The organism is Streptomyces sp. CAI-85 (genome assembly GCF_013363615.1).
Taxonomy (GTDB): domain Bacteria; phylum Actinomycetota; class Actinomycetes; order Streptomycetales; family Streptomycetaceae; genus Streptomyces; species Streptomyces antibioticus_B.
In genome coordinates this window covers 1-56,159 of record NZ_JAANNX010000021.1, presented here as the reverse complement: position 1 = coordinate 56,159, position 56,159 = coordinate 1, and the positions used below count along the sequence as shown (strand labels likewise).

At 70.8% G+C, this 56,159-nt stretch carries 52 protein-coding genes and 1 pseudogene (1 of these 53 running past the window's edge); 28 read left to right on the top strand and 25 right to left on the bottom strand.

The annotated features are described in order from the left end of the window. The 5 genes from G6W55_RS22495 to G6W55_RS22475 all read left to right on the top strand — a co-directional run. Positions 1–832 carry the 3' portion of an alpha/beta hydrolase gene (locus G6W55_RS22495; RefSeq protein ID WP_175522628.1) on the top strand. It extends 80 nt beyond the left edge of the window, so only the last 832 of its 912 coding nucleotides appear in the window; its start codon lies beyond the left edge, outside the window; the stop codon is at positions 830–832. Then, positions 829–1,704 carry a tryptophan 2,3-dioxygenase gene (locus tag G6W55_RS22490; protein ID WP_175522627.1) on the top strand — a complete coding sequence of 292 codons (876 nt, stop codon included), beginning with the start codon at positions 829–831 and terminating at the stop codon, positions 1,702–1,704. The genes G6W55_RS22495 and G6W55_RS22490 overlap by 4 nt, the downstream gene beginning before the upstream one ends. A gap of 61 nt (positions 1,705–1,765) precedes the next feature. Next, complete coding sequence (gene kynU, locus G6W55_RS22485) at positions 1,766–3,028, top strand: kynureninase (RefSeq protein WP_175522626.1); 1,263 nt, start codon at positions 1,766–1,768, stop codon at positions 3,026–3,028. A 64-nt stretch (positions 3,029–3,092) separates the two neighbouring features. After that, positions 3,093–4,133, top strand: coding sequence for a methyltransferase (locus G6W55_RS22480; protein ID WP_175522625.1), 1,041 nt, complete (start codon positions 3,093–3,095; stop codon positions 4,131–4,133). 26 nt (positions 4,134–4,159) lie between these two features. Beyond that, positions 4,160–5,461, top strand: coding sequence for a cytochrome P450 (locus tag G6W55_RS22475; RefSeq protein WP_254876375.1), 1,302 nt, complete (start codon positions 4,160–4,162; stop codon positions 5,459–5,461). 96 nt (positions 5,462–5,557) lie between these two features. On the opposite strand, the gene G6W55_RS22470 is transcribed toward G6W55_RS22475, so the two are convergent. The 3 genes from G6W55_RS22470 to G6W55_RS22460 all read right to left on the bottom strand — a co-directional run bounded on the left by G6W55_RS22470 (position 5,558) and on the right by G6W55_RS22460 (position 7,515). Beyond that, positions 5,558–5,770, bottom strand: coding sequence for a ferredoxin (locus G6W55_RS22470; RefSeq protein WP_175522624.1), 213 nt, complete (start codon positions 5,768–5,770; stop codon positions 5,558–5,560). Between the two features lie 40 nt (positions 5,771–5,810). Continuing rightward, positions 5,811–6,470: an LmbU family transcriptional regulator gene (locus G6W55_RS22465; RefSeq protein WP_205070508.1), complete on the bottom strand. Its 660-nt coding sequence runs from the start codon at positions 6,468–6,470 to the stop codon at positions 5,811–5,813. A 202-nt stretch (positions 6,471–6,672) separates the two neighbouring features. After that, positions 6,673–7,515 (bottom strand): TetR/AcrR family transcriptional regulator, encoded by an 843-nt coding sequence (locus G6W55_RS22460; protein ID WP_175522623.1) that lies wholly within the window; start codon positions 7,513–7,515, stop codon positions 6,673–6,675. Positions 7,516–7,629: 114 nt separating this feature from the next. Here G6W55_RS22460 and G6W55_RS22455 point away from each other — a divergent pair, with 114 nt between their 5' ends. From G6W55_RS22455 to G6W55_RS22440, 4 genes are all read left to right on the top strand, one after another. Beyond that, entirely contained in the window at positions 7,630–8,514 is an 885-nt protein-coding gene (locus G6W55_RS22455) for a siderophore-interacting protein (RefSeq protein ID WP_175522622.1), read from the top strand. A gap of 103 nt (positions 8,515–8,617) precedes the next feature. Continuing rightward, entirely contained in the window at positions 8,618–9,601 is a 984-nt protein-coding gene (locus tag G6W55_RS22450) for an ATP-binding cassette domain-containing protein (protein ID WP_175522621.1), read from the top strand. Continuing rightward, positions 9,591–10,358: an ABC transporter permease gene (locus G6W55_RS22445; RefSeq protein ID WP_030797250.1), complete on the top strand. Its 768-nt coding sequence runs from the start codon at positions 9,591–9,593 to the stop codon at positions 10,356–10,358. Before G6W55_RS22450 ends, G6W55_RS22445 begins: the two co-directional genes overlap by 11 nt. Positions 10,359–10,479: 121 nt before the next feature. After that, complete coding sequence (locus tag G6W55_RS22440; protein WP_175522620.1) at positions 10,480–12,741, top strand: excinuclease ABC subunit UvrA; 2,262 nt, start codon at positions 10,480–10,482, stop codon at positions 12,739–12,741. Positions 12,742–12,754: 13 nt separating this feature from the next. Here the strand turns inward: G6W55_RS22440 and G6W55_RS22435 are convergent, their stop codons facing one another. Next, positions 12,755–13,771, bottom strand: coding sequence for an Lrp/AsnC family transcriptional regulator (locus G6W55_RS22435; protein WP_175522619.1), 1,017 nt, complete (start codon positions 13,769–13,771; stop codon positions 12,755–12,757). Between the two features lie 125 nt (positions 13,772–13,896). On the opposite strand from G6W55_RS22435, the gene G6W55_RS22430 reads away from it, so the two are divergent. From G6W55_RS22430 to G6W55_RS22420, 3 genes are all read left to right on the top strand, one after another. Then, complete coding sequence (locus tag G6W55_RS22430; protein WP_175522618.1) at positions 13,897–15,339, top strand: MFS transporter; 1,443 nt, start codon at positions 13,897–13,899, stop codon at positions 15,337–15,339. Positions 15,340–15,395: 56 nt separating this feature from the next. Beyond that, positions 15,396–16,592, top strand: a complete 1,197-nt coding sequence (locus G6W55_RS22425; RefSeq protein ID WP_175522617.1) for a M20 family metallopeptidase — start codon at positions 15,396–15,398, stop codon at positions 16,590–16,592. Positions 16,593–16,683: 91 nt separating this feature from the next. Continuing rightward, positions 16,684–17,469, top strand: a complete 786-nt coding sequence (locus G6W55_RS22420) for a 2,3-diphosphoglycerate-dependent phosphoglycerate mutase (RefSeq protein ID WP_175522616.1) — start codon at positions 16,684–16,686, stop codon at positions 17,467–17,469. Positions 17,470–17,505: 36 nt separating this feature from the next. Here the strand turns inward: G6W55_RS22420 and G6W55_RS22415 are convergent, their stop codons facing one another. Beyond that, positions 17,506–19,476, bottom strand: coding sequence for a WD40 repeat domain-containing serine/threonine protein kinase (locus tag G6W55_RS22415; protein ID WP_175522615.1), 1,971 nt, complete (start codon positions 19,474–19,476; stop codon positions 17,506–17,508). A 113-nt stretch (positions 19,477–19,589) separates the two neighbouring features. Between G6W55_RS22415 and G6W55_RS22410 the strand changes: the two genes are divergently transcribed. Further along, entirely contained in the window at positions 19,590–20,585 is a 996-nt protein-coding gene (locus G6W55_RS22410) for an alpha/beta fold hydrolase (protein WP_175522614.1), read from the top strand. A 17-nt stretch (positions 20,586–20,602) separates the two neighbouring features. On the opposite strand, the gene G6W55_RS22405 is transcribed toward G6W55_RS22410, so the two are convergent. From G6W55_RS22405 to G6W55_RS22395, 3 genes and pseudogenes are all read right to left on the bottom strand, one after another. Next, positions 20,603–21,154: a YceI family protein gene (locus tag G6W55_RS22405; protein WP_030797274.1), complete on the bottom strand. Its 552-nt coding sequence runs from the start codon at positions 21,152–21,154 to the stop codon at positions 20,603–20,605. Between the two features lie 190 nt (positions 21,155–21,344). Beyond that, the gene (locus G6W55_RS22400) at positions 21,345–21,575 is read right to left on the bottom strand and encodes a DUF5133 domain-containing protein (protein ID WP_030797276.1); all 231 of its coding nucleotides are present in this window, start codon (positions 21,573–21,575) and stop codon (positions 21,345–21,347) included. A 249-nt stretch (positions 21,576–21,824) separates the two neighbouring features. Then, a pseudogene (locus G6W55_RS22395) lies at positions 21,825–22,190 on the bottom strand (helix-turn-helix transcriptional regulator); the annotation flags it as partial. A gap of 25 nt (positions 22,191–22,215) precedes the next feature. On the opposite strand from G6W55_RS22395, the gene G6W55_RS38830 reads away from it, so the two are divergent. Both G6W55_RS38830 and G6W55_RS22390 read left to right on the top strand, forming a co-directional pair. Further along, positions 22,216–22,461: a hypothetical protein gene (locus G6W55_RS38830; protein WP_254876374.1), complete on the top strand. Its 246-nt coding sequence runs from the start codon at positions 22,216–22,218 to the stop codon at positions 22,459–22,461. 396 nt (positions 22,462–22,857) lie between these two features. Beyond that, positions 22,858–23,259: a hypothetical protein gene (locus G6W55_RS22390; protein ID WP_175522613.1), complete on the top strand. Its 402-nt coding sequence runs from the start codon at positions 22,858–22,860 to the stop codon at positions 23,257–23,259. 97 nt (positions 23,260–23,356) lie between these two features. On the opposite strand, the gene G6W55_RS22385 is transcribed toward G6W55_RS22390, so the two are convergent. The 4 genes from G6W55_RS22385 to G6W55_RS22370 all read right to left on the bottom strand — a co-directional run bounded on the left by G6W55_RS22385 (position 23,357) and on the right by G6W55_RS22370 (position 25,987). Continuing rightward, positions 23,357–23,845, bottom strand: coding sequence for a DUF4265 domain-containing protein (locus tag G6W55_RS22385; protein WP_175522612.1), 489 nt, complete (start codon positions 23,843–23,845; stop codon positions 23,357–23,359). Positions 23,846–23,987: 142 nt separating this feature from the next. Next, the gene (locus G6W55_RS22380; protein WP_217687240.1) at positions 23,988–24,875 is read right to left on the bottom strand and encodes an EamA family transporter; all 888 of its coding nucleotides are present in this window, start codon (positions 24,873–24,875) and stop codon (positions 23,988–23,990) included. 65 nt (positions 24,876–24,940) lie between these two features. Next, positions 24,941–25,549 carry a TetR/AcrR family transcriptional regulator gene (locus G6W55_RS22375; protein WP_175522610.1) on the bottom strand — a complete coding sequence of 203 codons (609 nt, stop codon included), beginning with the start codon at positions 25,547–25,549 and terminating at the stop codon, positions 24,941–24,943. A gap of 48 nt (positions 25,550–25,597) precedes the next feature. Beyond that, complete coding sequence (locus G6W55_RS22370) at positions 25,598–25,987, bottom strand: hypothetical protein (RefSeq protein WP_175522609.1); 390 nt, start codon at positions 25,985–25,987, stop codon at positions 25,598–25,600. Between the two features lie 423 nt (positions 25,988–26,410). Here G6W55_RS22370 and G6W55_RS22365 point away from each other — a divergent pair, with 423 nt between their 5' ends. After that, positions 26,411–27,391 (top strand): sporulation protein, encoded by a 981-nt coding sequence (locus G6W55_RS22365; RefSeq protein ID WP_175522665.1) that lies wholly within the window; start codon positions 26,411–26,413, stop codon positions 27,389–27,391. A gap of 29 nt (positions 27,392–27,420) precedes the next feature. On the opposite strand, the gene G6W55_RS22360 is transcribed toward G6W55_RS22365, so the two are convergent. The 10 genes from G6W55_RS22360 to G6W55_RS22315 form a co-directional block, all read right to left on the bottom strand. Continuing rightward, on the bottom strand, positions 27,421–29,940 hold the full coding sequence (locus G6W55_RS22360) for a DUF4118 domain-containing protein (RefSeq protein ID WP_175522608.1): 2,520 nt from the start codon (positions 29,938–29,940) through the stop codon (positions 27,421–27,423). 50 nt (positions 29,941–29,990) lie between these two features. Further along, positions 29,991–30,674 carry a response regulator gene (locus G6W55_RS22355; protein WP_030797302.1) on the bottom strand — a complete coding sequence of 228 codons (684 nt, stop codon included), beginning with the start codon at positions 30,672–30,674 and terminating at the stop codon, positions 29,991–29,993. A gap of 46 nt (positions 30,675–30,720) precedes the next feature. Continuing rightward, positions 30,721–31,389, bottom strand: a complete 669-nt coding sequence (locus G6W55_RS22350; protein WP_030797303.1) for a potassium-transporting ATPase subunit C — start codon at positions 31,387–31,389, stop codon at positions 30,721–30,723. A 5-nt stretch (positions 31,390–31,394) separates the two neighbouring features. Then, on the bottom strand, positions 31,395–33,518 hold the full coding sequence (gene kdpB, locus G6W55_RS22345) for a potassium-transporting ATPase subunit KdpB (protein WP_175522607.1): 2,124 nt from the start codon (positions 33,516–33,518) through the stop codon (positions 31,395–31,397). Between the two features lie 41 nt (positions 33,519–33,559). Beyond that, entirely contained in the window at positions 33,560–35,221 is a 1,662-nt protein-coding gene (gene kdpA, locus G6W55_RS22340) for a potassium-transporting ATPase subunit KdpA (protein WP_030797308.1), read from the bottom strand. Between the two features lie 8 nt (positions 35,222–35,229). Then, positions 35,230–35,319, bottom strand: coding sequence for a K(+)-transporting ATPase subunit F (kdpF, locus tag G6W55_RS22335; protein ID WP_009326374.1), 90 nt, complete (start codon positions 35,317–35,319; stop codon positions 35,230–35,232). Continuing rightward, a complete protein-coding gene (locus G6W55_RS22330) occupies positions 35,316–35,486 on the bottom strand; it encodes a hypothetical protein (RefSeq protein WP_175522592.1) in 171 nt (56 codons plus the stop codon). The genes kdpF and G6W55_RS22330 overlap by 4 nt, the downstream gene beginning before the upstream one ends. 141 nt (positions 35,487–35,627) lie before the next feature. Then, entirely contained in the window at positions 35,628–36,923 is a 1,296-nt protein-coding gene (locus G6W55_RS22325) for a glycoside hydrolase family 6 protein (RefSeq protein ID WP_175522606.1), read from the bottom strand. 550 nt (positions 36,924–37,473) lie between these two features. Further along, a complete protein-coding gene (locus G6W55_RS39300; RefSeq protein ID WP_175522605.1) occupies positions 37,474–38,112 on the bottom strand; it encodes a DUF4253 domain-containing protein in 639 nt (212 codons plus the stop codon). A 239-nt stretch (positions 38,113–38,351) separates the two neighbouring features. Beyond that, complete coding sequence (locus G6W55_RS22315) at positions 38,352–38,516, bottom strand: hypothetical protein (protein ID WP_175522604.1); 165 nt, start codon at positions 38,514–38,516, stop codon at positions 38,352–38,354. On the opposite strand from G6W55_RS22315, the gene G6W55_RS22310 reads away from it, so the two are divergent. The 6 genes from G6W55_RS22310 (at position 38,509) to G6W55_RS22285 (ending at position 46,782) form a co-directional block, all read left to right on the top strand. Next, positions 38,509–40,968 (top strand): hypothetical protein, encoded by a 2,460-nt coding sequence (locus tag G6W55_RS22310; protein WP_175522603.1) that lies wholly within the window; start codon positions 38,509–38,511, stop codon positions 40,966–40,968. The genes G6W55_RS22315 and G6W55_RS22310 overlap by 8 nt on opposite strands. Positions 40,969–41,110: 142 nt before the next feature. After that, a complete protein-coding gene (locus tag G6W55_RS22305; RefSeq protein WP_175522602.1) occupies positions 41,111–41,461 on the top strand; it encodes an RDD family protein in 351 nt (116 codons plus the stop codon). Between the two features lie 391 nt (positions 41,462–41,852). Continuing rightward, entirely contained in the window at positions 41,853–43,247 is a 1,395-nt protein-coding gene (locus tag G6W55_RS22300) for a GH1 family beta-glucosidase (RefSeq protein WP_175522601.1), read from the top strand. 245 nt (positions 43,248–43,492) lie between these two features. Further along, positions 43,493–44,791 (top strand): ABC transporter substrate-binding protein, encoded by a 1,299-nt coding sequence (locus G6W55_RS22295; protein ID WP_030797321.1) that lies wholly within the window; start codon positions 43,493–43,495, stop codon positions 44,789–44,791. 123 nt (positions 44,792–44,914) lie between these two features. Continuing rightward, the gene (locus G6W55_RS22290) at positions 44,915–45,871 is read left to right on the top strand and encodes a carbohydrate ABC transporter permease (protein WP_175522600.1); all 957 of its coding nucleotides are present in this window, start codon (positions 44,915–44,917) and stop codon (positions 45,869–45,871) included. Between the two features lie 98 nt (positions 45,872–45,969). Continuing rightward, positions 45,970–46,782, top strand: coding sequence for a carbohydrate ABC transporter permease (locus G6W55_RS22285; RefSeq protein ID WP_175522664.1), 813 nt, complete (start codon positions 45,970–45,972; stop codon positions 46,780–46,782). Positions 46,783–47,410: 628 nt separating this feature from the next. Here the strand turns inward: G6W55_RS22285 and G6W55_RS22280 are convergent. Further along, a complete protein-coding gene (locus G6W55_RS22280) occupies positions 47,411–48,424 on the bottom strand; it encodes a LacI family DNA-binding transcriptional regulator (protein WP_030797326.1) in 1,014 nt (337 codons plus the stop codon). Positions 48,425–48,586: 162 nt separating this feature from the next. Between G6W55_RS22280 and G6W55_RS22275 the strand changes: the two genes are divergently transcribed. From G6W55_RS22275 to G6W55_RS22260, 4 genes are all read left to right on the top strand, one after another. Then, entirely contained in the window at positions 48,587–49,234 is a 648-nt protein-coding gene (locus G6W55_RS22275; RefSeq protein ID WP_175522599.1) for a hypothetical protein, read from the top strand. Positions 49,235–49,297: 63 nt separating this feature from the next. Then, positions 49,298–49,837 (top strand): GNAT family N-acetyltransferase, encoded by a 540-nt coding sequence (locus G6W55_RS22270; RefSeq protein WP_175522598.1) that lies wholly within the window; start codon positions 49,298–49,300, stop codon positions 49,835–49,837. Positions 49,838–50,022: 185 nt separating this feature from the next. Further along, the gene (locus tag G6W55_RS22265) at positions 50,023–50,454 is read left to right on the top strand and encodes a hypothetical protein (protein ID WP_175522597.1); all 432 of its coding nucleotides are present in this window, start codon (positions 50,023–50,025) and stop codon (positions 50,452–50,454) included. A 57-nt stretch (positions 50,455–50,511) separates the two neighbouring features. Further along, on the top strand, positions 50,512–51,249 hold the full coding sequence (locus G6W55_RS22260) for a hypothetical protein (protein WP_175522596.1): 738 nt from the start codon (positions 50,512–50,514) through the stop codon (positions 51,247–51,249). 21 nt (positions 51,250–51,270) lie between these two features. Here G6W55_RS22260 and G6W55_RS22255 read toward each other — a convergent pair whose 3' ends face one another. Beyond that, the gene (locus tag G6W55_RS22255) at positions 51,271–51,930 is read right to left on the bottom strand and encodes an MSMEG_1061 family FMN-dependent PPOX-type flavoprotein (protein WP_175522595.1); all 660 of its coding nucleotides are present in this window, start codon (positions 51,928–51,930) and stop codon (positions 51,271–51,273) included. A gap of 126 nt (positions 51,931–52,056) precedes the next feature. Continuing rightward, positions 52,057–52,884, bottom strand: a complete 828-nt coding sequence (locus G6W55_RS22250; protein ID WP_175522594.1) for a hypothetical protein — start codon at positions 52,882–52,884, stop codon at positions 52,057–52,059. Between the two features lie 146 nt (positions 52,885–53,030). On the opposite strand from G6W55_RS22250, the gene G6W55_RS22245 reads away from it, so the two are divergent. Both G6W55_RS22245 and G6W55_RS22240 read left to right on the top strand, forming a co-directional pair. After that, positions 53,031–53,615 (top strand): DinB family protein, encoded by a 585-nt coding sequence (locus G6W55_RS22245; protein ID WP_175522593.1) that lies wholly within the window; start codon positions 53,031–53,033, stop codon positions 53,613–53,615. A gap of 191 nt (positions 53,616–53,806) precedes the next feature. Then, a complete protein-coding gene (locus G6W55_RS22240) occupies positions 53,807–54,790 on the top strand; it encodes a hypothetical protein (RefSeq protein WP_254876379.1) in 984 nt (327 codons plus the stop codon). Positions 54,791–56,159 lie beyond the last annotated feature (1,369 nt).

The following is a 56,159-nucleotide window of genomic DNA, read 5'->3' as shown; positions in this document are numbered from 1 at the left end:
CCGGCAGTACTCGCCGAGTTCCCGGGTGCCGAGCCTGGACGCCTACCTGCGGGCGTACGAGCGGCTGAGCGCGGCCGCCCGCCGGGACCACCCTGTGCGGGCGGATCTCGCCTACGGTCCGCACCCGGCGGAGCTGTTGGACTACTTTCCCGGTCCTGCCTCCGGGCACTGTCCGCTGCTGGTGTTCGTGCACGGCGGGAACTGGCAGGCGCTCGGCCGGGCCGAATCGGCCTTCCCCGCACCGGCGTTGCTGGCGGCGGGGGCGGCGGTCGCGGTGATCGAGTACGGGCTGGCACCGGACGTCGGCCTGGACGCCATGGCGGGCATGGTCCGGCGGAGCGTGGACTGGCTGCTGCGGCACGCCGACGGGCTCGGGTTCGCCCCGCACCGGCTCCATCTGTGCGGCACCTCGGCGGGCGCGCATCTGGCCGCGATGTCCCTGCTGCCCGATCCACAGGACGACCCGGACGTGTCCGGCCGGATCGCCGGTGCGGTGCTGCTCAGCGGCGCCTACGACCTGGAGCCGGTACGGCTGTCGTACATCAACGACGCGCTGCGGCTGGACGAGGCCGGGGCGCGCCGCAACAGCCCGCTGCACCGGCTGCCCACGCGGCTGCCCCCTGTGGTGCTGGCCCGGGGCGGAAACGAGACCGAGGAGTACGTACGCCAGCACGACCGGATGGTGACGGCACTGCGCCCCCGGACGGCGGTCACGGAAGTCGTCGCCGACCGGCGCGACCACTTCGATCTCCCCTACGACCTGGGCGTACGGGGCACCGGACTCGGCGACGCGGTCCTCGCGCAGATGGGACTGGGAGGAACGAGCACATGAGCACCGAACAGACCGCCCAGCGCTCCGAGGAGAGCCCACGGTGTCCGCTGTCCGCCGGACCTGGGCACGGGCCCGGACCCGCGCCCGGCACCACCACCCCCTACGCGCACTACGCGCGGATGGACGAGCTGCTGGCGCTCCAGCATCCGCTCAGCCCGGCCGACACCGAGCCGGGGTTCATCATCATGAGTCAGGTCAAGGAGCTGCTGTTCAAGCTGCTGCACACGGAACTCACCACCGCCCGCGACCAGTTGAGTGGGGACAGGATCGGCGACGCGCTGTGGACGCTGCGCCGCGCGGGCCGGGTGCAGCAGGTGCTGCTCGTGTCGTGGGAGACGTTCTCCGTGCTGTCGCCCGCGGAGTTCTGCGAGTTCCGGGAGGTGCTGGGATCGGCCTCCGGTTTCCAGTCGGCGGGCTACCGGCGGCTGGAGTTCCTGCTCGGCAACAAGAACCCGGCGATGACCGAACCGCACCAAGACACCGTCGGCTACGAGGCGGTGGTCGGCCAACTGCACGAGCCGAGTCTGTACGACGCCGCGCTCGCCCTGCTGGTCCGCCGCGGGCTGCTCACGCCGGGCGACGGGCCGGTCCGGGACGCCACCGTGCCGTACCGCGAGGGTGCGGAGGTCGAGGAGGCGTGGCGGGAGGTCTACCGGGATCCGGTCCGCCATCAGGACCTGCATCTGCTCGCCGAGGCGCTGATGGACGTCGCGGACCTGTTCGCGCGCTGGCGGTACACGCATCTGGTCACCGTGCAGCGGATGTTGGGCGCCAAGCCGGGCACCGGCGGCACCGAGGGCGTGTCCTGGCTCGCCCGGATCAGCGAACACCGGTTCTTCCCGGAGCTGTGGTCGGTGCGCTCGACGCTCTGATCCGCCGAACGGGACGAGAGAGCGGCACACGAGAGCGACACGAGAGAGAAGGAGGGCGCCGATGACGGGCGGAATCCCGCGCACGGTGGCCGAGGAACTGGACGCGGCCGATCCGCTGGCCGAGTTCCGCAAGCGGTTTGTGATCACCGATCCGGAGCTGATCTACCTGGACGGCAACTCGCTGGGCCGGCTGCCCGTCGACACCCCGGAGCTGCTGCGCTCGGTGGTCGAGGAGGGCTGGGGCGGCGGCCTTGTGCGGTCGTGGGAGCGCTGGATCGACTGGGGCGCCCGGCTCGGCGACCGGCTCGCGGAGCATGTCCTCGGCGCGCGGCCGGGTGAGGTCGTGGTGTCGGACTCGGCCTCGGTGAACCTGTACAAGCTGGCCGGCGCCGCCCTCGGCGCGGCTCCGGGACGCGGCACGGTCCTGATGGACGCCGAGGACTTCCCGACCAATCGCTACGTCATGCAGGGCCTCGCCGATCAGCGGGGGTTACGTCTGCGCCGGCTCGCCTCCGATCTGGACGGCGGCCTCGATCTCGACGTGCTGCGCTCCGCTCTGGACGAGGACGTCGCGCTGGTGGTGCTGTCGCTGGTGTCGTACCGCAGCGGCGCGCTCGTGGACATGGCGCGGGTGAACGAACTGGCCCGTTCGGTCGGTGCGCGGGTGCTGTGGGACCTGTCGCACGCCGCGGGGGCGGTGCCCGTCGATCTGGCCGCCGCCGGCGCGGATCTCGCCGTCGGGTGCACCTACAAGTACCTGAACGGCGGCCCGGGTTCGCCCGCCTTCCTCTATGTGCGCCGCGCTCTTCAGTCGCGGCTACGGCAGCCGGTGTGGGGCTGGTTCGGGCAGCGCGAGCAGTTCCGGATGGGCCCCGACTACGATCCCGTGCCGGGCATCGAGCGGTTCCTGGTGAGCACGCCCCCGCTGTTGTCGCTGGCGGCGATCGAGCCGGCCCTCGCCCTGGTCGAGGAGGCCGGTGTGGCGCGGATCCGGGCGAAGGGGCTGCGGCTGGGCCGGCTGGCCGACGATCTCGCCGACGCCTGGCTCACTCCCCTGGGCTTCCGGCCCGCCTCGCCCCGCCCGCCGGAACGGCGCGGTGCGCATCTGTCACTGCACCATCCCGACGCCTGGCGGATCTGCCAGACGCTGGCGGCGGACGCGAAGGTCGTGTGCGACTACCGGGTCCCGGACCGGCTGCGGATCGGCCCGTCCCCGCTCTACACCCGGTTCACCGAGGTCTGGGACGCGCTGTCCCGGATCCGCGAGGTCGCGGCCGGGGGCACGTATGCGTCCCGGCCCGCCGATCTCGCCCGGGTGACCTGACCGCCGGCTCGCTCCCCGGCCCCTCTGCCCGAACATCGTCACCCCCTGCCGAAACGGAGTGCCCATGGCACACGCATCCCCGCTCACCACCGACGGACTGGTACAGATCCTGTTCGGCTCCTCGGCCTTCCAGATGCTCAACGCGGGCCGCAATCTTGGCCTGTTCTCCCTGCTGCACCGGCATCCCGGGCTGACCCCGGCGGAGATCGGCGAGGAACTCGCCCTGGCGGAACGGCCGGTGCGGATACTGCTTCTCGGCACCACGGCACTGGGATTGACGGAGCGTCAGGACGACGGATACGTCAACGCGGCTCTGCTGAACGGCCTGTTCGAGGACGGGACCTGGGACATCGTCGAGGATCTGATCGAGTACGAGGAGCGGATCGTCCGTCCCGCCGAGGTGGACTTCACCCAGTCCCTGCGCGAGAACACCAACGTCGGTCTGCGCCGGATCAAGGGTACGGGCACGGACCTGTACCACCGGCTGTCCGCGGATCCCGACCTTGAGCAGTTGTTCTACCGCTGCATGCGGTCCTGGTCCCGGCTGTCCAATCCCGTGCTGGTCGAGAAGGCCGATCTGACGGGGGTACGCCGGGTGCTCGACGTGGGCGGCGGCGACGGCGTCAACGCCATCGCGCTCGCGCAGGCCAACCCCGGTGTCGAGTTCACCGTCCTCGACCTGCCCGGCACGGTGGAGATCGCCCGCCGCAAGATCGCCGAGCACGGTCTGTCCGACCGGATCGCCGTCCGCGCGGCCGACATCTTCACCGACACCTACCCCTCGGGGCACGACTGTGTGCTCTTCGCCAACCAGTTGGTGATCTGGTCGCCGCAGGAGAACCTGCGGCTGCTGCGCAAGGCCCACGCGGCGCTGCCGGACGGCGGGCGGGTCCTGGTGTTCAACGCGATGTCCGACGACAGCGGCGACGGTCCGCTGTACGCGGCGCTCGACAACGTGTACTTCGCGACGCTGCCCGCCGCGAGCAGCGCCATCCACCGGTGGGGCCAGTACGAGGAGTGGTTCGCGGCGGCCGGTTTCGTGAAGTACGAGCGGCTGCCGGGCGGCCGGTGGACTCCGCACGGCGTGATCAGCGCGGTCAAATGACGCCCCCGCGAGAACCGGAGCCGGCCATGTCCCACGCCTCGCACGACACAGGATCGACGACCGTCGCGGGCGCGGCATGCCCCGCCGCCGGTCCGCACATGATGGATCCGGACCTGCTCGCGGACCCCTTCACCGGCTACGGCCGGCTGCGCGAGCGGGGCCCGGTCGTCCGCGGCAGGTTCGTCGACGGCACCCCGGTGTGGTTCGTGACCCGCTACGACGACGTCCGCGCGGTGCTGCGCGACCCCCGCTTCGTCAACACGCCCTCCCATGTGCCCGGCGAGGGGGGCGCGGATCCGCGCGAGGGCATGATGGACCTGCTCAACGTCCCCGGGCCTCTGCGGGTCTATCTGCTCGGTTCGATCCTCGACAGCGATCCGCCGGACCATCCGAGGCTGCGCCGGCTGGTGACCCGGGCGTTCGCGGCCCGCCGGATCCTCGATCTGCGGCCCGGGATCGAGCGGATCGCCGACCGGCTGCTCGCCGAACTGCCGCGGTACGAGCGGGAGGACGGCACGGTCGATCTTCTGGAGCATTTCGCGTATCCGCTGTCGATCACCGTGATCTGCGAGCTGGTCGGGATCCCGGCGACCGACCTGGAGCGGTGGCGGGAGTGGGGCGGCGACCTGGTGTCGATGCGGCCGGAACGGCTGCGGCACTCCTTCCCCGTGATGATCGACTACTGCCACAGGCTGATCGAACAGCGTCGCGCCGCGCTCACGGACGATCTGCTGAGCGAGCTGATCCGCGCCCAGGACGACGACGGCGGTCGGCTCAGCGACATCGAGACGGTCACCATGATCCTCACCCTGGTGCTGGCCGGCCATGAGACCAGCGCGCATCTGATCGGCAACGGCACCGCCGCCCTGCTCACGCATCCCGGCCAGTGGGCGCTGCTGCGCAAGGACCCGGCACTGCTGCCGCGCGCGGTGCACGAGCTGATGCGCTGGTGCGGGTCGGTGCACGTGGCGCGTCTGCGCTACGCCACCGAGGACCTGGAGCTGGCCGGTGCTCCCGTCGCGCGCGGCGACGCGGTCCAACTGGTGCTGGTGTCGGCCAACTTCGACCCCCGGCACTACACCGATCCGGACCGGCTGGACATCACGCGCCATCAGGACGGGCAGGCCGAGAACCATGTGGGTTTCGGCCACGGCATCCACTACTGCCTGGGCGCCACGCTGGCCCGGCAGGAGGGCGAAGTGGCGCTCGCCCGGCTGCTGGAGACCTACCCGGACCTGGCCCTGGCGGACGGCGATCCGGAGGCGCATCGCGCCCGGCTGCCCGGCAGTTGGCGTCTCGACGCGCTGCACCTGCGGCTACGGCCGTGACGGCGACCGCCGGACCGCAAGGCCGAGGGCTCCACGGTGCGTACCGTGGAGCCCTCGGATGCTCAGACGCTCAGGTGCTCGAGTGCCCGGGTTCGGTCAGGTGTGGGGCGGGGCGTCCGCCACGGCGATGGCCTGTACGGGGCAGGACAGCGCCGCTTCCGTCACCCGTTCCCGGGGTGCCGTCTCCGCCGCTCCGGGGAGGAGCGCGGAGTAGCCGTCGTCGTCCTGGGTGAACACGCCCGGTGCCGTCAGGGCGCACTGTCCGGACCCGATGCAGGTGTGGTGGTCGATGTCGATGCGTAGCTGCATATGACGCGGTCTCCGGTGGTCGGGAGGGCGGGCCGTGCCGTCAGGGGCCGAGTTCGTGCGCGGCGGCGCGGTCGAGGGTGAGGAGGATCCATTCCTCGAAGTCCCGGTCGTCCTTGGACGCGGCCTCGCGCCAGCGCTCCACCCGTTCGTGGGGCGCGCTGATGCGGGGCAGGCTGGCGCGCGCGGGGGCGATGGCCCGGTTGCCGCGGCGGCTCTCCCGCAACTGGACCCTGAGCTGGTTCCTGGACCAGCCGTGCTGTTCGGCGCGGTCGAGCCAGGTGTCGGCCTCGGCGGGAGGCAGGGAGGCGACCTCGGCGTGGTGTCCGAAGCTGAGGTTCTCGCGCCGTCGCGCGCTCTCGAAGTGCCGGGCGACCCAGGCGTAGTTGCGCAGGGTCTGGTAGTCGAGTCCGGCGGCCTGCACCCCGGCCTGGTAGCGGTCGGCGTAGCACTCCTGGCCGTAGACGAGCCAGTCCCCCAGGCACCAGGCGGAGGAGTCGGCGATGCGGAAGATGTACAGCCCGGCCTTCTCCCACCGGTCGTACGACAGGGCGGTGGGGATCTTCAGGCCGACCCGGGTGGTGAGGATCTGCTCGCGGCCGGCGGTCCAGGGGGGAACAGCCCTGCCGCCCGCTCTGCGGCCGACCGGTAGGTGTTTGTCCTGCCGGTCGTCCTTGGCGAAGTGCTGCATGTACACCCCCATGACATTAGGAAATGACAACTCCCGTGCCGGTGGTCAACGGCCGGGAGTCGGAATGCGACAAGCCCACGAGAAACCCTAGATCACCGTTCAGATGCAGTAACGAACCTTTCTGGTCAAAATACGGCCGCCTCGGACGCGAACACGTCTCCGCGGGAAATGCTCGCGCGCCGAGAGCGTCGTAAGCCGTGTGCCGCCGGGGCCGTCAGGGCGTGGGGGCGGAGGCGAGGACGGGGCCGCCGGAGCCGGTCCGGCGGGCCGCCTCGATGCCGTCGAGGATCACGTCCAGGCCGACGCGGAACGCCTCCTCGGCCTCGCGCTCCAGGTACGGCGCGGCGTCGCCGGCGCCCGGTTCGGCCGCGGCGGCGGGGGTCGCCCGCGACTCCAGGGCCGCCAGGGCGGGGAAGCGTCCGGCGAAGTCGGGTGCCACCTCCATGAGGAGCGCGGACCGCTCGGCCCACCACTCCTCGTCGGACACGCCGGTGTCCGGCGCCGCCTGCCGGTGCTCGGCGGCGACCCGGGCCATACCCCGCACGAACTGGAACAACACGGCGATGACCCGTCTCGTGTGCAGCGGTTCCAGGCCGGCCGCGCCGAGGATCCGCACCAGCGTCTCCATCTGCCCGTACTCGTTCGGCCCGAGGACGGGTCTCGCCTGGGAGACCTGGAGCACCCACGGGTGCCGCAGACAGAACGCCCAGACGTCGTCGGCCCAGGCCGTGACCGCCGGGCGCCAGCCCGCGCCGGTCGGGTACTCGGTGGGCAGTTCGCTCAGCACCCGGTCGTGCATGAGGTCGACCAGTTCGCTCTTGCTCGGCACGTACGTGTAGAGCGCCATGGCGGTCCGCCCGAGCCGGGCGCCGACCGCGCGCATCGACAGGGCTGCCATTCCCTGTTCGTCCGCGACCGCGACACCCGCGGCCACAATCGTGTCCACATCGAGCCCGGGCTTGGGTCCGGGCCCTGTTCTGACGCCCCGGGATTCGGCCGGGCGCCACAGCAGAGACATGGACCTGCGGGCGTCACCCTGTCCGGCAAACACAACCACCTTGCAACTCCTTACCCCATAAAGTAACCTCGCCGAGGCATCTCTTTACAGGGTAAAGATACCAGGTGGGCGCGGGCCCGCCCCGGGATGCCCGACGTTCTCGGAAGGTTTTCGATGGCAGAGCTCCCCGTCACGTTCATCCAGGTCACCGACATCACTCGCATCACACCGCGGATGGCCCGCGTGACGTTCGAGGCCGACCACCTCGACGACTCCGTCGGCCGGACCCCGGACCAGCAGCTCAAGCTGTGCTTCCCCCGGTCCGGCCAGCGCCTGCCCGTGCTGCCGGAGCAGAGCGACGACGCGACGAGCTGGTACCAGGCGTTCCTGGCGGTCCCCGAGGACGAGCGGCCGTGGATGCGCAGCTTCACCCTGCGGCGGCGGATCCCCGGGACCAGGACCGTCGAGATCGACTTCGTCCTGCACGGCGACACCGGACCGGCCACCCGTTGGGCCGGCTCCGCCCGGCCCGGCGACCGCATCGGGATGGTGGGCCCGTCGGCGGTCTACGCCCGCCCGGTCTCCCTCAACGACTCGATCGCCGACGCCGACTGGCTGCTGCTCGCCGGTGACGAGACCGCGCTGCCCGCCATCGGCAGCCTGCTCGACGCCCTGCCGAAGGGCGCCCAGGCCGTGGCCTACATCGAGGTCGCCGACGACGGCGAGCAGCAGGCCCTGGAGACGGCCGGCGACGCCACCGTCCACTGGCTGCACCGGGACGGGACGCCGGCGGGCCGCAGCGAGGTGCTGATCGACGCCGTCCGCGGGGCCGAGTTCCCGCCGGGGCGCCCCTTCGTGTGGCTGGCCGGGGAGTCGGGCGCGGTCCGCGCGCTGCGCCGTCATCTGGTCGACGAACGCGGGCTGGACAAGCGGTCGATCGACTTCAGCGGCTACTGGCGCTTCAAGCTCACCCAGGACGACGCCCCGACCACCGAGGACATGGCCGAGGCGCAGGAGCGGCTCGCCGAGTTCCAGGCCGCCGCCGACGACCGTGCCTGACGAGACGACCGTGCCGGACGAGCGGAGCGACGGCAGTGGCCGCCGGTCGGCCGGGCGCCGTCGCGATCCGGCCGGGGGACGGCCGGTACGAGAGAGGGATCCCATGATCACAGTGCGAGGTCTCGCCCGCCGGTTCACCCTGAGGGGCCGTACCGTCGACGCGGTCAAAGGCATCGACTTCGATGTGGCGGCAGGCGAACTGGTCGGATTCCTGGGCCCCAACGGGGCCGGCAAGACCACGACCTTACGGATGCTCACCACCCTGCTGCGCCCCACCGGCGGCACCGGCACCGTGGCCGGCTGCGACCTCCTGACCGACCCCCAGGGCGTGCGGCGCAGCATCGGCTACGTGCCCCAGGGCGGCTCCACCTGGCCGGAGTCCAAGGTCGCCGAGGAGATCGAACTCCAGGCCCGGCTGTACGGTGTGTCACGCGCCGAGGCCCGGCGGCGCGGGGCCCTGCTCGCGGAGCGGCTCGACCTGGCCGGACTGGACCAGCGCCCCGCCAAGACGCTCTCCGGCGGTCAGCGCCGACGGCTCGACATCGCGCTCGGACTGGTCCACGAACCGGCGCTGGTCTTCCTCGACGAGCCCACCACCGGACTGGATCCGCAGAGCCGGGCCAACCTCTGGGACCATGTCCGCCGGATGCGCGCCGAGCAGGGCATGACCGTCTTCCTCACCACCCACTACCTCGACGAGGCCGACGCCCTGTGCGACCGCATCCTCGTCACCGACGACGGCACGATCGTCGCCGAGGGAACCCCCGAGGAGCTGAAGGCCCGCGTCTCCGGCGACGCGGTCACCGTCGAGGTGGCCGACCGGGCCCCCGAGGCGGCCTCGCTCGCCGAGCGGCTGACCGGCGCGCACGAGGTGACCGTCGCCGCCGACACGGTCCGCTTCCGGGTGCCCCGGGGCGACGTCGCGCTGCCGGAACTGCTGCGCGTCCTCGACGGCCACGGCATCACCATGACCTCGGTCAAGGTCAACCGGCCCACCCTGGACGACGTGTTCCTCGGTCTCACCGGACGCTCCCTGCGGGACGGCGAGACCGCGCCCGAGGCCGTGGAGGCCGCCCATGCTGCGTGACACCCGGCTGATCTTCCTGCGGGACATGAGGCTCTCGCTGCGCAGTCCGACCTGGCTGATCATCGGGATCATGCAGCCGCTGCTGTATCTGTTCCTCTTCGGACCACTCATGGTGACGGTCGTCGACCACACCCCCGGCTTCCCGCCCGGCGACGCCTGGGCCGTGCTCACACCGGCGCTGATCGTGCAGACGGCCCTGTTCAGCGGCTCCTTCGCCGGTGTCGGCCTGCTCACCGAGTACCGGGTCGGCGTCGTCGACCGCTTCCGCGGCACCCCGGCGAGCCGGGCCGCGCTGCTGTTCGGCAAGGTACTGGCCCAGGCCGTGCAGGCCACCGCCCAGTCCGCCCTGATCGTGCTGGTGACCCTCCTCGTCTTCGACCTCGACGCCCCGGTGACCGGCATGCTGCTCAGCCTGCTGATCGCCGCGGTCCTTGCCATCACGCTGTCCTCGGGGTCGTACGCGCTGGCGATGATCCTCAAGAGCGAGGCCGCGTTCCCCTCGCTGATGAACGCGGTGCTCCTGCCGCTGCTCCTGCTGTCCGGCGTCCTCCTTCCGGTCACCGCGCAGCTCGCCCCCGACTGGCTGTACAACCTGGCGCGGATCAACCCGCTGACGCATGTGGTCGACGCCGAACGCGCCGCTTTCCGGGGGGACTTGGGTTCGACGGGGCTGCTGACCGGTTCCCTCGTGCTCGTGCTCATGGCCGGGCTCGCGCTGTTGTGGGGCACGCGGACGTTCCAGAAGGAGAACGCCTGACGGCACCGGAGTCCTGACAGCGCCGGGACTCAAAGGCGCACCGCCCGAACCCGAGACCGGGCTCCCCCTTTCCCCCGGAGGGGGAGCCCACCCATATCGCCGAAGAGCACGAGGAGCACATGTGAGGACCGACGCCATCAGGGTGACCGGTGCCCGGGAGAACAACCTCAAGAACGTCTCGCTGACCATCCCGAGAGGACGGCTGACGGTCTTCACCGGTGTGTCCGGCTCGGGCAAGTCGTCCCTGGTGTTCGACACCCTCGCGGCCGAGGCGCAGCGGCAGCTCAACGAGACGTTCACGGCGTTCGTCCGCACCTTCCTCCCCGATCACGGCCGTCCGGACGTGGACGCCGTCGAGAACATCTCCGCCGCGGTCGTCATCGACCAGAAGCGCCTGGGCGGCAACCCGCGCTCCACCGTGGGCACGATCACCGACATCAACCCCCTGCTGCGTCTGCTGTTCTCCCGCGCCGGGGACCCCGCCGGACTGCCGCCGAGCACGTTCTCCTTCAACGACCCGCAGGGCATGTGTCCGACGTGCGAGGGCCTGGGCACGGTCGTGCGGCCCGACCTCGACGCACTCGTCGACCGCTCCCGCTCCCTGCGTCAAGGCGCCCTGCTCCACCCCGACTTCTCCACCGAGAGCTGGTACTGGCTGAGTTATACGGAGTCCGGCCTCTTCGACGCCGACAAGCCGTTGTCCGAGTTCAGCGAGCGGGAGTGGCAGGCGCTGCTGCACGGCGAACTCCCGCGCAAGCTGCGCCTGGACTGGCAGGGCAACACGCTGAACGTCACGTACGAGGGCCTGGTGGACAAGTTCACCCGGCTCTACATCAAGAAGGAGGACATGTCCGAGCGCAACCGTCAGGTGCTCCGGCGGTTCGTGCACTCGGCTCCCTGCCCCGACTGCGGCGGCACTCGGCTGGCGCCCACCGCGCTCTCCACGCGGATCGGCGGCCGTCACATCGCGGACCTCACCGCCATGGAGACCGAGCGCCTGACGGAGATCCTTTCGGGGCTGGACCTGCCGCACGTCAAACCCGTTCTGGACGACCTGGTCGCCCGGCTGCGGCATCTGCTGGACATCGGTCTCGGCTATCTGAGCCTGGACCGGGAGACCCGCACCCTCTCGGGCGGCGAGTCGCAGCGGATCAAGACGGTCCGCCATCTGTCCAGCAGCCTCACGGAGATGATGTACGTCTTCGACGAGCCGAGCGTCGGCCTGCACCCCCGGGACGTGCACCGGCTCAAGGAACTCCTGCTCGCCCTGCGGGACAAGGGCAACACCGTCCTCGTGGTCGAGCACGATCCCGACGTCATGGCCGTCGCGGACCATGTGGTCGACATGGGCCCCAAGGCCGGGACGCTCGGCGGCACGGTCGTCTTCGAGGGCACCTTCGCCGGTCTCGCCGAGGCCGACACCCTCACCGGCCGTCACCTGAGGCGGCGGCTGCCCCTGAAGACCTCACCTCGCCGCCCCACGGGCACGCTCACCGTCACCCACGCGACGAGCCACAACCTCAAGGACGTCACGGTCGGCTTCCCCACCGGCGTCCTGACCGTGGTCACCGGTGTGGCCGGGTCCGGCAAGAGTTCCCTCGTCAACGACGAGTTCCTCAGGCAGCATCCCGACGCCGTCGTGATCGACCAGTCGGCGGTGACGGCCGGACGGCGGTCCAACACGGCGACGTACACGGGTCTTTCGGACCCGATCCGCAAGCTGTTCGCCAAGGCCAACGGCGTCAGCGCCTCCCTGTTCAGCGCCAACTCCAAGGGGGCCTGCACCAATTGCCAGGGGCTCGGCGTGCTCTACACCGACCTGGCGTTCCTGGAGACGCTGAAGTCCGTGTGCGAGGTCTGCCGGGGCCGCCGCTTCTCCGAGGACGTCCTCGGCCACCGGCTGCGCGGTCGATCGATCAGCGACGTACTGGAGATGACGGCGGCGGAGGCGGCGGACTTCTTCACCGAGCCGAAACTCCGCCCGGTCCTGCACGCCCTGAACGACGTGGGCCTCGACTACCTGCGCCTCGGCCAGCCGCTCAGCACCCTGTCCGGCGGCGAGTGCCAGCGCCTCAAACTCGCCACCGATCTGCACCGGGTCGGCAGTGTCTACGTCATGGACGAGCCGACGACCGGCCTGCACATGTCGGACGTCCAGCGCCTCCTCGGCATCGTCGAACGCCTCGTCGACCAGGGCAACACCGTCATCGTCATCGAGCACAACCTCGACGTCGTCCGAAGCGCCGACTGGATCATCGACCTCGGCCCCGAGGGAGGCAGCGGCGGCGGACACGTCCTGTTCGAGGGCACCCCGGCGGACCTCCTGAAGGCCACGGACTCCCATACGGCGGCGTATCTGCGCGCGGACGTGTCGCAGGGGTGAGGCGGTTCCCGCTCTACGCCGGTTCTCCGCGCGGCAACCGCCCCCGCTCGTCCAGCAGTTGACCGACCCGCTTCACCGACCGCATCCCCACCAGCCGGTCCACGACGTGGAGTTCGGGGAGCCGTTCGAGGAGGGTGCGTTCCAGGCGGTGGGTGTCGGCGATGGTGGGGAGCCAGAAGCCGGCCCACAGGTCCGCGTCGCCGACCACGCCGGCCACGAGCCGGGTCTCCGGGAGCTGGGCGAGGGTGCGGCCGGCGGCCTCCAGGCGGTCGGCCGGGACGCGGGCGGTGAGGGTGACGAGCACCGGGCGGCCCGCGGCCTGCGGGGCGAGGTCGCAGCGCAGCGCGAGGCGGCCCGACTCCAGCAGGGCGCGCACCTTGCGGCGCACCGTCGGCTCACTCGTCCCAGCGCGTGCGGCGAGTTCGGCGTAGGCCATGCGGCCGTCCTCCGCGAGCAGGTCGACGAGCCGCTCACTGGCGGGGTCGGCGCGGCCGGGTGACGGTCCGGCGAGCGCCGGCCGGGGCCCGGCCTCGGCCTGGAGGACCCGGGTCTGCTCGCGGGTGAGGGCGCGCAGCCGCCAGCGGCTGCCCTCGGTGAAGAAGCGGGTGACCCACATCGTGCGGACCGGCAGCAGTCCGTCGACGGCCGCGAAACGGCCGAGGAGATAGTCGATCAGCGCCTCACGGTCGTCGGCGGCGACGATCAGCGCGAGATCGCCGCTGCCGGACACCACCTCGACGGCCGGGCATTCGGGATGGGTGGCCAGTTCGGCCGCCACCGCCGTCACGCGGGCCGGCACGCAGCGGGCGATCACCATCGCGCTCGCCGGGTCCGCGACGCTCCGCGGCCCGTACGCCCGATAGCCGGTGACCCAGGCCAGCCCGGCGTCGTTCAGCCGTGCCCAGCGGCGGGCGACCGTCGCCGGGCTCACCCCCAGCACCGCGCCCACCAGGCTCCACGGGGCCCGCGGATGGATCTGAAGGGCGTGGATGAGCTGGAGATCGGTCTCGGACCAGTCGACGGAATCCATCACTGGGAAGCCTAGCAATGACGGATTCGCGCCAGAACCGCGTCGATCGGTCCCGCTGTCCCACGCTGTTCGCCATCTGGCCGTTCGGCCGCCACCGCACGCCGCTCTCCGTAGGGAGGACCGCCATGCGCCGGAGCTCTCCGCCGCTGTCCGCACCACCGTCCCCGCCCCCGCCCCTGCGCTCGCGGACCGGCGCGATGGTCGGCTTCATGGTGCTGCTCGAACTGGCCGGCGGCATCGACCAGGGCATGTTCCCCACGCTCCTCCCGACCATCGGCGAGCACTACGGCGTCGGCGCCGGCGCCCTGGTCTGGGTGTCCGCCGTGCCGCTGCTGGGCGCGGCGGTGAGCGTGCCGGTGCTCGCCGGGCTCGGCGACCGGTACGGGCACCGGCGGATGCTGCGGTTCGCCACGGCCTGCACCCTGGTCGCGAGCATCCTGCTGGTCGTGGCTCCCACGTACGAGCTGTTCCTGGTCGGGCGGCTGCTGCTGGCCCCGATGGCCGCCTGGCTGCCGCTGGAGATCGCCCTCGTCAGCGACCGGCTCACCGGCCTCGGCGCGCGCCGCGCGATCGGCCTGCTGGCCGGCTCGCTGGCGCTGGGCGTCGCCCTGGGCGGTCTGGTGGGCGGCTACGTCCAGGACCTCACCGGCCGCCTCCCCCTCACCCTGCTCTTCCCCGCGGTGCTGATCGCCCTGTGCTGTGTGGTCACGCTGTGGCTGCTCCCCGAGTCCCGGACGACCCGCCCCGCCCGCCGTATCGACACCCTCGGCTTCGCCGGCATCGGACTCGGCCTGCTGCTGCTCCAGTTCGGGCTGATGGCCGCGCAGGCCAAGGGCTGGGGCTCGGCCCTGACCGTCGGCTCCCTGGCCCTCAGCGCCGCCGTCCTCGTCGCCTGGGGGCGCTGGGAACTCCGTACCCCCGAGCCCGCCATCGACCTGCGCATGCTGGCCCGGCGCGGGATGTGGCCGGTCCAGCTCGGCGCGGTGCTGTTCGGGATGGCGCTGTTCGGCAACCAGTCGACGCTCACCACCTTCCTCGGCGCGCGACCGGACACGGCCGGCTACGGCCTCGGCCTCGGTGCCCTCGCGATCGGCTGGGTCACCCTGCCCTCCGCCGTCGCCGCCATGGCGGCCGCCGCGCTCAACGGCCGCGTCTCCGCCCGGATCGGACCGCACCACACCCTCGCCCTGGGCGGTGTCCTGGTGGCCGCGGGCTTCCTCTCCCTGACCCTCATGCACGACGACCGGACCGGGGTCGTCGTCTCGACCACCGTCTTCGGCCTCGGCTTCGGTCTGCTGCTGGCCGCGATGCCGGCCCTGGTCGCGGAGACCGCGCCGCCCGGGACGACGGCCACCGCGGCCGGCGTCTACAACAGCGTCCGGGTGCTGGGCGGTCTCGTGGCCGCCGGTGCCTTCTCCGTCCTGCTCGCCGGCATGGTGACGGCGCGGAGCGCGGTGCCGACCGAGCGGGCGTACGAGGTGATCTGGGGGGTGTGCGCGGTGCTGGGCGTGCTGGTCGCCGTACTGACGACGGCCACGCGGCGCCGCACCGAGGACACCTCCTCCTGACCCCCGGACCGCCTCGGTCCGCCCTTTTCACCGCCACCGCTTCTCAGGAGTCACCCATGCCCCTGCGCGAACAGGCCCAGGCCCTGCTGCCCGAACTCGTCGCCCTGCGCCACGCCCTCCACCGCGAGCCGGAGACCGGCCTGCACCTCCCCCGCACCCGCGAGAAGGTCCTCGCCGCCCTCGACGGTCTGCCCCTGGAGATCCACGAGGGCAAGGCCCTCAGCTCGATCACCGCGGTCCTGCGCGGAGGGCGCCCCGGCCCGGCCGTCCTGCTGCGCGGCGACATGGACGCCCTGCCCCTCCAGGAGCGGAGCGGAGTGCCGTACGCGTCCCGGGTCGACGGGGTCATGCACGCCTGTGGTCACGACCTGCACACCACCATGCTGGCCGGCGCGGCCGGGCTGCTGGCGCCAAGGGCGTCCGAGCTGGCCGGATCCGTGGTCTTCATGTTCCAGCCGGGCGAGGAGGGCCACGACGGCGCCGACGTGATGCTCGCCGAGGGGCTGCTCGACGTGGCCGGTGTCCCCGTGAGCGCCGCGTACGCGCTCCACGTCAACGCCTCGGCCCCCGCGGGCCTGATCGCCTCCCGCCCGGGGACGGCCACCGTGGCCGGGTCCGCGATCCGCGTCGTCCTGCACGGCCGGGGCGGCCACGGCTCGATGCCGCACCACGCCGCCGACCCGGTACCGGCCACCGCCGAGCTCGTCACGGCCCTTCAGAACATGGTCACCCGGGTCACGGACGTCTTCGATCCGGTGGTGCTGAGCGTGGGTGTGCTGCGGGCCGGGACCGCGGTCAACATCATCCCGGACTCCGCCGAGATCGGCGCCACGCTGCGCACCTGCTCCGACCACATGCAGAACGAAGTGATCGGCAGGATCCGGCTGTTGAGCGAGCACATCGCGCTGGCGCACGGCTTGACCGCGGAGGTCGAGGTGGAGATGGGCTACCCCGCCACGGTCAACGACCCGGCCGAGGTCGCCCTCGCCGAGAAGGTCACCACCGACCTCTTCGGCCCCGGCCGCTGGCTCACCGCGCCGCAGCCCACCATGGGCTCGGAGGACTTCTCCCGCGTCCTGGCCGCCGTACCGGGAGCCTTCGTCGTCCTCGGCGCCTGCCCGCCCGACACCCCCGACCCGGCCACCGCCGCCCCCAACCACTCACCGCGGGCCCGCTTCGACGACTCGGTCCTGCCGGTGGGGGCGGCACTGCTGGCGGGGTTGGCGCGGGCGCGGCTGGAGGGTACGAGCTGAGGCCACCACGGCCCCCTCCCCGGCTGCGCCACCGCCTGCCAGGCGGTATGCATGTACCCCATGAGCGACAAGAAGGCGGAGCCCGGGGCCCATGCCTGAGCCACACCGCCGTCACCACCGACGCCGTCCGCTCGGCCCGCTGGTGCTCGTGCGGCACGGGCAGAGCACCGCGAACGCCGAGGGCCGCTTCACCGGCTGGGTGGACGTCCCGCTCACCCGCCACGGTGAGACCGAGGCCGTCGCGGCGGCCGGGCTGCTGGGCGCGGCCGGCCTCCTCCCCGACGTGGTGCACACGTCCGTGATGGTCCGCTCCATCCGCAGCGCCGACCTGATGCTCGCCGCCCTCGACCGGATGTGGATCCCCGTACGGCGCACCTGGCGGCTGAACGAACGGCAGTACGGCGCCCTGACCGGACGCGACAAGAGGGAGGTGAGAGCGGAGGCAGGGGGTGAGCGGTACCGGGTCTGGCGCCGGTCGACGCACGGCAGACCCGCCCCGCTCCCGCCGGCCGAGCTCGCGCGGCTGCGAGCCGACCCGCGCTATGCGGCGCTGCGCCCGGACGGCGTCCCCGCGGTGGAGAGCCTGGCGGACATGGCCGCCCGCGTCGCACCGTACTGGGCCGATGTCCTGGCCCCTCAACTACGGGAGGGGCGCACGGTGTTGGTCGTCGCCCATGGCAACGCCCTGCGCGCGCTGTGCGTGATCCTCGACCGGCTGACCGACCCCGAAGCCGCGAGACTCGACATCCCCACCGCGGCCCCGCTGCGCTACGACTTCACCACCGAGCTGCGCCCTCTGACCCGTGGCCGTGTCTACCTCGACCCCGAAACGGCCCGGGCCCGCGCGGCACTCGTGGCCGCCGAAGGCCGGCGCTGACCGCCCGCGCCGTGTCGCCGTGCCTGAGGCCGAAGATCACGGCGCGGGCAGTTGCCGGTCGAGATCCCACAGGCGTACGGCCTTGTCGGCGCTGGCCAGTGTCTTGCCGTCCGGGCTGAACGCGAGCGAGCACAGGGCACCGGAGTGGTCGGAGAGGACGGCGATCCCGTTCTGCTCGACCGGGTCCCACAGGCGTACGGTCTCGTCCTCGGCGGCGCTGGCCAGTGTCCTGCCGTCCGGGCTGAACGCCACGGCCCGGACGACGCTGGTGTGCCCGTCGAGGGTGGCGGTCTTCTCGCGGCCGGTCACGCTCCAGAGGTTCACGGAGTTGTCCCAGCAGCCGCTGGCGAGGGTCCCGCCGTCCGGACCGAACGCCACCGAGCTGACGTAGTTGGCGTGGCTGAACCGGGCGACGGACTTCCGGCCGGCCACGCTCCACAGGCGCACCGAGTTGTCCCAACTGCCGCTGGCCAGCGTCTTGCCGTCCGGACCGAACGCCACCGCCGCGACGTTGGAGTCATGCCCGTCGAGCCGTGCGAGGAGCTTTCGGTCGGCCGGGCTCCACAGGCGGAGCGAGGCGTCGAGGCCACCGCTGGCGAGCGTCTTGCCGTCCGGGCTGAAGGCGAGCGACGACACCTGCTCTTTGTGCCCCTTGAGTGTGCCGACCAGGCGTCTGTCCGCCGCGTTCCACAGATGGATGGTCCCGTCGGCGCCTCCGCCGGCGAGTGTCCGGCCGTCCGGGCTGAACGCGAGCGCCCAGAACAGGCCGGTGAGCTCGGCCGGTTCGGCGTCGCCGTCGGGGGCGGTCACGTTCCACAGGCGGACGGTGTTGTCCTCGCTCGCGCTGGCGAGGCTCTTGCCGTTCGGGCTGTAGGCCAGCGCGTACACGTTCTTGGTGTGGCCGGGGAGGCTGGTGCCGGCCCGGATCGCGTCGTCCTTCGTGTCGGACTTCCAGGCCCACCACCCGCCGGTCGCCCCGATCGCGACGGTGGCGCCGGCGAGGAGGAGGGTCCGTCGGCTCGGTCCGCCCGGCGCGGCGGACGTCGAGGGGCGTCGTCGTGCCGACGCTGCCGGACGGGTCGGGGGGTGGACCGCGTTCGGCGGCTGGGCGGGTGCGGTGACGGTGGACCGTTGGTGGATCTGCCGGGGCGGGGCGGGTGGCTGCGGATCGCGCAGTGTGGGCGGGTGGTGCAGGGCGGTCAGCCGTACGGCGAGTGCCGCCGCGGTGGGTCGCTTGCCGGGGTCCTTGGCCAGCAACTCCTCCAGGAGTGGGCCGAGTTCTCCCGCGTGCCGGGGCGGCGGCAGGGGCTTGGCGAGGATCGCGTGGAACAACGGCATCAGGCTCGGCGCGTCGAAGGGCACGTTTCCCTCGACGGCGGCGTAGAGGGTGGCGCCCAGGGACCACAGGTCGCCGGACGCGGCCGCGTCCCCGCCCTCGATCTGCTCGGGCGGCATGAACTGGGGCGTGCCGACCACGGCCCCCGTACGGGTCAGTCTGGTTCCGGCGGAACCGTCCAGGACGCGGGCGATACCGAAGTCGGTGATGATCGTGCGCCGGTCCTGGACGAGGACGTTGTCGGGCTTGAGGTCACGGTGCACCACGCCCGCGGCATGGGCGTGCGCGAGCGCGTCGGCCATCTGCGCCCCGATCGCGGCGACGCGCCGCCACGGCAGCCGGCCCTCCTGCGCGACGAGTCCGGCCAGGGAGGGGCCGGAGACGTACTCCATGACGATCCAGGGCACGTCCGCGTCCCTGACGACGTCGTGGACCGTGATGATGCCGGGATGGCCGAGTTTGGCGGCGACCTCGGCCTCACGCAGCGTGCGCCGGACGAGCTGCGCGCGGTCCCCGGGCGGCAGTCCGTCGGGCAGCAGGACCTCTTTGACCGCGACCTGGCGGTTCAGCGTCTCGTCGACACCGCGCCACACCCGGCCCATTCCGCCCTGGCCGATCAGCGCGACCAACCGGTACCGGCCGCCCACCAGGCGCCCCTCGTCCCCCACCATGGCCGTCACTCTACGTCTGACGATCTTCACCCAGGTGGTCTTCGGTGCATTGCCGTCGTGTGCGGAGAGCAGCAGCGTCGTCAGCGTAAATATCCGACGCCGAAAGAGTGACCATGAAGCTCATACGCTCCCCCTTCACCCACCGGATCCTCGCGCCGGCGGCGCTCCTGCCCGCGGCGGTTCTCGCGGTCGCCACGGCCGGCAGCGCCGTGGCGTCCGAGCGCGGTGGCGGCAGTGCCGAGTCCCAGGACGGCGGCAAACCGACGGTCGTCCTCGTGCACGGAGCCTGGGCGGACGCCTCCGGCTGGGACGAGGTCAGCGAGAGCCTGCGGGCGCAGGGGTATCCCGTGGTCGCCACGGCCAACCCGTTGCGGAGCCTCTCCGGCGACGCCGCCTACCTCGCCGCCCGCCTCAAGACGATCAAGGGCCCGATCGTCCTGGTCGGCCATTCCTACGGCGGCGCGGTCATCACCAACGCCGCCGCCGGGAACCCGAACGTCAAGTCCCTCGTCTACATCGCCGCCTTCGTGCCGGACAAGGGCGAGGACACGCTCAAGCTGGCCGCGAAGTTCCCGGGAAGCCATCTGTCGGACGACCCCAACGCACCGCTGCCCACCGCCCTGGACGCGGTTCCGCTCGGCTCCGGGCCCACCGACGTCGACCTCTACATCAAGGCCGACAAGTTCAGCGACGTGTTCCTGAGCGACCGGCTCGACAAGGCCAAGGCCGCCGCCCTGGCCGCCTCCCAGCGCCCGGTCACGCCGATCGCGGGCGCCGAGCCCTCCAAGGCGGCCGCGTGGAAGACGATCCCGTCCTGGTACCTCGTCGCCACGGACGACCGCACGATCGGCACCGAGAACCTGCGGTTCATGGCCAAGCGCGCCGGCTCCACCACGGTCGAGGTCGACGCCCCGCACGCGGTCCTGGAGACCAACCCCGACGCCGTAACCCACCTGATCCTCCAGGCCGCCCACGACAACCGCCCCAGCCTGGCGAAGACCGGCACCTCCACGACACGGACCGCGGCCCTCGGGGGTGCGGCCGCGCTGGCGGTCGCGGCGGGAGCGGTGCTCGTGATCCGCACGCGGCGGTCGGGCTCCGGTGCCTGACGACGGGAGCGGTGTCGTCAGCCCTGCTTGATCGCGGAGATGTCGAACTCCAGGACGACCTTGTCGCCGACCAGGACGCCGCCGCCTTCCAGGGCCGCGTTCCAGGAGACGCCGAACTCCTTGCGGGAGATGGTCACCGAGCCTTCGAGGCCGACGCGCTGGTTGCCGTAGGGGTCGACGGCGTTGCCGGTGTACTCGAAGTCGATGGTGACCGGCTTGGTGGTGTCCTTGACGGTGAGGTCGCCCGTGACCTGGTACTCCGCGTCGGACTTCTTCACGACCCCGGTGGTGCGGAAGGTGATGTCGGGGAAGTTGGGCGCGTCCAGGAAGTCGTTGGTGCGCAGGTGCTGGTCGCGCTGTTCGACGCCGGTGTCGATGCTCTTGGCCTTGATGACCACCTCGGCGGTGGACTTGGCCGGGTCGGCGCCGTCCAGGTGCGCGGTGCCCTCGAACTCGTGGAAGGCGCCGCGCACCTTGGTGACCATGGCGTGGCGGGCGACGAAACCGATCCGGGTGTGGGCCGGGTCGAGGACGTAGTCACCGGTCAGCTCAGAGAGTGCGTCGGTCATTGTCAGCTACCTCCGTAGGGTCCGGATCCCGACGGCGGTCCGCCGGGATCGTTCCCGGCTCACGCTAGGCGGCGGGCGCGCGCCGCCCCGGCCGAACGCGCGCGGCCGGGGCGGATTGCACCCTGACCGGTGACTGCACCCGGGCGAGCGGAGGCCGATACGGCCGGTGCGCCAAGGTTCATTCCGGGGTTCAGGAGGTGAGGACGGAGTCGTCCTCCGGACGGGCGCCGGGCAGCCGGAAGCGGGCGGCGATGAGCGCGGCGTCGATGTCCCGGGTCCCGGTGGCCACGCAGAGCGTGTACGCGACGTCGTCCATGCGCTGACGCACCTCCGTGCTGCTGCCCTCCTCCGCGTGGAGGATCCGCAGCGCCTCGTACTGCTCGATCAGGTCCCGGAGGATCACGGGGTGGGCCATCAACATCGAAAAATTCCTCTCCTCTCGCGACACAGCGCGTGCGTCACACACGGACCACCTGCCCACGCATGCCACCCTCATGCACTCCTTAGGAGCAGTGCGAACGGGGACGAGGCGCCGTCGGCGTACGAGCACTTCGACAACCGGGACGACGGCTGGACGAAGGTGGTTTTGCACCCCGACGGCCACCGCTGAGGCGGGCCCCGCCCGAAGTCGGTGCGCGTCAGGAGCCGTGCAGGGTGCGGTGCGGTGCGGTGAGTGGCCGTAGCAGTCGCGGTACACAGCGGCGAAGCGGCCGGGGTGGTGGAAGCCCCACCGGGCGGCGATGTCGGTGACCGTGGCGCCCTCACCGGGGTCGGCGGCGAGCAGGTCCCGATGGGCGTGGGACAGGCGCACCCTGCGCAGATGGGCGAGCGGTGTCGTGTCGAGGTGCCGGCGGAAGGCGTACTGAAGGGCGCGGACGGTCACATGGGCCGCGGCGGCGATCTCGGCGACGGTGACGGGTCGGTCGGCGTGGTCCTCGATGTGTGCCAGCGCCCGGCGCAACGCGGCGGGGCGGGCGTCCTGGCGATCGGAGCCGGTCGGCTCGGTCAGCGCGGTGCTCGGGAAGGCGGCCGACACGCTCGCGGCGAGGTGCTGGGCGGCCGTGGAGGCGACCAGGGGCTGGTCGGCGACGGCGGACACGGCCCGCAAGGTGGCGGCGGACGTCCTGCGGTGGGCCGACTCGGGACGGCTGCCGGACAGGATCGGCCCCGCTCTGCACGAGGCCCTGACGACCGCCGGTCCGGCCCGCCCCGGGCGCGTCCTCATCCACTGCACGCACCCGGCACCGGCCGGGGACTCGGAAGCGCCCGAACCGACGTGCGTCGGCACCGACGGGCAGCCCGGCTAGACCCTGGCCGGCCGATCAAATTCGCAGTGCAATGAAGGGCGGCCGCAGTGATGGCTGGGCCGAGGAAGACACACGCGCCGGTGCCGGACCCAGTGTGGCCGCGACTGCTCGACCGGGCACCGTTCGGCCAACTGTCCGAGCTGCGCGTGGCGTTGATCGAGGAAGTGCCGATGCTGGTCCTGCGGATCCCGCGATTCCGGCGGCGAACGCGGCCTCCGTCCACCTGCGACGACATGGCCTCGCGGGCGGGCGCGGTCGTGGCCTGTTGTGGACGCCGGCGCATGGTGCGGGCGGTGCCGAGGGGGCGGCGGGGTACTCGCGGGTGCGTCGCCGACGGAACGACCGTCGGCACGTTCGCCACTTTCATCGCTTTCATCGCTTGAGGAAGAGGACCACATGCTCCGAGTCCTGTACCGCGCAGCACTCCCCGCCGTCGGCGTCCTGGCGCTCGGCGTCGTGCCCGCCGCGCATGCCGAGGCCGCATCCGCGCAGGCCGAGCCCTGCGTACAGAAGTTAGCCGTGGTCAACAACGCGGGCTTCGTACTCTCGTGGTCGGCGAGCACTCGCACCGGTGAGCAGTCCGCGTCGACCGACGCCTACCCCATCAACCAGACCCGGACGATCGATCTGAACACCACGTCGTTCCCGGAGGGCACCGAGATCCGCCCCTTCGTGCGGGCCACGGGCGGGACCTCCAACTACGGCAACTCGTACGTCTCGTACTGCGACAACGGCCAGACGGCGACGTACACCGTCACCGGCACCACGCTGGACTACTCGGTCACCTTGCTGAACTGACCCGCCTGGTCTGAGGTCTGTGGCCCGTTGCCGGGCCGGCCATGTCTGGTGGCTCCGGCAGCGGGCTCAGTTCGGTCTTCGTCCTGTACCGCCGTCTTCACGCGCGAGCAGTGGCTTGCCACGCAGCGGTGACGCACCCCTCTTCCCAGTGCCACCACTCCTTGGTCTCACCGTGCTCCAACAGTTCGCGGATTTTGGGCAGGTCCGCCTGCGGCGGGACGTCCAAGGCGACCATCCGGAACCGCTCGATGCCTTCGCCCGTCGTGCCGAGGCGGTGGAAGACCTCGAGCACGCTCTGCCGGGCGGCGGCGGAGCCGTCGTCCTTCAGCACGATGAGGCGGATGGTGCAGTTCTGCGAGGGGTGAACTGTTTCGCCGGCCCAGAGAACACCGTCATCATCCGGCTGCACCTTGATGATGTCGCCGCAGGCGACTCCACGGACGAACCACGGCGTGTTGTCCAGCCGCACCGTACCGTCGCCGAGATCAACCGCCCATAGGCTCTCGACGCTCGCAGGGGGCCAGCCGTCCTCGTCTATGTCCATGCGGAAATGGACCTTCACGTGGTCCTTGCTGATGTTGGTCACCGAGCCATCATCCACGCAGACACACAGGCACCGTTTCGCGTGGGCCCGCACGCCAAGCCGTCCTGGGCAGGAAACGCAATGCCATTCCAACCTCCGTGAGCGGGATCGGCTTCCCCGGTACCCCTGCGCGCGCCCGCGACACTCAGCCGGGCTCGGCGGCAACCACGGCAGCCGCGGTCCGGGAACGGCGCCGCGTCCCGGCCGGTGTGGTGAGTACGGCGAGGCAGCCGACGACCAGGGCGACGCCGAGCCATCCGGGCAGGGGCAGCCGTTCGCCGACCACGGCGACGGCCAGTACGGCGGCGACGGCTGGTTCGAGCAGGGAGAGGGTGGTGGCCGTGCTCGCCGGCACGTGGGCGAGACCCCAGCCGAACAGGACGTAGCCGAGGAACATCGGGACGAGGGCCATGTAGGTGCCGACGGCGGCGTTGGACCAGGAGTCGAGGAGTGGGGCGCCGGTGGCCAGGAGCACCGGCATCAGGAGCAGGCCGCCGATCCCGAATACGGCGCCCATGGCGGCGGACGATCCGACGCCGTCGCTGATCAGTCGGTGGGCGGCCCAGGAGTAGAGGGCGTAGGTGAATCCGGCGACCAGGCCGAGGCCGACGCCGAGCACCGTCGCTCCGGCGGAACCCGCCCCGGTACCGGTGGACGCGTGGGCCGCTTCGGCCGCGCACAGCAGCACCGTGCCGGCCAGGCCGAGCGCGGCGCCGGTCGTCCAGCGGCGCGTGAGACGGCGTCCGTCGACGGTGCGCTCGATGAGCGCCGAGGCGAGGGGGGCCGAGCCGATCGACACGACGGTTCCGGTGGCTACGCCGGCGAGGTGCATGGAGCTGTAGAAGGCCAGCGGGTAGAGCCCCACCGCGAGGGCCCCGAGCAGTACGGCACCGCGCCGTGCGCGCAGGCCGGCCGCCTCGCGGCGGATACGCGGTGCGGCGACGAGGGCTTGGAGCAGTCCGCCGAGGCCCATGGCGAACGCGCCGATCGCGAGTGGACCCACGTCCGGGGCGAACGTCGCGGCGGTGCCCATGGTGCCCCACAGCACCGACGCCAGGAGGACGCACAGCGGACCGGTCAGGGGTCCGGTGCGGTGCTTCACAGTCGGTCCAGGAGATCGGCGGCCATCGAGCGAGCGTGTTCCAGACGGGTGTCCGCGCCCTCCAGGCCTGCGCGGGCCATCGCGCCTTCCAGCAGGAACGACAGGTGCTCCGCCGTGGCGCGCGCCCGCTCGGGGTGATCGGGCAGAAGCTCTTCGAGGTGTCCGGCGAGCAGGTCCTCGACCTCCTCCTTGTGGCGGCGCACCACCGTCCGACCCTCGTCGCCCGCAGGCAGTTCGGCAGCGGCGTTCAGCAGACCGCAGCCCCGGAACCCGTGCTCGTAGGCGAAGTTGGCGTGATCGGCGTAGGCGTCGAAGACGGCCAGTACGGCGCCGCGCGGGTCGGCGACTGCGGCCAGCCGCCGCTGGTACAGGTCCAGCCACTCCTCGTGCCGCGCTTCCAGGTACGCCATGACCAGGTCGGCCTTGGAGGAGAAGTTGTTGTACAGACTCATCTTCGCCACGCCCGCCTCGGCGGTGATCGCATCGATCCCGGTGGCCGACACGCCATCCGCGTAGAAGCGCCGCGCGGCGGCAGCAAGCAGCCTCTCCCGCGCGGCACCGCGTCGTCGGCGGGGCGACGGTGCGGCAGCCTCGATCTCGGTCATGACACCCTTCCCACTAATTAGGTAGACCAGTCTACCTACAGAGCGGGGTCAGACCACACGGTCACGGAACCGCTGGAAGGCGCGCCAGCCCGACGCCTGCCCAGGAACTATCAGGTCCCCTTCCGTCAGGTCGAGGACCTTGCACCGCAGAGCCTCAGCCAGACGGAAGACGGGCCTCAGCGCGTCGTCACCGGAACCCCGGACGTGAAGCATGATCGAGTCCACCGGGTCTGAGCCGATGTTGAGCTCGATGGACCATGTGAGGCCGGACAGTTCGCCCCACGTGGGGTCCGAGAGATCGACTTCGGGAACGGCCTGCTTGACGGTCACGAGTACATCGGATTGCCTGCCCAGCGGCGCCGAAGTGCAGTCAGCGGGAAGCTCATGCAACGAGCCGACACCCTCGGGCAGGCGGAGGAGGAGTACGTCCCAGCTCATGGTGGCCTTTACCTTTCGGACGTGACAGGGGTCGGGGCGCAGAGCGACGGGTCAGAGGAGGCTGAGCTGCTCCCGACGTCCCAAGTGCCCATAGTCTCTCCCGATCATGGCGCAGGCTGGGAAAGCCTTGTAGAAGCGACTGACATCGACGCCGACGCTCAGACGTCGGGGAATTGCCGGCCGCCAGCCTGGTCGCCGGGAGAGCCATGCACGTCGCCCTCACGGGTGGTTTTCGGCCGTTCTGTCAGGATGTCGGTCGAGCGGGGTGACGGCCGCCTATTCTTCTACACGCATGTAGATAGAGCGAAGGGGTGGCCCGGATGGTTCCGGTCTCGGCGTCGAAGGGGGTCTCGGACAAGGACGGTGAACTCCTTCCTCTCTCGCGAACAACCCGTACGTACACATGAAGGAGTGAACGCCACGATGGTGTTCAAGCGGCTGCTCGGCTCGCTCGGGGTGGGTGGGCCCACCGTGGACACGGTCCTCGACCCGGGCGCGGTCATGCCCGGTGGGCAACTCGGCGGTCAGGTCCAACTCAAGGGCGGTGACGCCGACTTCACGGTCGAGCGCATCACCCTGGAGCTGGTGGCCCGCGTCGAGGCCGAGCATGACGGTGGGGAGTCCGAGGGCGCGGTCGTCTTCGAACGGTTCACCGTCGGGGGCGGTTTCCGGCTCGCCGCCGGTGAACTGCACAGCGTGCCGTTCAGCGTGACGGTGCCCTGGGAGACCCCCGTCACCGAGCTGCACGGGCAGGCTCTGGGCGTCGTACTCGGCGTGCGCACCGAGCTGGCGATCTCCGGCGCCAAGGACAAGGGTGACCTCGACCAGCTTGCCGTGCGGCCACTGCCCGTCCAGGAGGCGGTACTTGAGGCGCTCGGCCGGCTCGGCTTCGGCTTCAAGTCCGCGGACCTGGAACTGGGGCGTATCAGCGGGACCGGTCAGCAACTGCCCTTCTATCAGGAGATCGAGCTGACCCCGGCGCCTCAATACGCCCACCAGGTCAACGAGATCGAGGTGACCTTCCTCGCGAGTCCGGGCGGCGTCGACATCATCCTGGAGGCCGACAAGCGCGGCGGGCTCTTCTCCGACGGCCACGACGCCGTGAGCCGTTTCACCGTCGGCCACCAAGGCGTCGAGCAGGTCGACTGGAACGCCGAAGTCGACGGCTGGATCCGCCAGTTGGTCGAGCATCATCACCACCACACCCACAGCAGCCACCACGACGATCACGATCACGGTCACGGTCACCGCTCCGGCCCCGGCATCGGCACCGCCGTCGCGGCCGGTGCGGCCGGGCTCGCCGTCGGGGTCGTCGGCGGCATGGTCGCGGCCGAAGTCATCGACGAGGTGGGCGACTTCTTCGAAGGCGACGACGAGGAGGACCAGGAGGGCGGCGAGGACTGACGAAGGTCACCCCCTACTGAACCCGCCCCCTACTGAACCGCCCCCTCCCGCCCCGCCGCCCTCCGCACCGCCAGCACCATCGTCAGTCCCCCACCCGGCGTGTCCTCCGCGTGCAGGCTGCCGCCGATGGCCTCCGCGAAGCCCAGGGCGACCGCCAGGCCGAGGCCGACGCCGTTGCCGCGGGGGGCGTCGCCGTGGCGTTGGAAGGGTTCGAAGATGCGGGGCTTGGCCTCGTCGGGGACACCGGGGCCGCGGTCCACGACGCGGACCTCCACCCGGTCGGCGACGGCGCTCGCGGAGACCAGGACGCGCTGCCCGGGTGGGCTGTACTTGACGGCGTTCTCCACGACGTTGGCGACCGAGCGTTCCAGGAGGCCGCGGTCGACGTCCACCATGGGCAGGGTCTCCGGGATGTCCAGGTCCACGCTGTCCTCGGGGACACCGCCGAGCGCCATCGGGATCACCTCGTCGAGGTCGGTCTCGCGGATGATCGGGGTGACGGTGCCGGTCTGGAGCCGGGACATGTCGAGCAGGTTGCCGACCAGGTGGTCGAGCCGGTCGGCGCCGTCCTCGATGGCCTCCAGGAGTTCCGCCCGGTCCCGCTCGGACCACTCGACGTCGTCGGAGCGCAGGGAGGTGACCGCCGCCTTGATGCCGGCGAGCGGGGTGCGCAGGTCGTGGCTGACGGCGGCGAGCAGGGCGGTGCGGATGCGGTTGCCCTCGGCGAGTTCCTCGGCACGGTCCGCTTCCTCCTGAAGGCGCCGGCGGTCCACGACCACCGCCGCCTGGGCGGCGAAGGCGGCCAGGACCCGGCGGTCCGCGGCGGGGAGCACCCGGCCGGACAGGGCCAGCGCCATCCGGTCGCCGACCGGGACGTCGACGTCCGCCTCGTCGGGCACGGCGCAGGGGCGGGGGCCGACGCTGCCCGCGCGGGTCCAGGGCGCCACGTCGCTCTCGCGCTCCAGCAGCGCCACCGACTCCATGCCGAAGGTCTCGCGGACCCGTTCCAGCAGGGCGTCGAGGCTGGTCTCGCCGCGCAGGACATGGCCGGCGAGGAAGGAGAGGATCTCCGACTCGGCGCGCGCCCGCGCCGCCTGGTCGGTGCGCCGGGCGGCGAGGTCCACGACCGACGCGACGGCCACGGCGACCCCGACGAAGACCGCGATGGCGACGATGTTCTGCGGGTCGGCGATGGTCAGGGTGTGGGCGGGCGGGCTGAAGAACCAGTTGAGCAGCAGCGAGCCCACCACCGCGGACGCCAGCGCCGGGAGCAGCCCGCCCAGCAGGGCCGCCGCGACCGTCAGCGTCAGGAACAGCAGCATGTCGTTGGCGAGGCCGACGTCCGGGACGACGGCCGTAAGGAGCCAGGTGAACAGGACGGGGCCGAGGACGCCGACCAGCCAGCCGGCGACGACCCGGGACCGTCCGAGGCGGGCGCCGCGTGCCGTCGGCAGTCCGCGTCCCTTGCCCGCCTGGCCGTGCGTGATGAGGTGGACGTCGAGGTCGGGCCCGGAGTCGCGGGCCACGGTCGCGCCGACGCCGGGTCCGAAGACGTACTGCCAGCTCCGGCGGCGGGAGACGCCGAGCACGATCTGTGTGGCGTTCACGCCCCGCGCGAAGTCGAGGAGGGCGGCGGGGATGTCGTCGCCGACGACATGGTGGAAGGTGCCGCCGAGGTCCTCGACCAGCGTGCGCTGGAGGGCCAGTTCCTTGGGCGAGGCGGCGGTGAGGCCGTCGCTGCGGGAGATGTAGACGGCGAGCACCTCGCCGCCCGCGCCCTTCTCGGCGAGCCGCGCGGCACGTCGTACGAGTGTGCGTCCTTCGGGGCCGCCGGTCAGGCCGACGACGATCCGCTCGCGCGAGCCCCAGATCGCCGACACCCGGTGCGCGCTGCGGTACTCGTTCAGATACTCGTCGACCCGGTCGGCCACCCACAGCAGCGCCAGTTCGCGCAGCGCGGTGAGGTTGCCGGGACGGAAGTAGTGGGAGAGGGCCGCGTCGACCTTGTCCGGCCGGTAGACGTTGCCGTGCGCCATACGGCGGCGCAGCGCCTCCGGGGACATGTCGACCAGCTCGATCTGGTCGGCACGCCGTACGACCTCGTCGGGGACGGTCTCGCGCTGCCGGACCCCGGTGATCGACTCGACCACGTCGCCGAGCGACTCCAGGTGCTGGATGTTGACGGTGGAGACGACGTCGATGCCCGCGGCGAGCAGTTCCTCCACGTCCTGCCAGCGCTTGGCGTTGCGCGAGCCGGGCACATTGGTGTGGGCCAGCTCGTCGACGAGGGCGACGGCGGGGGCGCGCCGCAGGACGGCGTCCACGTCCATCTCGGTGAACGGCGCGCCGCGGTAGGCGAGTTCACGGCGCGGGACCTGTTCGAGGCCGTGCAGCATCACCTCGGTGCGCGGCCGGTCGTGGTGTTCCACGAAGGCGACGACGCAGTCGGTGCCGCGCTCGACCCGGCGGTGCGCCTCCGAGAGCATCGCGTAGGTCTTGCCGACGCCCGGTGCCGCGCCGAGGTAGATCCGGAGCTTGCCGCGTGCCATGTCGTTCCTCGGTGTGGCTATGGGGTTGGGGTTCCGGGGCCGTCGCGGGGTCACGCTTCGAAGCGGTAGCCCATGCCCGGCTCGGTGATCAGATAGCGGGGGTGGGAGGGGTCGTTCTCCAGTTTGCGGCGGAGTTGGGCCATGTAGACGCGCAGGTAGTTGCTCTTGTTGCGCTGCGAGATGCCCCAGACCTCCTGGAGGAGGTGCTTCTGTGTCACGAGTTGGCCCGGGTGGGTGACCAGGATCTCCAGCAGATGCCACTCGGTCGGGGTGAGCCGTACGTCCTGCCCGCCCCGGACGACCTTCTTGGCCAGCAGGTCGATGGTGAAGCCGTCCGTCTCGACCAGCGAGGTCTCGGGGGCGACCGGGACGTCCTCGGTGCGCCGGACGGCGGCGCGCAGCCGGGCGAGGAGTTCGTCCATGCTGAACGGCTTGGTGATGTAGTCGTCCGCGCCGGCGTCGAGCGCGGACACCTTCTCGCTCGACGACTGCCGGGCGGACAGCACCAGGATCGGCGCCCGGGTCCAGCCGCGCAGGGCCCTGATGACCTCGACGCCGTCCATGTCGGGCAGGCCGAGGTCCAGCAGGACCACGTCGGGCTGGCGGGCGGCGGCCAGCCGCAGGGCCGTGGCCCCGTCGGGGGCGGCGTCCACGCCGTAGTGGCGCGCCTGCAAGTTGATCACCAGGGCCCGCACGAGCTGCGGGTTGTCCTCCACCACGAGCACCCGGGTCATGGGTGTGTGCCTCTCCTGTCGTTCGCCGGGCCCGAGCGGGACGCGGTCAGTTCCGTGCCATGAGGTCCCTCAGGGCGATGTTGAGCCCCAGCACGTTCACCCGCGGCTCACCGATGAAGCCGAGCGTACGGCCCTCGGTGTGCTCCGCCACGAGCCGCCGCACCTCGGCGACGGGCAGCCCGTTGCGCTGCGCCACCCGATGGACCTGGAGTCCGGCGTACGACGGTGAGATGTCGGGGTCGAGGCCGGAGCCGGAGGAGGTGACCGCGTCGGCGGGGACGTCCGACGGCTTCACGGTGTGGCCGGGCACCGAGTTGTCCCGGACGACGGCCGCCTTGGCGTCCTTGACCCAACGGATCAGCTCGGCGTTGTCGCCGGACCGGTTGGTGGCACCGGACAGGATGATCGAGTACTGGGTGTTGACGCTGTTGGTGCCGAGGCCGTTCTGCGGTCGGCCCTGGAACCACCGCAGGTCGGCGGCCGGGGTCTCCTCCCCCTCCTTGAGCGGCAGGTGGTACGCCTGGCCGATCAGGGCGGAGCCGACGACCTTGCCGCCGGAGGTGATCTCCGAGCCGTTCGCCTTGTCGCCGAACAGGCCCTGGGCGATGCCCGTGACGGCGAGCGGGTAGACCACGCCCGTCACCAGGGTCAGCACGAGGAGGGCGCGCAGGCCCGCCCCCAGCAGCCGGGCGGTGTTGGTCACAGAGTTGTTCATGGCGATCAGCCGATTCCTGGGACGAGGGAGAGAAGCATGTCGATGACCTTGATGCCGACGAAGGGCGCGACCAGGCCGCCGAGGCCGTAGACGGCGAGGTTGCGGCGGAGCATCCGGTCCGCGCTCACCGGCCGGTACCGCACGCCCTTCAGGGCCAGGGGCACCAGCGCGACGATGATCAGCGCGTTGAAGATCACGGCCGACAGGATCGCGGAGTCCGGCGAGGACAGGCCCATGATGTTGAGCCGGTCAAGGCCCGGGTAGACCGCCGCGAACAGCGCCGGGATGATCGCGAAGTACTTCGCGACGTCGTTGGCGATGGAGAACGTGGTCAACGCACCCCGGGTGATGAGGAGTTGCTTGCCGATCTCGACGATCTCGATGAGCTTGGTCGGATCGGAGTCGAGGTCGACCATGTTGCCGGCCTCCTTGGCGGCCGACGTACCGCTGTTCATCGCCACGCCGACGTCCGCCTGGGCCAGCGCGGGGGCGTCGTTGGTGCCGTCGCCGGTCATCGCGACCAGTTTGCCGCCGGCCTGTTCCCGCTTGATGAGCGCCATCTTGTCCTCGGGCGTGGCCTCGGCGAGGAAGTCGTCGACGCCCGCCTCCTCGGCGATCGCCTTGGCGGTCAGCGGGTTGTCGCCCGTGATCATGACCGTCTTGATGCCCATGCGGCGCAGTTCCCGGAACCGCTCGCGCATACCGTCCTTGACGACGTCCTTGAGGTGGATGACGCCCAACACGCGGGCGCCGTCGGCGTCTTCGACGGCCACGAGGAGCGGGGTGCCGCCCTCGGCGGCGATGCGGTCGGTCAACTCCCGCGCGTCCTGGGCGGATTCGGGGCCCTGTGCAGGCCGGGCAGCTTCTCGTTGCCGTTCGGCCACCCATGCGATCACCGAACTCGCCGCGCCCTTACGGACCTTGCGGCCGTCGACGTCCACTCCCGACATCCGGGTCCGGGCGCTGAACTCGATCCACTCGGCGCCCACCAGCTCGCCCTGGTGCCGTTCGCGCAGTCCGTACCGCTCCTTCGCCAGGACGACGACGGAACGGCCCTCGGGTGTCTCGTCGGCCAGCGACGAGAGCTGGGCCGCGTCGGCGACCTCGGCCTCCGTCGTACCGGGCACCGGCAGGAACGCGGCGGCCTGGCGGTTGCCGAGCGTGATGGTGCCGGTCTTGTCGAGCAGCAGCGTGGAGACGTCACCGGCGGCCTCGACCGCCCGGCCCGAGGTGGCCAGCACGTTGCGCTGGACCAGGCGGTCCATGCCCGCGATGCCGATGGCGGAGAGCAGGGCGCCGATGGTGGTGGGGATCAGACAGACCAGCAGGGCGACCAGCACGACGACACTCAGCTCGGAGCCGGCGTAGTCGGCGAACGGCGGCAGGGTCGCCACCGCCAGCAGGAACGCGATCGTCAGCGAGGCCAGCAGGATGCTCAGCGCGATCTCGTTGGGTGTCTTCTGCCGGGCCGCGCCCTCGACCAGGCTGATCATCCGGTCGATGAAGGTCTCACCGGGCCTGGTCGTGATCTTGACGACGATCCGGTCGGACAGGACCTTCGTGCCGCCGGTGACGGCCGAGCGGTCGCCGCCGGACTCGCGGATGACGGGCGCCGACTCACCGGTGATGGCGGACTCGTCGACCGAGGCGACGCCCTCGACGACATCGCCGTCACCGGGGATGACGTCTCCGGCCTCGCAGACGACCAGGTCGCCGATCCGCAGCTCGGTGCCGGGGATCACGGCCCCGTCGGTCTTGCGCGCCACGGTGCCGGTCTTGGCCCGGCGCAGGGTCTCGGCCTGTGCCTTGCCGCGGCCCTCGGCGACGGCCTCCGCGAGGTTGGCGAAGAGCACGGTGAGCCAGAGCCAGGCGCTGACGGTCCAGCCGAACCAGTCGCCGGGGTCCTTGAGGGAGAAGACCGTCGTCAGGACGGAGCCCACGAGGACCACGAACATCACGGGAGTCTTGATCATCACCCGCGGGTCGAGCTTGCGGAACGCGTCCGGCAGCGACTTCACCAACTGCCTGGCGTCGAAGAGGCCGGCGCCGACACGGCCGCTGTCGTGGGGCGTACGGCGGTCTGCCGAGGCGTCCTGGTCGGGCGCGAGGGCGGAGGCGGGTGTGGACATGGAGTCCTCTGACTTCTCATGGGTTTCGGTGCGGGTGGTCGTCACGCCAGCCCCTCGGCGAGCGGGCCCAGTGCGAGGGCGGGGAAGTAGGTGAGACCGGTGATGATGAGGATCGCGCCCACCAGCAGCCCGGTGAACAGCGGTTTCTCGGTGCGCAGGGTGCCCGCGGTGGCCGGGACGGGCGTCTGCCGGGCCAGCGAGCCGGCGAGCGCCAGCACGAACACGATCGGCACGAACCGGCCGAACAGCATGGCCAGGCCCAGGGTGCTGTTGAACCACTGGGTGTCGGCGTTCAGACCGGCGAAGGCCGAGCCGTTGTTGTTCGCGGCGGACGTGTAGGCGTAGAGGATCTCCGAGAACCCGTGCGCCCCGCTGTTGGTCATGGAGTGCGCCGGGGTCGGCAGGGCCATCGCGAAGGCCGTGAGAACCAGCGCGAGCGCCGGGGTGACCAGGATGTAGAGGGCGGCCAGTTTGATCTCGCGGGTGCCGATCTTCTTGCCCAGGTACTCGGGGGTGCGGCCGACCATCAGACCGGCGATGAACACCGCGATGACGGCCATGATCAGCATGCCGTAGAGGCCGGAGCCCACGCCGCCGGGCGCGATCTCGCCCAGCATCATGCCGAGCAGGGTGATGCCGCCGCCGAGGCCGGTGAAGGAGGAGTGGAAGGAGTCGACCGCGCCGGTGGAGGTGAGCGTGGTCGACACGGCGAAGATCGACGAGCCGCCGATGCCGAACCTGACCTCCTTGCCCTCCATCGCCCCGCCGGCCAGGTCGAAGGCCGGGCCGTGGTGGGAGAACTCGGTCCACATCATCAGCGCGACGAAGCCGAGCCAGATGGTGCCCATCGCGGCGAGGATCGCGTAGCCCTGCCGCACCGAGCCGACCATCACGCCGAAGGCGCGGGGCAGCGAGAACGGCACGACGAGGATCAGGAAGATCTCGAAGAGGTTGGAGAACGGGGTGGGGTTCTCGAAGGGGTGCGCGGAGTTGGCGTTGAAGTAGCCGCCGCCGTTGGTGCCCAGCTCCTTGATGGCCTCCTGGGAGGCGACCGCCCCGCCGTTCCACTGCTGCGAGCCGCCCATGAACTGGCCGACCTCGTGGATGCCGGAGAAGTTCTGGATCACCCCGCAGGCGACGAGTACGACCGCGGCGACGAACGCCAGCGGCAGCAGGACGCGTACGACACCGCGCACCAGGTCGGACCAGAAGTTGCCCAGCTCACCGGAGCGGGACCGCGCGAAACCGCGCACCAGCGCCACGGCGACGGCCATGCCGACGGCCGCGGAGACGAAGTTCTGCACGGCGAGCCCGGCGGTCTGCACGACGTGGCCCATGGCCTGCTCGCCGTAGTACGACTGCCAGTTGGTGTTGGTCACGAACGACACGGCCGTGTTGAACGCCTGGTCCGGATCGATCGCGTCGAAGCCGAGCGAGCCGGGCAGGACACCCTGGAGCCGCTGGAGGCCGTAGAGGAAGAGCACGCCGACGGCGGAGAAGGCGAGGACTCCGCGCAGATACGCGGTCCAGGTCATCTCGGTGTCGGGGTCGGCACCGATGCCCTTGTAGATCCACTTCTCGATCCGCAGATGGCGCCGGGAGGAGTAGACCCTGGCCAGGTGGTTGCCGAGGGGGATGTGGACGAGCGCCAGCGCGCCCGTCAGCGCGACGAGCTGGAGCACGCCGGCGGTTATGGGGCCCATGGCGTCTCTCAGAACCTCTCCGGGAAGATCAGGGCGAGGACGAGATAGCCCAGCAGGGCGACGGCCACGACCAGGCCGACGACGTTCTCGGCGGTCACAGCTTCGTCACCCCCTTGGCGATGAGGGCCACCAGCGCGAAACCCGCGAGCGCGGTGACGACGAAGGCCAGATCGGCCATCGCGAACTCCTGGAGGCAGGGGCGGTTGGAACGGACGAGTAGATGAAAACTCGGCCGTGGCCGGTCCGGGACGCCCGTTGACGGCACTCATACGGGGGTGCGGGGGATCTTGACGGAACCCATACGCCGACTGTTCGTGCCTGTGACCAGGGGAACTCGTGCCGGAACGGCGTCAGGCCCGGACCGGTGCCGCTCGCGGGCGGTGCGGGTCCGGGCCTGGGCGCCCTGCTACCAGTTGAAGGTGAGCTTCGGCTTGGCGTTGCGGGCCAGGGTGTGGGCGAAGTCGGGCCACCACGCGCCGGCCGGCGGGTCCTCGACGCCGCCGTACTCGGGGTCACCGGGACCGGGGGTGCCGCGGTGGCAGGTGCCGTCGGACTCGCCGATGATCTTCACGTAGAGGTAGGCGTCCGCCAGGGGCTGCCCGGTGTCGGCGGTGGGGCGGGGTCCGACGCCGCGTCCCGGGGCGTTGCACCAGTGCTCGGGGTCGGTGTACTTGCCCGGCGGTGAGGTCCAGGCGCCGAGGCCGTTGCGGCTGGTGTCCAGGACGTAGTGGGTGAGTTCACCGGCGGGCGGTGTGCCGACGTTCTCGTCGTACCAGGCGTCGGTCCAGCGCCAGGTGGAGGTGTCCTCGAAGGAGACCGCGTTGCCGGGTTGGCCGTCGTTGGGGGCGGCGGACGAGTAGTACTGGTTGGCGCATTCGGCCGTGCGGTCCGCGGTGGAGCCGGAGTCGTCCGCCGTGGCGTGGCGGACGCACTTGGAGACCCAGGTGCCGTAGCGGTTCAACTGGTCGGTGGGCTGGTAGTTGGAGACGTTGAGGGCGAAGCCCTGGGCCTGGTCGAGTCCGGCGTCCAGCAGCCGCTGGGCGATGGTTCCGACCGGCTGCCAGTTGCTGCTGCCGGCGTCGATGTACACCGAGGTCGCGGGCCGCTGGGCGAGGGTCTCGACCGCCGACCTGACGCTCGCGATCCGCTCCGTGGTCTGTGTACCGGTCGGGTCGGCGTTCGCGCCGCAGTCCTTGGGGAGCAGGGCGAGTCCGTCCGGCTCCACGACGGTGAGGGCCTTGCCGTTGCCGATGCCCTGGGCGACGCCCTGCACCCATGCGTCGTAGGCGGCGGCGTCGGCCGCGCCTCCGCTGGAGTAGAAGCTGCAATCGCGGCCGGGCACGTTGTAGAGGACCAGGACGGGGACCGCGTGGGCGGCCTTCGCGGCCTTCATGATGCCCTGGACGCGGCGCCGGACCTCGTCGGGGGTGCCTTCGGTCAGCCAGAACGACTCGGGCCAGGAGGCGAGCTTCGCCATGTTCAGCGCGTCGGCCAGCCGGCCTTCGCGCAGATCGGTGACGGCCTGCTTGGCGGCCTTGCTGGCCGGGTCGACGTAGAAGCGGGTGTCGTGGGAGAGCGCGCGGCGGTCGGTGGTGCGGTCCGTGGCGGAGGGTGCCGCCATCGCCTGACCGGTGAGGCCGAGGGCGGTGACGGCTGCGCACGCGATGGTGGCCAGGTGGCGTATCGGGAGGGGGCGGCTCATGGGCGGGGGCTCTCCTTGACAAGGGGGTGACGAGGACGAGGCGTTGCTGCCTGCCGGGGAGGGTGGTGTGGTTCACCTGGCCCCGGCTGGTGTACGCGGGTCCGACCGGCAGGGGCGGCACACGGGCCCGTCGGCTCAGACCGCTCTGACGTGGGGTGGCGCGGGGTAGCGAGGGGCAAGCACTTTTGGGAGCGCTTCCAGCGGTGTCCTGATGATGGTGCTGGCGATGTCTGATGTCAAGCATGTAACGACTGCCGTCGAGAGGGGAGTTGACGGGGGTGTGATGGCGCGGCGGTAGTCCCGACACTCGTTCACATTGTGAAGTTCCAAGGGACGGAAGACTGAAGCGATTTCCCGTGGATCACACCTCGAGCCACGGGGGTGCTCCGCCTTCTTCAATCTTTGAACTCTTTGCTGACGCTTCCAAGAGCCGCCGTCATCTTCCCGAAGTGGGGGTTCACCTACTGGCCGGGCTCCGCATGGTGGGCGGGCCGCGGTGGGCGAAACGGGCTAGATCAGCTTGGAAGCACTTCCAGTTCGACGCGACGGGTCAGTCCCACCAGAACCACCAGTCCCCGCGCGTCATCAGGTCCTCGTGATACGTGGACCAGTCCAGGTCGGGATCCATGAAGAAGACGTCCGGACAGGCCAGGTAATGCTCCGCGGCGAGGACTTGGGCCTGCTGGACGTCCGCCGGCCGACCGGCGACGGAGACATACAGGCTGCCGTGCCCGAAGCCCACGACACGCAGACCGAACCGGTCCTCCCAGGAGCGCAGCGCCGCCGACAGCTCCTGCGCAGTCATGTGGTTCAACATCCCCTTCCAGCCCACGGCGGCGGGCGCATCAGCGCCCCGCGAGACCTGAACGAGGGCGAGGCACCTGGCTCGGCCGTCGCGGGCGACAGCGGACGCCACCTCACCCGCGCACGCGTCCACGTCGGCTGACGTCACGGCAGGCCGCGCGAGACCTGGCCACTCCGGGAACGGCGGCCATGAGTCGTCGGTCCACCGGCTCCGGAGGTACGAGGCGGCGTCGGCCTCAGCGCCGTAGCCGCCGCCCGCCGGCTCGAACGAGTCGTCCGGGTACTCCAGCAGGATGGGGTACAGGCCGCTCTCCGGCAGTGCTGCCCAACCGACTCCGTCGGGGCGTTTGTGCCGGTCAGGGCCACGTCGGGGACGCTTGTACATTGCATAAGTCACCTAGGGCTGCTATCTATTTGCTTCACGCATCAACCACAGGATCTTCACATTGTGAAGAACTTCCTTGCCGGTTCGGGCGTTCATGGCGCGGTCGCATCAGCAGACCCGCGATGTGTCCGGGTGGTCGGGGAGTTCGCGTGACTCCACCTGTAGGTCCGTCGGGCCTACTAGTCATCAGGGAAGCAAATGAGCACCTGTCCGTCCTGCGCTGAACCCATAGCCGCAGGTCATGCGTTCTGCGGCAGATGCGGGGCACCGGTCGTGCCCGCGCAGCCCGCGGCGGCGCCGATGACACCGCCGATGCCGCCTGCACCGCCCACCTCTCCCGTGCCGTCCGCGCCGCCCGGGATGTGGAACGCCCCGGCGCCGGGCCGTCTGTCCGTCTTGTTCACCCGTGTCCGGCCGGACGCACAGTCCGCCAAGTCCGCCGCCGTCAGCGCCCTTTCGGCTCTGGGGAGCCAGCTCGTCCTGCTGTTCGTCGTCCTCGTCGTCACCGCCCAGTTCCTCCCCGAGGAGCACACCGGCACGGTGGGCGACTGGCTGACCACCACGGTGTGGCTGGCCGGGCTGGCCCTTCGAGGCACGCTCGGTCTGACGATCGAGGGGGCCGGAGACCCCGAATCGGGCAGCGGGTTCGGTGACGTGACGTCCGGATCCGTCGCCGGTCAGGCGGAGTTCGGCGTCACCCTTCAGATGCTGCTGTTCACATGCACCGCCCTGTTCGCCGTGTGGTGGTTCGTCCGGCGCGGCGAGCGGCGCGCGGTGGCGGAGACCTGGGCGCGTGTCGCGGGCCGGTCCGCCACCGGTGCTCTCGTCTACGCCGTCGCCATGAGCGTGCTGGTGGCGGCCACCCACTCCTCCGCCGTCTTCGGCATGCGGACCGAGGAACTCGGGCCGGTGTCGGTCGACTTGGGCGTCAGCCTGTGGCCGCTGCTTCCGTACACCGTCCTCTTCGTCTTCCTCGCCGACTTCGCCGCCCGTGCCGCCGTCCGCCGCGGCGCCGTGAGCGGGCTGCCGGGTGCGTTCGCCGGACGGCTGCACGGCTGGCGGTCCCCGTTCATCGCCGCCAGCACGGTGAGCGCGGTGCTGCTCGGCCTCGCCGCCCTGACGGCGCTGGGCTTCGCCGTCTTCGGCGACACCGGCGATCTGAACACCGGTGCCGCACTCGGACTTTCGCTGCTCACCCTCGTCAACTCGGCCGTCTGGCTGGCCGGTGTGGCCATGGGCGTCACCGCCGGCAGTTCCCTGAAGGGCGGCGCGAGCGTCGAGTCCTTCCTCGGCAACGACGACACCAGCCAGTTGGAGGACGCCAAGGCGGGCCTCTTCACCGGCAACATGCCCGGGGCCGCCTATCTGCTGCTGCTCCTCGTCGCCTTCGTGGTGATCGTCGCCGCGATCCGTCACGCGCTGGCCCACGACCCCCGGGAGCGCATGCTGAGCACCCTGTGGAGGTTCGCGGCCGCCATGGCCGTGCTGTGGGTGCCGCTCGCCGTCGTGTCCGGTCTGCACGCCTCGATCGACGGAGGCGTCGACATCGGGGTGGGCCCCTTCGGCGCCAGCGGCACGGCGCACGGTTCCGTGTCCTTCGGCCTGAGCGTCTTCGGAGCGCTGTTCGTGGCGCTGCTGTGGGGTGGACTGCTGCTGGTCGCGGCCCAGTTCCTCACCCGGCCGCTGCTGAGCGCCTTCCCCGCCGCCGGTGCGTGGATCCTGCGCCTGCCCGGCCTGCCCGTACACCCGCAGTGGGCCGCGCTGCTCGCCGACGCCGCGCAGCGCAAGGGCCGCACGGTGCCGTCCCGGCCGGCGAGCGCGCCGGCCGAGCCGCTCGCCTGCCCGCCGCTGGCCACCGACGCGAAGTGGGCACGGCTCACCGGCATCGGCCTGATCGCCGTCGTCCTGCTCGGCGGTGGCGGTACGGCCGCCTGGTCGATCGTGGATTCGCAGGTCTACGGCCCGAAGGCCGCCGCCGAGGACTACCTGCGGGCCGTCGCGGACGGACGGGCCGACGACGCCCTCGCGCTGCTCGACGACCCGGACTCCGGACCGCTGCTGACGCAGGCCGCGCTGAACGCCCAGCGCAAGGCCGCCCCGCTGACCGACGTGAGCGTCGACGACGTGGACGAGTCCGGGACGCTGGCCACCGCCACCGTCACCTACTCGGTGGACGGGGAGGAGTACGAGACGTCCCTGCTCCTGATCGCCGACGACGAGGACAAGCACCTCGGCCTGTGGCGGAACTGGAAGGTGTCGGACGGCTTGGCGCGCGTGGAAGTGACGGCGTCCTCGCTGCTCGACAAGGCCAAGGTGAACGGTGTCCCGGTCCCCTTGCACGACGGCACCGCCGAACTCGCCGTCTTTCCGGGCACGGTGACCGTCGAGGGTGTGAACTCCGGCTCTGTAGCTGCCAGCGGCGGCGGCTCGGTCACGGTGGAACCCGGCGACAGCGCGACCCCCGACGCCCTTGAGGCGGCACTCACCGACCAGGGCGAACAGGCCGTGCAGGAAGCCGTGTTCACCGAGCTGACCCGGTGCGCGGAGCGGAGCACGACCCTCGAACCCGAGGACTGCCCGTTGACCCCGGACACCTACTACTCCTCGCTCGACGAGACCGAGGACGTCGTCTGGACCCAGCAGTCGGAGCCGGTCCTCGACACCGAACTGGCCGAAGACGGAACCGTCATGGTCACCGGCACCCTCGACTTCGCGGTGAGCTGGGTCAGCGTCGACACCTGGGACGACACCAAGGAGAAGCAGCAGGACACCTGCACGCAGTCCTTCTCGGCGACGGTCGACCTCTCGGGATCCGCACCCACCGTGACCTTCGACTCCGGCTACTACGACTGGTAGTCGCGCCGGGGTAACCCGGCATCTGGGCGGGGACGACGGGCGCGGCCGGGACGGCGGGTACCACGGGTGCCGGGCCGAAGCCTGCTGCCTGCGTCGGAGTCGGCGCGGTCACGTCACGCAGGCGGTCCCCAAGGAGCTGCGCGTGGGCGCCGGCGCGCGCTTCGGCGCCTATCTGCTCAACCTCCTGCTGGCGGTCGTCACCCTGGGCATCGGCTGGTTTGCCTGGGCCATGGTCACCTGGTCCACCGACTCGGCGAACCCGGGCCAGAAGCTCCTGGGCCTGAGCATCGTGAAGAAGGACACCGGCGCCCGGCTGACCTGGGGCGAGATGTTCGTCCGCAATTTCCTGCTGGGCGGCATGGTGCTGGGCTTCCTCAGCACGATCACCCTGTCCATCGTGGCCTGGATCAACCTGTTCAAGATCTTCGGCAGCGAGAAGCAGAACCTGGTGGACTCGATGGCCGGCTCGGTCGTCGTCAAGCGCAGCGCCTGAGCGTTTTCTCCCCCTCTCGTCCGACCGTCCAGGACGCACCGGTTCGCCGGTACGTCCTGGACGCATGTCATTCCGAGACCCCGTTGCACTGGAAGCGCTACCAAACCTAGCCGAAAACGCGCCAGGAATGTCAAGGGGCGGCCCCCATCAGGATCTTCTCCGCCTGCCCACATCCCCACGAAAACCCGCAGCTCAGCGCCGCATACCATCCCGCAATCGGGAACCTCGATGCCGCGCTCCACTCAACTTCTCCCGCCCCACCGACCCTTGACAGCCCCCAGTTCACGACCCATCTTCTTGGGAGCGCTCCCAAGAGTGCCCCGCACGTGGACTCCGCCGGTTCGGTCGGCCCCGTGCATCCGGTCGATCCTTGTCACCGACGGAGAGCCCCATGAGTACGAAACACGGCCCCATCCAGCCCGACCCCGGCCTTCCCGACTTCCCCGGTCTCCCCGCCGACTTCCTCTGGGGTGCGGCGACGTCCGCCTACCAGATCGAAGGGGCGGCGGCGGTGGACGGGCGCACCCCGTCGATCTGGGACACGTTCTGCCGCACGCCCGGTGCCGTCGAGAACGGCGACCACGGTGACGTGGCCTGCGATCACTACCACCGCCTGCCCGAGGACCTCGACCTGCTGAGCGGCCTCGGGCTGGACGCCTACCGCTTCTCCCTGTCCTGGCCGCGCATCCAGCCCGGTGGGCGGGGCCCCGCGAACGCCAAGGGTCTGGACTTCTACGATCGTCTGGTCGACGGGCTCCTCGAACGCGGCATCGCTCCCTGGGCGACGCTCTACCACTGGGATCTGCCGCAGGAGTTGGAGGACGCGGGCGGCTGGCCGCACCGGGACACCGCGTACCGTCTGGCGGACTTCGCCGAGATCGCCGTCGGCCGTCTCGGGGACCGCGTGCACCACTGGATCACGCTCAACGAGCCCTTCTGCTCGGCCATGCTCGGCTACCACGTCGGCTGCCACGCCCCGGGCCGCAAGGACTTCCCCGCCGCCGTGCGGGCCGTGCATCATCTGCTGCTCGGGCACGGTCTGGCCACGCAGCGGATCCGCGCGACGGTCGAGCGGCCGGCGGAGGTCGGGATCACGTTCAATCCGGCCCAGGTGTACGCCGCCGGCGACTCCCCCGAGCACCTCGACGCCGCGCGGCAGGCGGACGGGATGGGCCGGCGCCTGTATCTCGACCCGGTCCTGCTCGGCCGCTACCCCAAGGACGTGAGCGAGGATCTCGAACGCCGCGGCGCTCCCCTGCCGGTGCGGGACGGGGATCTCGAAGTCATCGCGCAGCCGCTGGACTTCCTCGGCATCAACTACTACTTCAGCGACACGGTCGCGCCGGGCGGTGACGACGGGGAGCCCCGGCGGGTGCCCCAGCCCGAGCTGCCGCTGACCGCCATGCCGTGGGAGATCTACCCGCAGGGCATGACCGACCTGCTCATCGGCATCGACCGGGACTATCCGACGCCGCCCCTCTATGTGACGGAGAACGGCGCCGCCTTCGACGACAGCGCCTTCGGCACCGACGAGGACGGCCAGATCCAGGACTCGCCGCGCACCGCCTACCTCGCCGATCACCTGGCCGCGGTGGCCCGGGCCCGCCTGGAGGGCGTCGACGTCCGGGGCTACTTCGCCTGGTCCCTGCTGGACAACTTCGAGTGGGCGTTCGGCTACGACAAGCGTTTCGGTGTCGTCCACGTCGACTTCGAGACCCAGCGGCGCACGCTGAAGCAGAGCGCCGTGTGGCTGCGCGAGGCCGCCCGCAGCAGCCGTACCCGCTGACACACCCCTGCCCCCGACGGCTTCGTGCCGTCACCTTCCGGCGCCGTACGGCCCACACGTCGCCCCCTCGCTTCATGTCTTGAAGCAAGGGAGCCCGCCGTCGTCGGAAGTACGGGTTTCTCGACTCCCCACGGAGTCTCTCCTGTTTCGAGTCTTGACGGGACACCCCGAGGAGCGGCAGGCTCCACCCGTCGACTGGGAGCGCTTCCAAAGCGTTCCATCACGAAGTCCTAGGAGGCTTCCCCATGCACATCGCACGAGCCGCGAGAAGCACCTTGATCCGGCTGGGCGCCGTCGCGCTGGCCTCGACCCTGCTGGCCGCCTGCGGCTCCGGTTCGACCGGCGGCCAGCAGAGCGACGGCAAAGTCACCCTGAGCATCGACCTGTTCGGGACGTTCGGCTTCGAGGAGGCCGGCCTCTACAAGGAGTACGAGAAGCTCCACCCGAACATCACCATCAAGCAGACCGACACCGAGCAGGAGCAGAACTACTGGAAGTCGCTCCAGACGCGCCTCGCGGGCGGCGGCGGTCTCGCCGACATCCAGGGCGTGGAGATCGGCCGCATCACGTCCGTCGCGCAGTTGCAGAGCGACAAGTTCGAGGACCTCAACCAGTTCGGCGCCGGCAAGCTCAAGAAGAACTTCACCGCCGCCAAGTGGGGCGCGGCCACCACCAAGGACGGCGCGGTGATCGGCCTGGGCACCGACAACGGTCCCGGGGCCATGTGTTACCGCACCGACCTCCTCAAGAAGGCCGGTCTGCCGACCGACCGCGAGGTGCTCGCCAAGCAGTGGTCCACCTGGCAGGGGTACCTCGAACTCGGCGAGCAGTACAAGAAGAGCGCGCCCGGCAAGAGCGCCTGGATCGACAGCGTGCGCAGCATCTACACGAACGTCGCCGGACAGTCCGAGGAGCGCTACTACGACACCTCCGGCAAGCTGATCTGGGAGACCAGCCCCACCGTCAAGGAAGCCTGGGACCTCTCCGTCGAGGCCGCCGAGGCCGGGCTGAGCGGCTCGCTGGACCAGTGGTCGCCCTCCTGGAACCAGGCGTTCGCCGCGGGTTCGTTCGCCACGTTGCCGTGCCCCGCCTGGATGCTCGGCTACATCAAGGGCCAGGCCGGCAAGGCGGGCGAGGGCAAGTGGGACGTCGCCAAGATGCCCGGACGGGCCGGCAACTGGGGCGGCTCCTACCTCGCCATCCCGAAGATGAGCCAGCACAAGAAGGAGGCGTATGACCTGGTCCAGTGGCTGACCGCCCCGGAGCAGCAGGCCAAGCTCTTCCAGCGGATCGGCAACTTCCCCTCCAGCGTCCCGGCGATCGAGAAGGTGGCGGACACCAAGGACCCGTACTTCTCGGGCGCCCCGATCGGTGAGATCTTCGGCAGTGCCGCCGAGCAGGCGCCGGTGCAGATCCTCGGCGTGAACGACCAGGACGTGCAGGAGCAGATCGCGAAGGCGCTGTTCGAGGTGGAGCGCAAGGGCACGAGCTCGAGCACCGCGTGGAACAACGTGAAGAAGGGTGTCAAGAACGCCCTCGGCTGATCCTTTCCGCCGCAGGACCGGAAGCGCTTCCAATCCCGTCGCATCCCATATTGGAAGCGCTTCCGGTCCCTCCCTTCACCTCGCTCCCGCACCTGCCGTCTCCGATGCCCGAAGGGCCGTCGCATGACTCTCACCGCTCCCGCGCCCAGCGCCCCACCCCGGAGCGCGCCCCGGCCGGCTCCGGCCCGCCGGTTCCTGCGCGCCGTGTCGCCGTACAGCTATCTCGCACCGTTCTTCACCCTGTTCGCGGCGTTCGGCCTCTTTCCGCTGATCTACACCGCGTACATCTCCTTCTACCGCGTCGAACTCCAGACGTCCGGCGACAAGGCATGGCGCGGCTGGGACAACTACGTCGCCATCTTCGAGGACCCCTTCTTCTGGACGGCCCTGCGCAACACCTTCACCCTGGGCGCGCTGTCGACCATTCCTCAGCTCATGCTCGCGCTCGGGCTGGCGCATCTGCTCAACTACCGGCTGCGCGGGCGCACGTTCTTCCGCACCGTGATGCTGCTGCCGTACGCCACCTCGGTGGCCGCCGCGACGCTCGTCTTCGCCCAGTTGTTCGGCCATGACTTCGGCTTGGTGAACTACGCGCTGTCGCTGTTCGGGATCAGCCCGGTCGACTGGCAGACCGGCACCTGGACGTCGCAGACCGCCGTCTCCTGCATCGTCATCTGGCGCTGGACCGGCTACAACGCCCTCATCTTCCTGGCCGGCATGCAGTCCATTCCCGGTGACCTCTACGAGGCCGCCGAGGTGGACGGGGCCTCGCGGTGGCGCCAGTTCTTCCATGTGACGCTTCCCGGGCTGCGCCCGACCATCGTGTTCGCCGTCATCATGTCCACCATCGGCGCGACCCAACTCTTCGGTGAGCCCCTGCTGTTCGAGGGCTCGGCGTCCGGTGGCATCAGCCACCAGTACCAGACCCTCGGCCTCTACATGTACGAGCAGGGCTGGTCGTTCTTCCACCTCGGGCGGGCCGCGGCGATCGCCTGGGTGATGTTCCTGCTCATCCTGCTGCTCGTCGGGCTCAACACCCTGCTCGCGCGCCGCCGTACGGCCAAGGAGACAGCCCGGTGACCACCACCACCCTGACAGACACCCAGCGGACGCCCGCGGCCGGGAAGTCCGCCGCGAGTCCGGCCCCCGTACGACGCCGTCGGCGCTCCGGGCGCACCATGCACGCGGGCCGTCTGACGTACGCGTTCCTGATCCTCGCGACCCTCGTGTCGATGTTCCCGCTCTACTACACGCTGGTCGCGGCCAGCCGTTCCAACGCGGACATCGCCCGGGTGCCCCCTGTGCTGTGGCCCGGACCGAACCTGCTGCACAACTTCCAACAGGCCCTGCACCAGGCCGACATCGGCAAGGCCCTGCTCAACTCCCTGATCGTGTCGACCTCGATCACCGTCGGTACGGTGCTGTGCTCGACGCTGGCGGGGTTCGCGTTCGCCAAGCTGCGCTTCCGCGGCCGTAACGCCTTGCTGTCCTTCACCGTCGCCACCATGATGATCCCGCCGCAGCTCGGCGTCATCCCGCTCTTCATGATCATCGCCAAGCTCCAGTGGGCCAATCAGCTCCAGGCGGTCATCCTGCCGAGCCTGGTGTCCGCGTTCGGTGTGTTCTTCATGCGGCAGTACATCGCGCAGTCGCTGCCCGACGAACTGATCGAGGCCGCCCGTGTCGACGGCGCCTCCACCTCACGCATCTTCTGGACCATCGTCGTCCCCATCGCCCGTCCGGCGATGGCCGTGCTCGGGCTGCTCACCTTCATGACCGCGTGGAACGACTTCTTCTGGCCCATCATCGCCCTGTCGTCCCAAGAGCCCACGGTGCAGGTGGCGTTGCGCCAGCTCGGCGGTGGTTACGTCCACGACCAGTCCGTCATCATGGCTGGCACCCTGCTCGGAACCCTGCCGGTGCTGGTCGTGTTCGGTCTGCTCGGGCGGCAGATCGTCGGGGGGATCATGCACGGGGCCGTCAAGGGCTGAGGGGGAGAGCCGACGGCAGGACCGTCCGGGCCGTGCGGGTTGTGGGGGCCGTGCGGGTTGTCGGGACCGTCCGGACCCGTGCCGGTTGTCGGGACCGTCCGGGCTGTCGGGGCCCGTCCTCGTGTCCGTCGCTCGCGTCAGGCAGTGCAGAAATGCTCCCCCGCTGTGGTCGTACCGATGCGACCGACGCTGCCTGGCGCGTGCCGCGGACACGAGGGCGTGCCCGCCCCGGATGCGGTTTCGCGGGGGGCGGGCGCGCTCCTGGTGAGTGTCCGGGGGGGGCGCCCCGGGCGGACTCCTGGCATGTGTCGCACGCGCCCCGGGCGTGTGCCGGGCGCGCCCCGGGCATGTGTCGGGGGCGCGCTGCTGGCATGCGTATGCGTTGGGGCGCGCTGCTGGCACACGCTCCTGGCGTGCGCCGGGCGCGTTTCCGGTCTGCGCCGGGCGCGTTCCCCGCGTGCCCCGGGCGCATTCTCCGCCCGGGGCCGCCGCATTCCCCGCGTGGGCCCGGCGCATTCCCGCGTGGGCCCACCGCATTCCCCGCCCGGGCCCGGTGCCTTCCCCACGTGGGCCGGGCGCACTCCCGCCTAGGCGGGGCGCGCCCTTGGCGTGTTCCCGGCCCGCTCGGTCAACTGCTCGCGCGCACCACCAGGTGCGTGGGGAGCAGGAGCGGGCTGGGGTCCTGGCCGCCGATCAGCCCGACCAGCATGCGCGCCATCTCCCGCCCCAGATTCCTTATCGGCTGGTGGACGGTGGTCAGCGCGGGCTCGGCGATCTGCGCGACGGCGAGATCGTCGAACCCGACGACCGACACCTCGCCGGGCACCGAACGGCCCGCCTGCCGCAGCGCGCGCAGGGCGCCCGCCGCCATGTTGTCGTTCGCCGCGAAGACGCCGTCCAGGTCCGGATGGGCCTGGAGCAGCCTGGTCATCGCGGCGGCGCCGCCCGCCTCCTCGAAGTCCCCCGTCTCGGGCTCCCGCGGCGTCACACCCGCCAGCAGCAGCGCCTCCCGGTATCCACGGTGCCGCGCCTGGCCGACCTGGGTGTCCAGCGGCCCGCTGATGGTGACGATGTTCTTGCGCCCCCGCGCCAGCAGATGATCCGTGGCCACGCGCGCGCCGGCGACGTTGTCGATGTCGACGTACCAGCGCGGGTCCTTGCCGACCGGTCTGCCGCCGAACACCACGGGGGTCGCCGTCTGCTCCGCCAGGGCCGCCAGCGGGTCGTCCTCGTGGAGGGCCATCATCATCACGCCGTCGACGCCGCCGGAGCGCAGCAGGTGCTCGACACGGGACCGTCCGCGCTCGGACGCGGCCAGGCACAGCATCAGGTTGAGGTCGGCCTCCTCCAGGACGGCGGACACGCCGACGATGACCTGCCCGAAGAAGGGGTCGGCCAGTACGGCGGGGTCGTGCTGGGAGATGACGAGCGCGGCCACGCCGGCCTGGCTGGTCGCCAGCGCGCGGGCCTTGGAGTTCGCGACGAAGCCGAGATCACGCACCGCGCGCTCGACGGCCTCGCGCTTGGCGCGGCTGACGTGCGGAGCGTCGTTGAGGACCCGGGAGGCGACCGAACGGGACACACCGGCCCGCTCGGCCACCTGGTCGAGCGTCAGCCGGCGAGGCGGTGGCACATTACTCATGAGACCGGGGGCCCTCCTGGTTCGCAACAGTACTGGAAGCCCTTCCATTCTGGACCGGCGGGGGTGCGTCGGGCTAGCGGGTTCGTGGGGGATCTGGTTGCGGAGCTGCGCACTCGGGGCGGGGAGGCGGTCCGCGTAAGATCACCGCCAGGGGGTGGTGGCATGACCATGAGGACCCATCGGTGGTGCGTGGCGATCGCGGCGGCGCTGCTGTTGGCAGGCTGTGGTGATAGCGATGACGGTGGGAATGACAAGGCGGTGGCGCTTTCGAAGGAACAGGTACGGGAGACGTTGCCGGACGGCGAGGCCATGCCCGGGTGGAAGGAGTCCGCTCGGCCCACGGCGGTCCAGATGGACAAGCTCTACCGTTCGCAGGCCTGCCCCATCAAGGGCAACGCGGGCTGTGAGAACTCCCGCTTCTTCGGCGCCTCGACCTTCCGGCACGACGACAACGCCGCCACCGTCACCTTCCTGGTCATCGCCTACGACAGCGAACAAGCTGCCCACGCGGCGTATGACGTGCTCTGGGACGGCTACTACGGCAAGAGGGCAGGGCAGAAGGCCAAGGCGTTCGAGATCGGCTCGATCGGTGACGAGCGTGACGCTCGATTCGGCACCTCCGGCTTCATCGGCGAGCCCGGCGCCGTGACCCAGACCCGGGTCGGAACGGTGCTGCTGTGGACCGAGACAGCGGCTACGGACAAGGGCGGCATCGACGAGGGGGCGGTTCGGGACCTGGCGGCGGTGCTCGCCGAGCGGGCCCGGCAGGCGCAGAACGGGGACACGCCCTCGGCCGGGCTGGACGGCTGAGCGGAACCGGCCGCGTCCCAGGGAGCCTTGATCGCTGCCGGGCGTGCTGATTGGGTGGCCGGCATGACTGACCTCGGACCCGTGGCCTGGCCAACTGCTCCCCTCCGGACCGAGAGGCTCGTGCTCCGTGAGTCCGAGGCCCGGGACCGTACGGCGTTCATGGAGCTGCTGACGTCGACGGAGGTGCACGCCTACCTCGGCGGCGCCCATTCGCGGGACGAGCTTGAGCGCGAGATGCCCGCGGTGCCCGGGCGGCAGCCGGTGAGCCTCGTGGTCGATCTCGACGGGGAGATGATCGGCCAGGTCCTCCTCAGGAGAGTCACGGAACACCGTCGCCCGGCCGCTGTGGGAAAGGTCGATCTCGGCTACCTGTTCCTGCCGCGGGTCTGGGGATTCGGGTACGCCCGTGAGGCGTGCGCGGCGGCTCTGGACTGGTTCGCCGGCGTCCATCCCGATGAGCCGGTCGTACTCACCACCCAGACCGCCAACGCCCGCTCGATGCGTCTGGCGGCGAAGTTGGGGTTCGCCGAGGTGGAGCGGTTCCGTGCCTGGGGCGCCGAGCAGTGGCTCGGTCTGCGATCGCCGGGCACGCCCTGGGGGTAGCTGGGCCTGGACGGGGCAAGGATGGACATCCCTGCCCCGCCTGTCGCATGATCACCGCATGACGACACAGCGAAAGGCCAGTGCCGCGTAGACGGCCCGGCGCCCTGCGCGCCCGACGCTTCAGTCCTCCGTCCGACGACCTGCTCCCCTGGCCGGCCCGGATCGACCGCCTCGACCCACGAACCGTGTCCGCCGTTCACCGGGCGGAGTGCCTGCACGCGGACTCCTTGCCCCTCCCCGACCCGGACCCGAGCGCCCGGCACCGGCGACAAACCCCGTACACCGACCGGCTCGTGACGCCGGGGATCACCAGGGCCGCCGTCGCCGCGCTACGCCGTTTCCTCGCCACCTCGGGCCGGTACCTCTACATGCGCCGCGACTACTGCACCTGCACGCGCTGCGACCTCGAACACAACCCTGCTGCGGCCCGTGACGTCCTGGAGGGGATGCTCCCGCTGCTCCCCCGTTACGCCCGCCGCGACTTGAAGTCCCTCCTGACCGAACTCGACGGGAAGTTGCTGCACAGGACATTGCCGGACGTGTTCGCCCACCGCGAGCCCTGCCGCAGGGGCGCCTGGTGGCACGAGCGCCTGTACGACACGGACGACCTGCTGTGAGCCTCCAGCACGGGAACGGAAACCCGCTCATCTCAGGAGATGTGTTAGGAACGGGCAATGACCCTGAAGATCGAACGCACTGATTCCCGTACTTGGCACGACGCTCATCTCAAGGAGCTGTACAGCGAAGGCTTCCCGGAGTTCATCACCGCTGACCGACTGGTGAAGGAATACATCGGGAGGGTCCGAGAGTGGTTCGCCGATCTGAACCTCACGTTGGTGGATGAGCGTGATGTACCGGTCGCCGCAGGCTGGGGTGTGCCCATTCGCTGGGACGGGCTCCCCGAGTCGCTCCCCACGGGCTATACCCAGGCGCTCGTCCGTGCCGTCGAGGGCCGCGAGCGAGAAGTCGAGCCCGATACCCTGGTGATCTGCGGAGCGATCGTCACGCCTGCGTTGAAGGGACAGGGGCTGGCCGGGGAAACCCTCAAAGCGCTCCGTCAGACGGCGGAACGAGCCGGTTGGGACCGGGTCATCGCCCCGGTTCGCCCGACGATGAAGGCCCGGTATCCGTTGACGCCGGTCGAGACATTCATGCGGTGGAGCCGTGAGGACGGGATGGCCCTCGACCCTTGGATTCGAACCCACCAGCGTCTTGGCGCCAAGATCCTTTCGGCGGCGCCGGCTTCGCAGACGATGACGGGCACGGTCGCCGAGTGGGAACGCTGGACCGGATTAGCCTTCCCCGAGTCGGGCGACTACGTGATCCCCGATGGGCTCAGCCTCCTGCGGATCAACCGCTCGGCCGATGAGGGCGTGTATCAGGAGCCCAACGTCTGGATGCAGCACGCCTGAACCGCGCCCCTCTCTCCCCGCCTACTCGTACCGGTACTTCAGCGAGTCCGCCTCCGCCTGCTCGATGTCGGCGATCGTCAGTTCCGGCATGCGGAGTTGGGCCAGCGTCACCTCGGCCGAGGTCGGCTGGGCGTCCGTCGGCAACCACTGTTCCGGCTTCCACGCCGCGCTGCGCAGAAGCGACTTGGGGCAGTGCGGGTAGACCTCCTCGATCCCCAGCACCAGCGCACTGGCCGGCGGCTTGCCCACGGCGGTGAGCTGCGACAGCAGGTCCGGGCGGGTGGAGACGCAGGCCCGGCCGTTCACCCTGAGCGTCGTGGTACGCCCGGGGATGACGAACAGCAGTCCGGCCCTGCCGGTGGCGACGACGTTCTGCAAGGTGTCCAGACGCTTGTTGCCGGTCGCGTCCGGAATCGCCACCGTCCGTGAGTCCAGGACGGCGACGAACCCGGCGGGGCCACCACGCGGGGAGACGTCACAGTTGCCGTCGGCGTCCGCGCTGGCGACGAAGACCAGCGAGGAGCAGCCGATCAACCGCCGCGTCTGCTCCGTGAGTTCGGTCATCTGCTTGCGCATGGCCGTGGCCTTGGGCAGTTCGTAGACCTGCCGCAGCGCCTCCTGGTCGGGCACCGCGTCGAGACGGAGCGAGTCGAAGGCACTACCGGCAAGGGGTGTCGTCATGCCCTCGACAGTAATGGGCCGACGTGTGATTGATCATCGTGGGTGTGCCCAGTGCCCAAGCCGGATGCGGGACCCGGACCGCCGTGGCTCGGCCGGACCTGCCGGCCGAGCCACCTTTGCGCGCCGTCAGCGTACGTCGATGTAATCGGCCGTGCTCGTGGTCGCGCCCGTTGTGGCGTTGCCGTTGTACACCCAGCGGTAGTGGCCGTCGGCCGAGGCGGTGACCGTGGTCTTCAGGCTGCCCGTGCTGCTGGTGGTGGCCTTTTTGATCGTCTTGTAGGTGTCGGTGCCCTTCGCGCGGAACTGGAGGCCGACCGTACGGCCGCTATAGGTGCCGTACTTCTTCGTGCTCCAGTTCGCCCGGGTGAGCTTGCCCGTGACGGTGATCGGCTTGCCCTTGGTGACCGGTTCCGGGGAGGCGTTGGTGGTGACCTTGGCCGCGCGGCGGAACGGGACGGTCGTGGAGCGCGTCTCCCGTTCCTCGGTCTTCAGGCCGCCGTCGGCCTTGAACAGCCGTAGCGTGACGCCGACCTTCCAGGTCGTGGCGTCGCTGTTGGAGTCGACGTGATCCTGGGTCCGGTCCGGGTCGATGTAGAGGTTGCCCTCACAGCGAGCGTGCTTGGCGTCGGTCTCGTAGCACGTGTAACCGCCCGGCCCGATGTAGTTCTCACCGGTCTTGGCCGCCGTGCTGATGCTGCCGCGGTAGAGGAACGGCTCCGCGTCGTAGCGGAAGGGGTTGGCGGTGCTGTACCCGGCGGGCAGGGCGATGTTGAAGCGGATCGGCGGCTCCACGACCTTCGACGTGCCGACGACGATCGGCTTGCCGTTGTTGATGACGATGCCCGACACGGTGATACCGGTGTCCGCCGCCTGAGCCGCCGGCGCGTTCAGCACCGAGAGGCCCAGCGCGCCCACGAACGTGGCCACCGTGGCGGTTCGTCTGCCTGTCTTCATTCACACCTCTTCAGGAGGTTGCCGTTGCGAGAGGCGGCAGCCTATCTGACGAGTTCATGCCCTCCGACCCCGGACCTCCCAGGTCAGAGCCGTCTCCCTGCGAGGGATCTTGAGGCCGCGAGCGCCCCGTGGCAGGCTCATGCCGCATGATCGACGACTTCGCGAAGGACACCCTGCACGGGAGACTGCGGCGGGACCGCCAGGCGCTGCTCTGGAAGCTCGACGGCCTGTCCGAGTACGACGCCCGCCGGCCCCTCACAGCGACCGGGACCAACCTTCTCGGCCTGGTCAAGCACGTGGCCAGCGTCGAGGCCAGGTACTTCGGCGAGGTCTTCGACCGCCCCTCCCCGGAGCCGCTGCCCCGGTGGCAGGACCACGACGGCGGCGATCTGTGGGCGGCCGAGGACGAGACCCGCGACCAGATCGTCGGGTTCTACCGGCGTACGTGGGACCACGCGGACGCGACGATCGGCGAGCTTCCCCTCGACGCCCCCGGCCATGTGCCGTGGTGGCCGGAACCCTCTCCCAACACGAACCTGTTCGCCGTCCTGGTCCATGTCCTCGGCGAGACCAACCGGCATGCCGGGCACGCCGACATCCTCCGTGAGGGCATCGACGGCCGGACCGGGATGCGCCCCGAACACGAGCAGCGCATCGACGAGGAAGCCCGCGCGGCCTACCGCGCCAAGATCGAGCGGGCCGCCCGGTCGGCCGTGGCGATCCATACCTGAGCCGCCGCCTCGTCCCCGGCCTGCCTGACGGGCCCTGGCCGGTGCCGCATGTGATCACACCGGAGAGACGTGATCGGAACCCCGCCTGACCAGGAAGAAATCCTGTGGCAGCGATGTCATGGGTACCGCCTATGCTGCGTCGGACGATCAAGCAGGATCAGATCAAGCAGGATCATGGGGAGGGGCCCGGCATGTGGGGGAAGCTGTTCGGCGGGGACGAGGAGAGACCGGCGGATCCGTACGCCCTGCCGGTGTCGCGCAAGGACAAGCGCAACGGGGTGTACAAGCTGCGGGCCCTCGGCGACACCCGGGTCCTGGCGATGGTGGAGGCGGCGCGAGCCGGTCACTGGGAGGAGCTCAAGACGGCTTCCGCGCCCTTCGATCTCGGCCGTGACCATCAGGTGCTGGGGGAGCTGGCCGAGATCGCCGGGGTGGAGTACTGGATCGGCGGGGCCGCCGAGGCGGACGAGGAGCACCGGGCCACGGCCCTGCTGATATCCGGCGCGCGCCACATCGTCTGGGGCTGGGAGGCGCGTACCTCCGCACGTGCCTCGGAGGTCTCGCAGGAGCAGTGGCGCACCTTCCACCAGCGGCTGCACATCGCCGAGGAACACCTGCTCGAAGCGGCCGAGCTGCGTCCCGAGTGGGTCGCGCCGTGGCGTCGTCTGCTCACCTCCGGCCGCGGTATGTCGCTGGGTACGGCGGTGAACGAGGCGCGTCTCGACGCCGCCCTGCGCCGTGAACCGCTGGACCTGGAGACACACATCGAGTGGGTGTCGCAGCTCCAGCCTCGGTGGCACGGCGAGCCGGGTGCGGCGCTGGAGTTCGCGCGCAAGGCGTTCGCCCAGGCGCCCGACGGACATCGCCTCGGCTGTGTGATCCCCATGGCCCGAGTCGGCGGAAGCGAGAACCGCCGCGCTGACCGACGCGCACGCGTCCATGGTCCGTATGCAGGAGGCGGCGACCGGCCTCACCCCGAGGTTCGAGGGGCGGCTGCTGCGGCTGCGCGCGACCGCGCTCGGTCTGCGTCTCCAGGTTTCCAGGGACAAGGAGTTCGCCGCTCCGGCGCTCGCCGAGGCGGACCTGCTGCTCGCGCACGCCACCGAGCACGACATCGCCGGGCAGATGTCCCGCGCCATGATGCTGCGGGCCGGCAACCACGCCCTCGCCGGTGAACTGCCCACCGCCGTCGCGGAGATGGACGCCCTCCTCGACCGGCTCAGAGCGCAGGGACCTGCCTGGCACATCCCGAGCGCACTCGGCCTGCGCGGCAGGCTCCACCTGGGCCTTCGCGACGCGGAGTCCGCCCGTGCCGACCTGGCCGAGGGGACACGCCTGGCCGCCGAATGGCCCGTCGGCGCGATCGGCACCGTGCGTCTGCACGCCGACCTGGCCGAAGCCAGCATGCGCCTGGGCCGCGCGCAGGAGGCGCTGCGGCATCTGACCCGCTCCGCGGAGCTGGAGCTGCGGTACGGCAGCCGCACGGACGCCTACTGCACGTACAGCAACGCAGCTCAGCTCACCCTCGACCTCGGCCGCGTCGAGGACTGCATCGCCCTGCTCGACTCCCTGCTGTCCGAACCCGACGTCAGCAGCGGCGAGTTGGACGGCCGGCTCACCGCACAGCTCCGTCTGACGCGCGCCCGCGCCCTCCATGCGGGCGACGATCTCAAGGCCGCCACGGCGGAGTTCATCGCCCTCGCCGCCGAATCGGCCGGCTGGGACGACGACCCCGGCAGCCACGCCATGATCGCGGCGGAGACGGCCGTACTGCTCGGCGAGTCGGGTGAGTTCGGCCGGGCCCGCGAGGTCGTGGACCAGGCACTGGCCGCGCATGCCCGGGACGCGCGCTACGAGTCGCTCAGCAGCGCGTTGCGCGAGCTGGCCCGGCTCCAGGCGCGGGCACAGGGCCCCGACGGCCTCGCCGACGCCCTCACCTTCCTCACCGACGCGGGCCGGATCGCGGACGAGGCGCGCGCCGCCGCGTACGAGGCCCACGGCCGCCCCCTGGACGCGGCCCTCGCCTACGAGTACGGCCGGGTCAACGCGTACGCCGGTGAGCACGAGGACGCCCTGACGGCCCTGGACAAGGCCCTCGACCTGCTCGGCGAGCCCGGCCCGGAAGGCGATGACCAGGCCGTCGAGTGGGCGGAGTGCGTCCGGCTCGCCGCCGCCGTGGAGGGCTTCCACCTGGAACGGCCGGGGCCCGCCCTGGCCCGCCTCGACGCGGCGATCGGCCTCCTGTCCGCGCTGGGCCACAAGGAGGAGTCGGAAACGCTGGCCGCGGTGGCGGCGGAACTGCGCGACGAGTAGGAGCGACCGCGGGCCAGGGTGACGGCGCTCACTTTGACCCGCGGTTCGAGGCGGTTGACCGGTGAAGCACCCCACATGACCCACATCACCTACGATGTGGCTTAGTGGGGCATAACGGACGCCATGGGCATGCCATAACCGCCCCTGACCTGCACATTGAGAGCCAGCTCACACGGACACCCGCACCAGCGAATACGACCACAACTAGCAAAAGGGGTCATTGCGGACGCC

Bases quoted from the DNA above. Each gene is read 5' to 3' on its own strand.
- G6W55_RS22435 (WP_175522619.1), bottom strand. From the start codon at position 13,771: ATGGATTCCGTCGACTGGTCCGAGACCGATCTCCAGCTCATCCACGCC.
- G6W55_RS22255 (WP_175522595.1), bottom strand. From the start codon at position 51,930: ATGACGACACCCCTTGCCGGTAGTGCCTTCGACTCGCTCCGTCTCGAC.
- G6W55_RS22430 (WP_175522618.1), top strand. From the start codon at position 13,897: ATGCGCCGGAGCTCTCCGCCGCTGTCCGCACCACCGTCCCCGCCCCCG.
- G6W55_RS22360 (WP_175522608.1), bottom strand. From the start codon at position 29,940: ATGGCACGCGGCAAGCTCCGGATCTACCTCGGCGCGGCACCGGGCGTC.
- kynU (WP_175522626.1), top strand. From the start codon at position 1,766: ATGACGGGCGGAATCCCGCGCACGGTGGCCGAGGAACTGGACGCGGCC.
- G6W55_RS22290 (WP_175522600.1), top strand. From the start codon at position 44,915: ATGACTCTCACCGCTCCCGCGCCCAGCGCCCCACCCCGGAGCGCGCCC.
- G6W55_RS22355 (WP_030797302.1), bottom strand. From the start codon at position 30,674: ATGACCCGGGTGCTCGTGGTGGAGGACAACCCGCAGCTCGTGCGGGCC.
- G6W55_RS22325 (WP_175522606.1), bottom strand. From the start codon at position 36,923: ATGAGCCGCCCCCTCCCGATACGCCACCTGGCCACCATCGCGTGCGCA.
- G6W55_RS22480 (WP_175522625.1), top strand. From the start codon at position 3,093: ATGGCACACGCATCCCCGCTCACCACCGACGGACTGGTACAGATCCTG.
- G6W55_RS22400 (WP_030797276.1), bottom strand. From the start codon at position 21,575: ATGTTGATGGCCCACCCCGTGATCCTCCGGGACCTGATCGAGCAGTAC.
- G6W55_RS22275 (WP_175522599.1), top strand. From the start codon at position 48,587: ATGACCATGAGGACCCATCGGTGGTGCGTGGCGATCGCGGCGGCGCTG.
- G6W55_RS22455 (WP_175522622.1), top strand. From the start codon at position 7,630: ATGGCAGAGCTCCCCGTCACGTTCATCCAGGTCACCGACATCACTCGC.
- G6W55_RS22380 (WP_217687240.1), bottom strand. From the start codon at position 24,875: ATGGGCACCGCCGCGACGTTCGCCCCGGACGTGGGTCCACTCGCGATC.
- G6W55_RS22405 (WP_030797274.1), bottom strand. From the start codon at position 21,154: ATGACCGACGCACTCTCTGAGCTGACCGGTGACTACGTCCTCGACCCG.
- G6W55_RS22370 (WP_175522609.1), bottom strand. From the start codon at position 25,987: ATGAGCTGGGACGTACTCCTCCTCCGCCTGCCCGAGGGTGTCGGCTCG.
- G6W55_RS22245 (WP_175522593.1), top strand. From the start codon at position 53,031: ATGATCGACGACTTCGCGAAGGACACCCTGCACGGGAGACTGCGGCGG.
- G6W55_RS22465 (WP_205070508.1), bottom strand. From the start codon at position 6,470: ATGGGGGTGTACATGCAGCACTTCGCCAAGGACGACCGGCAGGACAAA.
- kdpB (WP_175522607.1), bottom strand. From the start codon at position 33,518: ATGTCCACACCCGCCTCCGCCCTCGCGCCCGACCAGGACGCCTCGGCA.
- G6W55_RS22365 (WP_175522665.1), top strand. From the start codon at position 26,411: ATGGTGTTCAAGCGGCTGCTCGGCTCGCTCGGGGTGGGTGGGCCCACC.
- G6W55_RS22425 (WP_175522617.1), top strand. From the start codon at position 15,396: ATGCCCCTGCGCGAACAGGCCCAGGCCCTGCTGCCCGAACTCGTCGCC.
- G6W55_RS22470 (WP_175522624.1), bottom strand. From the start codon at position 5,770: ATGCAGCTACGCATCGACATCGACCACCACACCTGCATCGGGTCCGGA.
- G6W55_RS22410 (WP_175522614.1), top strand. From the start codon at position 19,590: ATGAAGCTCATACGCTCCCCCTTCACCCACCGGATCCTCGCGCCGGCG.
- G6W55_RS22375 (WP_175522610.1), bottom strand. From the start codon at position 25,549: ATGACCGAGATCGAGGCTGCCGCACCGTCGCCCCGCCGACGACGCGGT.
- G6W55_RS22300 (WP_175522601.1), top strand. From the start codon at position 41,853: ATGAGTACGAAACACGGCCCCATCCAGCCCGACCCCGGCCTTCCCGAC.
- G6W55_RS22390 (WP_175522613.1), top strand. From the start codon at position 22,858: ATGCTCCGAGTCCTGTACCGCGCAGCACTCCCCGCCGTCGGCGTCCTG.
- G6W55_RS22280 (WP_030797326.1), bottom strand. From the start codon at position 48,424: ATGAGTAATGTGCCACCGCCTCGCCGGCTGACGCTCGACCAGGTGGCC.
- kdpA (WP_030797308.1), bottom strand. From the start codon at position 35,221: ATGGGCCCCATAACCGCCGGCGTGCTCCAGCTCGTCGCGCTGACGGGC.
- G6W55_RS22350 (WP_030797303.1), bottom strand. From the start codon at position 31,389: ATGAACAACTCTGTGACCAACACCGCCCGGCTGCTGGGGGCGGGCCTG.
- G6W55_RS22295 (WP_030797321.1), top strand. From the start codon at position 43,493: ATGCACATCGCACGAGCCGCGAGAAGCACCTTGATCCGGCTGGGCGCC.
- G6W55_RS22490 (WP_175522627.1), top strand. From the start codon at position 829: ATGAGCACCGAACAGACCGCCCAGCGCTCCGAGGAGAGCCCACGGTGT.
- G6W55_RS22250 (WP_175522594.1), bottom strand. From the start codon at position 52,884: ATGAAGACAGGCAGACGAACCGCCACGGTGGCCACGTTCGTGGGCGCG.
- G6W55_RS22475 (WP_254876375.1), top strand. From the start codon at position 4,160: ATGTCCCACGCCTCGCACGACACAGGATCGACGACCGTCGCGGGCGCG.
- G6W55_RS39300 (WP_175522605.1), bottom strand. From the start codon at position 38,112: ATGTACAAGCGTCCCCGACGTGGCCCTGACCGGCACAAACGCCCCGAC.
- G6W55_RS22415 (WP_175522615.1), bottom strand. From the start codon at position 19,476: ATGGTGGGGGACGAGGGGCGCCTGGTGGGCGGCCGGTACCGGTTGGTC.
- G6W55_RS22445 (WP_030797250.1), top strand. From the start codon at position 9,591: ATGCTGCGTGACACCCGGCTGATCTTCCTGCGGGACATGAGGCTCTCG.
- G6W55_RS22260 (WP_175522596.1), top strand. From the start codon at position 50,512: ATGACCCTGAAGATCGAACGCACTGATTCCCGTACTTGGCACGACGCT.
- G6W55_RS22450 (WP_175522621.1), top strand. From the start codon at position 8,618: ATGATCACAGTGCGAGGTCTCGCCCGCCGGTTCACCCTGAGGGGCCGT.
- G6W55_RS22270 (WP_175522598.1), top strand. From the start codon at position 49,298: ATGACTGACCTCGGACCCGTGGCCTGGCCAACTGCTCCCCTCCGGACC.
- G6W55_RS22285 (WP_175522664.1), top strand. From the start codon at position 45,970: ATGCACGCGGGCCGTCTGACGTACGCGTTCCTGATCCTCGCGACCCTC.
- G6W55_RS22420 (WP_175522616.1), top strand. From the start codon at position 16,684: ATGCCTGAGCCACACCGCCGTCACCACCGACGCCGTCCGCTCGGCCCG.
- G6W55_RS22240 (WP_254876379.1), top strand. From the start codon at position 53,807: ATGTGGGGGAAGCTGTTCGGCGGGGACGAGGAGAGACCGGCGGATCCG.